At 70.6% G+C, this 55,741-nt stretch carries 50 protein-coding genes; 17 read left to right on the top strand and 33 right to left on the bottom strand.

Annotation, left to right across the window (positions count from 1 at the left end):
• Positions 1 to 948: 948 nt before the first annotated feature.
• Complete coding sequence (locus ACFO60_RS36245; protein ID WP_380850355.1) at positions 949 to 1,656, top strand: ANTAR domain-containing protein; 708 nt, start codon at positions 949 to 951, stop codon at positions 1,654 to 1,656.
• Positions 1,657 to 1,716: 60 nt separating this feature from the next.
• Positions 1,717 to 2,802: a quinone-dependent dihydroorotate dehydrogenase gene (locus ACFO60_RS36250; RefSeq protein ID WP_380850358.1), complete on the top strand. Its 1,086-nt coding sequence runs from the start codon at positions 1,717 to 1,719 to the stop codon at positions 2,800 to 2,802.
• Between the two features lie 6 nt (positions 2,803 to 2,808).
• On the opposite strand, the gene ACFO60_RS36255 is transcribed toward ACFO60_RS36250, so the two are convergent.
• The 4 genes from ACFO60_RS36255 to ACFO60_RS36270 form a co-directional block, all read right to left on the bottom strand.
• Positions 2,809 to 4,458 carry a beta-N-acetylhexosaminidase gene (locus ACFO60_RS36255; protein ID WP_380850361.1) on the bottom strand — a complete coding sequence of 550 codons (1,650 nt, stop codon included), beginning with the start codon at positions 4,456 to 4,458 and terminating at the stop codon, positions 2,809 to 2,811.
• 155 nt (positions 4,459 to 4,613) lie between these two features.
• On the bottom strand, positions 4,614 to 5,483 hold the full coding sequence (locus ACFO60_RS36260) for an N-acetylmuramoyl-L-alanine amidase (RefSeq protein ID WP_380850364.1): 870 nt from the start codon (positions 5,481 to 5,483) through the stop codon (positions 4,614 to 4,616).
• A gap of 88 nt (positions 5,484 to 5,571) precedes the next feature.
• On the bottom strand, positions 5,572 to 5,820 hold the full coding sequence (locus tag ACFO60_RS36265) for a hypothetical protein (protein ID WP_380850367.1): 249 nt from the start codon (positions 5,818 to 5,820) through the stop codon (positions 5,572 to 5,574).
• A gap of 143 nt (positions 5,821 to 5,963) precedes the next feature.
• Positions 5,964 to 7,052 (bottom strand): LacI family DNA-binding transcriptional regulator, encoded by a 1,089-nt coding sequence (locus tag ACFO60_RS36270; protein ID WP_380850370.1) that lies wholly within the window; start codon positions 7,050 to 7,052, stop codon positions 5,964 to 5,966.
• 259 nt (positions 7,053 to 7,311) lie between these two features.
• Here ACFO60_RS36270 and ACFO60_RS36275 point away from each other — a divergent pair, with 259 nt between their 5' ends.
• Positions 7,312 to 7,914 (top strand): TetR/AcrR family transcriptional regulator, encoded by a 603-nt coding sequence (locus tag ACFO60_RS36275; protein ID WP_380850373.1) that lies wholly within the window; start codon positions 7,312 to 7,314, stop codon positions 7,912 to 7,914.
• A 316-nt stretch (positions 7,915 to 8,230) separates the two neighbouring features.
• On the opposite strand, the gene bldC is transcribed toward ACFO60_RS36275, so the two are convergent.
• Positions 8,231 to 8,434 carry a developmental transcriptional regulator BldC gene (gene bldC / locus ACFO60_RS36280; RefSeq protein WP_013133571.1) on the bottom strand — a complete coding sequence of 68 codons (204 nt, stop codon included), beginning with the start codon at positions 8,432 to 8,434 and terminating at the stop codon, positions 8,231 to 8,233.
• A gap of 320 nt (positions 8,435 to 8,754) precedes the next feature.
• Positions 8,755 to 9,633, bottom strand: a complete 879-nt coding sequence (locus ACFO60_RS36285) for a DUF8083 family protein (protein ID WP_380850376.1) — start codon at positions 9,631 to 9,633, stop codon at positions 8,755 to 8,757.
• A 192-nt stretch (positions 9,634 to 9,825) separates the two neighbouring features.
• Here ACFO60_RS36285 and ACFO60_RS36290 point away from each other — a divergent pair, with 192 nt between their 5' ends.
• Together ACFO60_RS36290 and ACFO60_RS36295 are read left to right on the top strand one after the other, a co-directional pair.
• The gene (locus ACFO60_RS36290; RefSeq protein ID WP_380850379.1) at positions 9,826 to 10,929 is read left to right on the top strand and encodes a Glu/Leu/Phe/Val family dehydrogenase; all 1,104 of its coding nucleotides are present in this window, start codon (positions 9,826 to 9,828) and stop codon (positions 10,927 to 10,929) included.
• Between the two features lie 150 nt (positions 10,930 to 11,079).
• Entirely contained in the window at positions 11,080 to 11,304 is a 225-nt protein-coding gene (locus tag ACFO60_RS36295) for a DUF3073 domain-containing protein (RefSeq protein WP_354853039.1), read from the top strand.
• A gap of 280 nt (positions 11,305 to 11,584) precedes the next feature.
• Here ACFO60_RS36295 and purM read toward each other — a convergent pair whose 3' ends face one another.
• Complete coding sequence (purM, locus tag ACFO60_RS36300; RefSeq protein ID WP_380850382.1) at positions 11,585 to 12,613, bottom strand: phosphoribosylformylglycinamidine cyclo-ligase; 1,029 nt, start codon at positions 12,611 to 12,613, stop codon at positions 11,585 to 11,587.
• A gap of 52 nt (positions 12,614 to 12,665) precedes the next feature.
• Positions 12,666 to 14,111 carry an amidophosphoribosyltransferase gene (purF, locus tag ACFO60_RS36305; protein WP_380850385.1) on the bottom strand — a complete coding sequence of 482 codons (1,446 nt, stop codon included), beginning with the start codon at positions 14,109 to 14,111 and terminating at the stop codon, positions 12,666 to 12,668.
• Between the two features lie 232 nt (positions 14,112 to 14,343).
• Here purF and ACFO60_RS36310 point away from each other — a divergent pair, with 232 nt between their 5' ends.
• On the top strand, positions 14,344 to 14,925 hold the full coding sequence (locus ACFO60_RS36310; RefSeq protein ID WP_380850388.1) for a DUF4190 domain-containing protein: 582 nt from the start codon (positions 14,344 to 14,346) through the stop codon (positions 14,923 to 14,925).
• Positions 14,926 to 14,982: 57 nt separating this feature from the next.
• On the opposite strand, the gene ACFO60_RS36315 is transcribed toward ACFO60_RS36310, so the two are convergent.
• The 5 genes from ACFO60_RS36315 to ACFO60_RS36335 form a co-directional block, all read right to left on the bottom strand.
• Positions 14,983 to 15,432, bottom strand: coding sequence for a sterol carrier family protein (locus tag ACFO60_RS36315; protein WP_380850391.1), 450 nt, complete (start codon positions 15,430 to 15,432; stop codon positions 14,983 to 14,985).
• A gap of 143 nt (positions 15,433 to 15,575) precedes the next feature.
• Positions 15,576 to 16,133 (bottom strand): TetR/AcrR family transcriptional regulator, encoded by a 558-nt coding sequence (locus ACFO60_RS36320; protein WP_380850394.1) that lies wholly within the window; start codon positions 16,131 to 16,133, stop codon positions 15,576 to 15,578.
• A 67-nt stretch (positions 16,134 to 16,200) separates the two neighbouring features.
• Positions 16,201 to 17,520 carry an endo-1,4-beta-xylanase gene (locus ACFO60_RS36325; protein ID WP_380850397.1) on the bottom strand — a complete coding sequence of 440 codons (1,320 nt, stop codon included), beginning with the start codon at positions 17,518 to 17,520 and terminating at the stop codon, positions 16,201 to 16,203.
• 157 nt (positions 17,521 to 17,677) lie between these two features.
• The gene (locus ACFO60_RS36330; protein ID WP_380850399.1) at positions 17,678 to 18,754 is read right to left on the bottom strand and encodes a L,D-transpeptidase; all 1,077 of its coding nucleotides are present in this window, start codon (positions 18,752 to 18,754) and stop codon (positions 17,678 to 17,680) included.
• Between the two features lie 207 nt (positions 18,755 to 18,961).
• On the bottom strand, positions 18,962 to 20,383 hold the full coding sequence (locus tag ACFO60_RS36335) for an MFS transporter (protein WP_380850402.1): 1,422 nt from the start codon (positions 20,381 to 20,383) through the stop codon (positions 18,962 to 18,964).
• Positions 20,384 to 20,473: 90 nt separating this feature from the next.
• On the opposite strand from ACFO60_RS36335, the gene ACFO60_RS36340 reads away from it, so the two are divergent.
• A complete protein-coding gene (locus tag ACFO60_RS36340; RefSeq protein WP_380850405.1) occupies positions 20,474 to 21,136 on the top strand; it encodes a TetR/AcrR family transcriptional regulator in 663 nt (220 codons plus the stop codon).
• Here ACFO60_RS36340 and ACFO60_RS36345 read toward each other — a convergent pair.
• The 7 genes from ACFO60_RS36345 to ACFO60_RS36375 form a co-directional block, all read right to left on the bottom strand.
• Positions 21,133 to 22,638: an MFS transporter gene (locus ACFO60_RS36345; protein ID WP_380850408.1), complete on the bottom strand. Its 1,506-nt coding sequence runs from the start codon at positions 22,636 to 22,638 to the stop codon at positions 21,133 to 21,135. The genes ACFO60_RS36340 and ACFO60_RS36345 overlap by 4 nt on opposite strands.
• 149 nt (positions 22,639 to 22,787) lie before the next feature.
• The gene (locus ACFO60_RS36350; protein ID WP_380850411.1) at positions 22,788 to 23,462 is read right to left on the bottom strand and encodes a Crp/Fnr family transcriptional regulator; all 675 of its coding nucleotides are present in this window, start codon (positions 23,460 to 23,462) and stop codon (positions 22,788 to 22,790) included.
• 123 nt (positions 23,463 to 23,585) lie between these two features.
• Complete coding sequence (locus ACFO60_RS36355) at positions 23,586 to 26,072, bottom strand: adenylate/guanylate cyclase domain-containing protein (RefSeq protein ID WP_380850414.1); 2,487 nt, start codon at positions 26,070 to 26,072, stop codon at positions 23,586 to 23,588.
• A gap of 252 nt (positions 26,073 to 26,324) precedes the next feature.
• Positions 26,325 to 28,580, bottom strand: coding sequence for a phosphoribosylformylglycinamidine synthase subunit PurL (gene purL / locus ACFO60_RS36360; protein WP_380850418.1), 2,256 nt, complete (start codon positions 28,578 to 28,580; stop codon positions 26,325 to 26,327).
• A 43-nt stretch (positions 28,581 to 28,623) separates the two neighbouring features.
• Positions 28,624 to 29,307, bottom strand: a complete 684-nt coding sequence (gene purQ / locus ACFO60_RS36365; RefSeq protein ID WP_380850421.1) for a phosphoribosylformylglycinamidine synthase subunit PurQ — start codon at positions 29,305 to 29,307, stop codon at positions 28,624 to 28,626.
• Positions 29,308 to 29,539: 232 nt separating this feature from the next.
• Complete coding sequence (locus tag ACFO60_RS36370; protein ID WP_380850424.1) at positions 29,540 to 29,839, bottom strand: ATP-binding protein; 300 nt, start codon at positions 29,837 to 29,839, stop codon at positions 29,540 to 29,542.
• A 64-nt stretch (positions 29,840 to 29,903) separates the two neighbouring features.
• The gene (locus ACFO60_RS36375) at positions 29,904 to 30,248 is read right to left on the bottom strand and encodes a hypothetical protein (protein ID WP_380850427.1); all 345 of its coding nucleotides are present in this window, start codon (positions 30,246 to 30,248) and stop codon (positions 29,904 to 29,906) included.
• A 220-nt stretch (positions 30,249 to 30,468) separates the two neighbouring features.
• Here ACFO60_RS36375 and ACFO60_RS36380 point away from each other — a divergent pair, with 220 nt between their 5' ends.
• The 3 genes from ACFO60_RS36380 (at position 30,469) to ACFO60_RS36390 (ending at position 33,295) form a co-directional block, all read left to right on the top strand.
• Positions 30,469 to 31,452, top strand: a complete 984-nt coding sequence (locus ACFO60_RS36380; RefSeq protein WP_380850430.1) for a hypothetical protein — start codon at positions 30,469 to 30,471, stop codon at positions 31,450 to 31,452.
• A gap of 149 nt (positions 31,453 to 31,601) precedes the next feature.
• Positions 31,602 to 31,757 (top strand): hypothetical protein, encoded by a 156-nt coding sequence (locus tag ACFO60_RS36385; RefSeq protein ID WP_380850433.1) that lies wholly within the window; start codon positions 31,602 to 31,604, stop codon positions 31,755 to 31,757.
• Positions 31,758 to 31,990: 233 nt separating this feature from the next.
• Positions 31,991 to 33,295 (top strand): helix-turn-helix domain-containing protein, encoded by a 1,305-nt coding sequence (locus tag ACFO60_RS36390; RefSeq protein WP_380850436.1) that lies wholly within the window; start codon positions 31,991 to 31,993, stop codon positions 33,293 to 33,295.
• A 15-nt stretch (positions 33,296 to 33,310) separates the two neighbouring features.
• Here the strand turns inward: ACFO60_RS36390 and ACFO60_RS36395 are convergent, their stop codons facing one another.
• Positions 33,311 to 34,201 carry an NmrA family NAD(P)-binding protein gene (locus ACFO60_RS36395; RefSeq protein ID WP_380850439.1) on the bottom strand — a complete coding sequence of 297 codons (891 nt, stop codon included), beginning with the start codon at positions 34,199 to 34,201 and terminating at the stop codon, positions 33,311 to 33,313.
• Positions 34,202 to 34,283: 82 nt separating this feature from the next.
• On the opposite strand from ACFO60_RS36395, the gene ACFO60_RS36400 reads away from it, so the two are divergent.
• Entirely contained in the window at positions 34,284 to 34,691 is a 408-nt protein-coding gene (locus ACFO60_RS36400) for a winged helix-turn-helix transcriptional regulator (protein ID WP_380850442.1), read from the top strand.
• A 173-nt stretch (positions 34,692 to 34,864) separates the two neighbouring features.
• Here the strand turns inward: ACFO60_RS36400 and ACFO60_RS36405 are convergent, their stop codons facing one another.
• On the bottom strand, positions 34,865 to 35,305 hold the full coding sequence (locus ACFO60_RS36405; RefSeq protein WP_380850445.1) for an ATP-binding protein: 441 nt from the start codon (positions 35,303 to 35,305) through the stop codon (positions 34,865 to 34,867).
• 172 nt (positions 35,306 to 35,477) lie between these two features.
• Positions 35,478 to 35,726 (bottom strand): phosphoribosylformylglycinamidine synthase subunit PurS, encoded by a 249-nt coding sequence (gene purS / locus ACFO60_RS36410; protein ID WP_380850446.1) that lies wholly within the window; start codon positions 35,724 to 35,726, stop codon positions 35,478 to 35,480.
• Between the two features lie 339 nt (positions 35,727 to 36,065).
• Here purS and pdhA point away from each other — a divergent pair, with 339 nt between their 5' ends.
• From pdhA to ACFO60_RS36425, 3 genes are read left to right on the top strand one after another with little or no spacing between them, the layout of a single operon-like run.
• Complete coding sequence (gene pdhA / locus ACFO60_RS36415) at positions 36,066 to 37,166, top strand: pyruvate dehydrogenase (acetyl-transferring) E1 component subunit alpha (protein WP_465269897.1); 1,101 nt, start codon at positions 36,066 to 36,068, stop codon at positions 37,164 to 37,166.
• Positions 37,163 to 38,137, top strand: a complete 975-nt coding sequence (locus ACFO60_RS36420) for an alpha-ketoacid dehydrogenase subunit beta (protein WP_380850452.1) — start codon at positions 37,163 to 37,165, stop codon at positions 38,135 to 38,137. The genes pdhA and ACFO60_RS36420 overlap by 4 nt, the downstream gene beginning before the upstream one ends.
• A gap of 8 nt (positions 38,138 to 38,145) precedes the next feature.
• Positions 38,146 to 39,657 carry a dihydrolipoamide acetyltransferase family protein gene (locus tag ACFO60_RS36425; RefSeq protein WP_380850455.1) on the top strand — a complete coding sequence of 504 codons (1,512 nt, stop codon included), beginning with the start codon at positions 38,146 to 38,148 and terminating at the stop codon, positions 39,655 to 39,657.
• Positions 39,658 to 39,685: 28 nt separating this feature from the next.
• Here the strand turns inward: ACFO60_RS36425 and ACFO60_RS36430 are convergent, their stop codons facing one another.
• Positions 39,686 to 39,889 carry a hypothetical protein gene (locus ACFO60_RS36430; RefSeq protein ID WP_380850458.1) on the bottom strand — a complete coding sequence of 68 codons (204 nt, stop codon included), beginning with the start codon at positions 39,887 to 39,889 and terminating at the stop codon, positions 39,686 to 39,688.
• 16 nt (positions 39,890 to 39,905) lie between these two features.
• Here ACFO60_RS36430 and ACFO60_RS36435 point away from each other — a divergent pair, with 16 nt between their 5' ends.
• A complete protein-coding gene (locus ACFO60_RS36435) occupies positions 39,906 to 40,199 on the top strand; it encodes a Dabb family protein (RefSeq protein ID WP_380850461.1) in 294 nt (97 codons plus the stop codon).
• 160 nt (positions 40,200 to 40,359) lie between these two features.
• Here the strand turns inward: ACFO60_RS36435 and ACFO60_RS36440 are convergent, their stop codons facing one another.
• The 6 genes from ACFO60_RS36440 to ACFO60_RS36465 form a co-directional block, all read right to left on the bottom strand.
• Positions 40,360 to 40,605, bottom strand: a complete 246-nt coding sequence (locus ACFO60_RS36440; RefSeq protein ID WP_380850464.1) for a hypothetical protein — start codon at positions 40,603 to 40,605, stop codon at positions 40,360 to 40,362.
• Between the two features lie 174 nt (positions 40,606 to 40,779).
• Positions 40,780 to 42,603: an acyl-CoA dehydrogenase gene (locus ACFO60_RS36445; protein ID WP_380850492.1), complete on the bottom strand. Its 1,824-nt coding sequence runs from the start codon at positions 42,601 to 42,603 to the stop codon at positions 40,780 to 40,782.
• Between the two features lie 105 nt (positions 42,604 to 42,708).
• The gene (locus ACFO60_RS36450) at positions 42,709 to 44,172 is read right to left on the bottom strand and encodes a hypothetical protein (RefSeq protein WP_380850467.1); all 1,464 of its coding nucleotides are present in this window, start codon (positions 44,170 to 44,172) and stop codon (positions 42,709 to 42,711) included.
• Positions 44,173 to 44,377: 205 nt separating this feature from the next.
• Positions 44,378 to 45,223 carry a hypothetical protein gene (locus ACFO60_RS36455; protein WP_380850469.1) on the bottom strand — a complete coding sequence of 282 codons (846 nt, stop codon included), beginning with the start codon at positions 45,221 to 45,223 and terminating at the stop codon, positions 44,378 to 44,380.
• Positions 45,220 to 45,771 (bottom strand): RNA polymerase sigma factor, encoded by a 552-nt coding sequence (locus ACFO60_RS36460; protein WP_380850472.1) that lies wholly within the window; start codon positions 45,769 to 45,771, stop codon positions 45,220 to 45,222. Before ACFO60_RS36460 ends, ACFO60_RS36455 begins: the two co-directional genes overlap by 4 nt.
• A 221-nt stretch (positions 45,772 to 45,992) precedes the next feature.
• Positions 45,993 to 46,445: a hypothetical protein gene (locus tag ACFO60_RS36465; RefSeq protein WP_380850475.1), complete on the bottom strand. Its 453-nt coding sequence runs from the start codon at positions 46,443 to 46,445 to the stop codon at positions 45,993 to 45,995.
• Positions 46,446 to 46,562: 117 nt separating this feature from the next.
• Between ACFO60_RS36465 and ACFO60_RS36470 the strand changes: the two genes are divergently transcribed.
• The gene (locus ACFO60_RS36470) at positions 46,563 to 47,012 is read left to right on the top strand and encodes a GNAT family N-acetyltransferase (RefSeq protein WP_380850478.1); all 450 of its coding nucleotides are present in this window, start codon (positions 46,563 to 46,565) and stop codon (positions 47,010 to 47,012) included.
• A 6-nt stretch (positions 47,013 to 47,018) separates the two neighbouring features.
• Here ACFO60_RS36470 and ACFO60_RS36475 read toward each other — a convergent pair whose 3' ends face one another.
• Complete coding sequence (locus ACFO60_RS36475) at positions 47,019 to 49,034, bottom strand: molybdopterin-containing oxidoreductase family protein (protein WP_380850481.1); 2,016 nt, start codon at positions 49,032 to 49,034, stop codon at positions 47,019 to 47,021.
• 343 nt (positions 49,035 to 49,377) lie between these two features.
• Here ACFO60_RS36475 and ACFO60_RS36480 point away from each other — a divergent pair, with 343 nt between their 5' ends.
• Entirely contained in the window at positions 49,378 to 51,996 is a 2,619-nt protein-coding gene (locus ACFO60_RS36480) for a flippase-like domain-containing protein (RefSeq protein WP_380850484.1), read from the top strand.
• A gap of 194 nt (positions 51,997 to 52,190) precedes the next feature.
• On the opposite strand, the gene mgrA is transcribed toward ACFO60_RS36480, so the two are convergent.
• Positions 52,191 to 53,198 carry an L-glyceraldehyde 3-phosphate reductase gene (gene mgrA, locus ACFO60_RS36485; RefSeq protein ID WP_380850486.1) on the bottom strand — a complete coding sequence of 336 codons (1,008 nt, stop codon included), beginning with the start codon at positions 53,196 to 53,198 and terminating at the stop codon, positions 52,191 to 52,193.
• Positions 53,195 to 55,279: a S9 family peptidase gene (locus tag ACFO60_RS36490; RefSeq protein ID WP_380850489.1), complete on the bottom strand. Its 2,085-nt coding sequence runs from the start codon at positions 55,277 to 55,279 to the stop codon at positions 53,195 to 53,197. Before ACFO60_RS36490 ends, mgrA begins: the two co-directional genes overlap by 4 nt.
• Positions 55,280 to 55,741 lie beyond the last annotated feature (462 nt).

Here is a 55,741-nt window from a genome sequence, read left to right on the forward strand (position 1 = left end):
AAGCTCAAGCAGTGGCGAGCCATCGCCACCCGCTTCGACAAACTCGCCAGCCGCTACCTAGCCGGCGCCACCATCGGCTGCCTGATGCTCTGGCTCCGCCACCGCGAATTGTCAGACACGCCCTAGCGGAGGTCGAGACCGCCGCCCGCTCCGCCTCGCAGCGCGGAGCGGGCGGCTCCCGTGCGCGTACGCCGGAAAGACCGGTCCCGTGCGTACGCCGCAGTGAGCGGTTCGGAGCGTGCGCCGGCGTGAGCGGGCCCGTGTACGCCGCAGCGAGCGGTCCTGTGCGCGCGCCGGAGTGGGCGGTGCCCGCGGGGGCGTTGGAGCGGGCCATGCCTCCGCGCGCGTACGCCGCAGTGAGCGGTTCGGAGCGTGCGCCGGCGTGAGCGGGCCCGTGTACGCCGCAGCGAGCGGTCCTGTGCGCGCGCCGGAGTGGGCGGTGCCCGCGGGGGCGTTGGAGCGGGCCATGCCTCCGCGCGCGTACGCTGAAAACGAGCCCCGTGGTGCACCGCGGGGGTGCTGCGAGCCGTGCGAGCAGGGACGGGCGCGCCCGTCAGGGTGATTCTTTCCACCAGGTGTGCGAACCACTTGGCCTGAGTCATCGTGCCGCACTACGCTTTGCCGCAGATCATTCCGCCCTGTGTCCGCGGAGCTTCCTCAATTGAGAGGTGGCACCGCCATTGGCACCGGCGTTGACCATGTCAAGCGCGCTGAGGCTCCGCATGCCGTCGGCCGCGCTCGTCGAATCCTTCCGTCCCGTGGACGGTGTGATCGGCGTACCTGTTTCCCGCCCTGGACCGCCACGCCGTCCGGGTGATTCGGGTTGTCGCTCTTCGGTGTCCGCGAAAGTTGGACTGTTGTGCCCGATTTCGGGCAGATGCAATGCGAAAACGCATGCCTCTCCATGACCGCGCCGGCGCAGGGGTGAGGTTAACAAGAGGATGGGAAATGACACGTATAGATCCGGAGGCTCTGGTCGCCAGCCTCAGAGGGGTGCAGAAGGCTTCGGAGGCAACCGGGGTCGTGCACCACTTGGAACGCATCGTGCGCGTGGTGGACCGGCTCTTCGGCTATGCCGGGGCGGGTCTGATGTTCGCCGACGAGGGCAAGGCGTTGCGCTACCTGGTGACCACCGACGAGGCGGGGAAGAGCCTGGAGCACGCGCAGGCCGCCGTCGGCCACGGGCCGTGCGTGTCGGCGTTCTTCACCAATGCCGCGGTGACCACGCGTGACGTGCAGAGCGACGAGCGATGGCCCGACCTGGCCGAGTTGCTGCACCCGAGCGTGCGGGCGGTCGCCGGGGTGCCCGTACGGCTTGGGGACGGGCCGGTGGGCACGCTCAACGTGTACCAGGCGGAACCACACGACTGGGAGGAGTCCGACACCCAGGCGCTGCTCGCCTACGCCCACGTCATAGAGGAGGTACTGGCGGCCGCGGTGAAGGCCGAAGAGAAGAGCGCGCTCGCGGACCAGCTGCAGTACGCGCTGGACTACCGCATCGTGATCGAGCGGGCGATCGGCTACCTCATGGGCAAGCACGACCTGACGGCCGCCCAGGCTTTCACCGGCCTGCGCAAGCGGGCCCGCGACAGCCGCCGCCGCGTCGCCGACCTGGCCGCCGAGATCCTGGGGGAGCAGGCGCCTCCAGGAGGCTGAGCGCCCGGCCGGCCCCGGCCGGGACCCCGGCCCGGCCGAACCCGGCTACGCTGGACGGTGATGTATCGACTGCTCTTCGCGCTGGTGCTCCGCAAGTTCGACTCCGAGACGGTGCACCACCTGACCCTGCGCGCGCTCCGGGTCCTCTCCCTCGTCCCCGTCGTGAAGCGCCGGCTCCACCGGATGCTGGCGCCACGCGACGAGGCGCTTCGCGTCCAGGCGTTCGGGGTCCACTTCCCCAGCCCCTTCGGGCTCGCTGCCGGTTTCGACAAGGACGCCGGGTGCGTCGAGGGGCTGGCGGCCTTCGGGTTCGGCCACGTCGAGGTGGGCACGATCACCGCCCACGCCCAGCCGGGCAACCCCCGTCCACGGCTGTTCCGGCTGGTCTCCGACCGGGCCGTCGTCAACAGGATGGGGTTTAACAACCGCGGCGCCGAGCAGGTCGCACGCCGGCTGAGCCGCCCGCGGAGTCTGCCCGTCGTGGTCGGCGTGAACATCGGCAAGACCAAGGTCATCCCGCCCGAGCTCGCCGTGCGCGACTACGTCGCCAGCGCGCGCAGGCTCGCCCCGCTGGCCGACTACCTGGTAGTGAACGTCAGCTCGCCGAACACTCCCGGCCTGCGCGACCTGCAGGCCGTCGAGCTGCTGCGCCCCCTGCTGGCCGAGGTGCGCGGGGCCGCCGGGCGCACGCCGCTCCTGGTCAAGATCGCCCCTGATCTGGCCGACCAGGACATCGACGCCGTGGCCGACCTCGCGGTCGAGCTGGGCCTCGCGGGCATCATCGCCACCAACACCACCATCGGCCGGGAAGGCCTGTCCAAGGCGGAGGCGGCCGGCGCCGCCGAGGCGGGCGGCCTGTCCGGCCGGCCGCTGAAGGCCCGCTCGCTCGAGGTGCTGCGCCGGCTGTACGCCAGGGTCGGCGACCGCCTCACGCTGGTGTCCGTCGGAGGCGTCGAGGGCGTCGACGACGTGTGGGAGCGGCTGCTGGCCGGCGCCACCCTCGTCCAGGGCTACACGGCGATGGTGTACGAAGGGCCGCTGTGGGCCTGGCGCGTCAACCGCGGGCTGGCCCGCCGGATGCGCCGCCACGGCTACTCCACCGTCCGCGAGCTGATCGGCCGGGTAGGCCGCGAGCAGGCGGCCTGACCGGCGTCAGCCCAAGCTGGGGCGGGTGGAGTCGGCCTCGTGGGTCATCTCCGCGAGATGGCGCATCACCTGCGCGACCGGCACCGCGCCCGGACTGTGCCGCCGGTCGCCCGTGCCGCCGCGCTGCCACGGCAGCGGCCCGGCCAGGGGCCTGTACTCCACGCCGTAGGCGTCGAGCCGCGCGAGGTGCGCGGGCAGCGACGACTGGAAGCCCTCGGCGTCACCCGACCAGGCGATCTGGGCCAGGGCGCATCCTCGCGGCCAGGCCCGGTAGTCCAGCGTCCGCCCGTCGGGGATGCGCTCGGTCCACAGCTGGAACTGCGCGCCGAGCACCCGGCTCGCCTCCTCGGGCGTCCACGACGCCGGCACCGGCTCGAACGCCGCGACGTCGGCCACGGTGATGGTGTCCCCGATGGCCACGGGCTCCTCGGGCGAGGCCGCCTCGGCGTAGTCGAAGTACAGCGGGAACACCGGGGTCGCGACGATGTCGTGGCCGGCGGACGCGGCGCGACGGCCGACCTCCATGCCGCGCCAGGGCATGACGATCGTGTCCGCCCTCAGCGCGCCGCTGACGAACGCCTCGTCCCAGACCACGGCACGGCAGCCATGCCCCGCCAGCACGTCGGCCAGCTCACGCAGGAAACGGGCGTGCAGGTCGGCGGGGGTGGCCAGCCCGAGCGACTCGCGGTACTCGGTGATCTCCGCCGAGGCCGCCCAGTCGTCCAGGACGCACTCGTCGCCGCCGATGTGGAAGTAGGGCACCTGGCCGAGAGCCCCGACGATCTCGGCGAACACCGCGGCCAGGAACTCCACGGTGGCGGGCAGCGGCGACAGGATCGCCGGGGAGATGCCCCAGCGGTCGAGCACCTCGTGCGAGGCGGCCGGGTCGGCGCCGAGGTGCGGGTAGGCCGCGAGGATGGCGGAGGCATGGCCGGGGACGTCGATCTCGGGCACGATGGTCACGCCCCGGGCCCGCGCGTAGGCGCCCATCTCGGCCAGGTCGTCCAGCGTGTAGTGGCCGCCGTGCGGGGTGCCGTCGAACCGCTGCTCGCCGTGGAAGTGCGTCGTGGTGGTGCGCGGCCGGTGCGACCCGGCCTCGTGCAGCAGCGGGTGGACCCTGCTCTCGACGCGCCAGCCCTGGTCGTCCGCCAAGTGCAGGTGCAGGCGGTTCAGCTTGTGCACGGCCAGCAGGTCGATCATGCGCAGCACTTCGCGCTTGGGCAGGAAATGCCGCGACACGTCGAGATGGGCGCCACGCCACGGGAACCGCGGCGCGTCCTCGATGTGCCCGCACGGCACGGTCCACGCCGCGCCGGGCAGGGCCGCCGAACGGAACGCCGCCGCCGGAAGCGACTGGCGGAGCGTCTGCCCCGCGTACAGCGCCCCCGCGGCGTCACCGGCGACGATGCGCACGCCCTCAGGAGTCACCGTGACGGCGTACGCCTCGTTGGTGAGGTGTTCATCCAGTTCGACCGTGATCGCCGCCTCAGACACCGTCTGAGCCCCTCCGGTCGCCGCGCCGAGATCGAGCACGGCCAGCGCCCGCCGTACGGCGCCCACCATCTCCGCCGGTCCGGCCACCAGAGAGCCAGGGGTGAACACGAACGTCCCCGGAGCCGTGCGCACGACACGAGGACGCGGAATCAGATCGACCACGCTCAGATCATGCCAGTGCTTGCTTGGCCTCGCTTCGCTCGGCGGGCTCGGGGCGCCTTGAGGCGGCGCGAGCTGTGCCGGCTTGGCCTCGCTTCGCTCGGCGGGCTCGGGGCGCCCTTGAGGCGGCTCTTGGGTTCGGGGAGGTGGGTGATCTGTTAGCCGAGGTAGTGCTGGAGGCCTTGGACGAGGGAGGTGGCGATGCGCTGGCGGAAGCGCGGGTCCTTGAGCTTGCCGGCGTCGCTCGCGTTGCGCATGTTGCCGGTCTCGATGAAGACCTTCGGCACGGTGGACAGGTTGAGCCCGCCGAGGTCGTTGCGGAAGTCGAGCGCGTCCTTGCCGATGTAGGTGGAGTACGGCATGCCGGTGCCGTCGTGGTAGGCCGACCGCAGCGCCAGCCCGAGCCTCTTGGACCGGGCCACGACCGGGTCGACCGGCCCGTCGATCTTCTTCGGCATGATGATGTGGAAGCCGCGCCCCGACGCCGGAGCGCCGTCGGCGTGGATCGAGACGGCGGCGTTGGCGTGGGCCTTGTTGCCGATGGCCGCCCGTTGGGTGATGCAGGGCCCGACGCCGGAGTTGCCGTCACGGGTGAGCCGGACCGTCGCACCCTTGGCCTTGAGCAGCTTGACCATGCGGCTGGCGACGTCCCAGGTGAAGGCCGCCTCGGAGTAGCCGTCGTTGGTCGCTGTGCCCGTGGTGTCGCAGGCCTTCCACTGGGTGAGGACGTTGACCTTCTTGTTGACGACCTCGGGGTGGCGGTAGTTGCCGCCGTTGTGGCCCGGGTCGATCACGATGATCTTCCCCTCGAGGGGGCGGGCGGCGGACGGCGCGGACGCCGTCGCGGCCCGCGCCGAGGAGGCGGCCGGCTCGGCCGGCGCGCTCTTGAGCCGCGCCGCCGCGGGCGCGTCCGAAGCTGCCGCGGGGGCGTTCGAACCGGTGGCCGCGGAACTCGTCGCGCCGCCGCATGCCGCCGTACCGAGCCCGCACAGGGCCAGGAATGAGAAGGCCAATGCCCGACCGGTCACGATGATCCCCTTCGTCGACGACCGTCCGCCCTCCAACCTACGCGGCGCCGCGTGATGGACCGGCCGCTATGCGGAGATCAGGCCGAGATCACCAGGCGGGCTCGCCGAGATCCTGCTTCTGGAGGAGCGCGGCCAGCTCTCTGGCGTCCTCGGCGTCCAGGCCGAGAACGACGCGGGGCCTGCCCCAGGGGTGGTCGATGGAATGGGCGACGTAGCTGGCGACCGACTCGGTCGCCCCCTCCTCGTCTTTGCCGCGGGCGGCTCGCCAGTGCGCCCACGCACGTTCGAGCTCGGCGGCCGCGCGCTGGGCGCAGGAGACCAGTTCCGGATCACGCATGTCTACCCCCCGCTCGGACGCCGGTCGCCCGCTGCCCCCGTGACAGGCGGGCGTCCGGCCCTTCACGGGCCGGTTCGGCACGCCGGGGCCGGCGCCACGCTATGAGTCAACACGGGGACGGTGCCGATCCCGCGGATGTTGACCTACCCTTGGGGATCACTTGGAGCCGGGCCGGTGCTGTGCCGCACCACCAGGCGCGGAGTCACCTCGCGCAGCCGCGCGGTCTTGGCGGGGTCGGTGATGCGGTCGCTCAGCAGCGCCGCGGCCGACCTGCCCATCGCGCGCCTCGGCTGGTCGAGCGAGGTGAGCGAGATGTGGTGCACGGCGGCCAGGTGGGTGTTGTCGTATCCGACCACCGACAGGTCCTCGGGGACGCGCAGGCCCAGTTCGCTCGCCGCGACCAGCACTCCGAGGGCGACGATGTCGTTGGCCGCGAAGATCGCCGTGGGCCGGGGGGTGCGTTCGAGCAGGGCGCGGGCCGCGCGCCGGCCGCCCTCCTCGGTGAAGTCGCCGTGCTCGACCATGATGTGCGGCGCGAGCCCGTGCCTGCGCATCGCGACGAGGTAGCCCTCGCAGCGGAAGCGGGCCGACGAGGACGGGGTGCCCTCGATGTGGGCGATGCGCCGGTGGCCCAGCTCGACCAGGTGGTCGACCGCGAGGCGCGCGCCGAGCTGGTCGTCGTCCACGACGATGTCCACGCTGTCGAGATCCACGTCGCGCTCGCCGACGACCACCGTCGGGGTGTAGGCGGCGGCCTCGGCCAGGGTCTCGCTGGACGGCGCGACGCCGAGCAGCACCAGGCCGTCCACGCGCAGCTCCAGGAACGCTTCGACGGCCTCCTCCTCGAAGGCCGGATCCCAGCGCCCGCTGCCGATCAGAAGCCGCAGCCCGTCGCCGTGCAGGCTCTCTTGCAAGCCGTCGAGGAACTCGGCGTAGAACGGGTTGTGCAGGTCGGCGACGAGGGCGCCGACCAGGTGGGTGCGCCCTTCGACGAGGCTGCGCGCCACCGCGTTGGGCCGGTAGCCGAGCTCTCTGGCGGCTTGTAGAACGGCTTCGCGCCGGTGCTCGCTGACGTGAGGGGAGCCCCGCAGCACCAGGGAGACCAGCGACTTCGAGACGCCCGCGCGTTCTGCAACGTTCCGGATCGTCGGCCGGGGACGCGGTCCTTGGGCGTCGCCAAGGCCGGGTTCGGCCGCGCCGAGATCGGGACGGTACCGATCGGTCGTCTGCATGGACGGTCCTGACATGGTTCTCCCCACGCTGAGTGGATGTGCACCTGTCAGACCAAACGATCGAGTCGCGTTGAGGGTACGGGTATGTTGCGCGGCTCGGCAGATGGTCATTTGGGCCGCGTTATCCGGCACCGCCTTCGATAGTGTGCGCATTGTGGGTGGGACATCAAGGGCCCCAGGTGAGCGAGAGAGCGGCGATCCTGGTCACGGACGCCCGGTACGACGAAGGCTGAGCGTCGATCGTCGCCGCGAGGAGCTCATGGCCGCGGCGCTCGAACTGTTCAGCAAGCGCGACGCGGAAGATGTCTCGATCGACGACGTGGCCAGCGCCGCCGGGGCGTCCCGGGCCCTGGTCTACCACTACTTCGGGGGCAAGCAAGAGCTGTACGTCGCGGCGTTGCGCAGCGCGGCGCTGGAGCTCGAAGACCGGTTGCGGCCGGTGCAGGGAGGCACCGCGATCGAGGAGCTGGCGGCGGGCCTGAGCCGCTACTTCGACTTCGTGGAGGATCACGCGGCCGGGTTCGCCGCGTTGCTGCGCGGCGGGCCGGCCAACCGCGCGGGCGAGGTGGGCGAGATCGTCGAGGGGGTCCGCCGGCGCCTGTTCAAGATGATCACCAATCAGCTTCAGGTGAGCGAGCCGAGCCCGGCGTTACGCGCGACGCTGCGGGCGTGGATCGCCTCGGTCGAGACGGCGGGGCTCGACTGGCTGGAGAACCACGACATCGAGCGGCCGGAGCTGGAGCGCCTGCTGGTGGAGCAGATGGTGGCGCTGCTGGAGGTCGCCGCCCGTCACGACGGCCGGGCCGGCGTCTCGCTCGCGGACTTCTCACGCGGGAACGGACGCCCGGAGGCGGCCGGATAGGGCCTGCGACCCGCGGACGTGGTGATCTGGGCCGGTGGTCCGCGCGGGGAACGGTGATAGGGCTTCCGTGCGGTGGAGGCCCTAATTCCGTTTCCCATCGGGACGCACCCGCATGGCCGGGTGAGGTGGCGCCGGGCGGGCGGCGCCTCTCACACCGGATCCATGGCCGCGGTCACGGTCGCTCGGGCGCGCAGTCAGGGGCACCTCGCCCCCGGTGGCCCGGGCCCGCCTCACGCGATCATGGGTGTGTGGACGCGCTCACATGCATGACGCGAGCGCGCCGGTTCTCCCCCCTACGACCTTGGCGGCTTTCGCCTCACTCCGACCGCTGCTGCGGGATGCCCGCGAGCAGCGCACGGACCTCGGTCTCCCGGTAGCGCCGGTGACCGCCAAGGGTGCGGATGGACGTCAACTTGCCCGCCTTCGCCCACCGAGTAACGGTCTTGGGGTCGACGCGGAACATGGTGGCGACCTCCGCCGGGGTGAGCAGTGGCTCGGCCTCGGGTGTACGAGCTGACATTTGTGCGGCCTCTCCTCCGTGGACCGGCGACAGCGATCCTGCGACTTGTGTTGGCGCTTGTCACGGATGTCCCTCAATGATCCATTAGTACGGATTTTTCTGGACCATATGCGGTATCACCCGATGTGACCATACAGCCACGTAGAGCGATTGGCGAGCCCTCTAAGTACAACGCCTTGTCCACGGGTTGATGTCACGCTCGGTGATTCTAGCGACACGTTTCGTGGTATCGCAGTGAAAACGGCAAACTACTCAGTTCGCAGAAGCGAGCTGGTGACTCCCGTTACCTACTTTTGCAGGTCACGTGCATGATTTGCGGTTCAGTTCGCCGTTTCCAGGGCTTGTATTGACTTCCAGCGCACGATCACGCGCTGATACATGGCGAAGGCCAGTTCTTCTTGACCGGTGTCCAAACCGGTGAGTGCCGCGGCCAGCTCGGCCGCGGACTGGTCGGCCTGCAACGTCGCGTCGTCCATGAGGTGCACCAGGCCGCCGTAGTCGAGCTCCACCAGCGAGTGGGGGTGGAACTCCTCCAGCCAGCGGCCGACCTCCTCGACCTCGGTGAGCGTGCTGACCTCTCCCACGTGCCGCCGGATGACGACCAGCGCCCGCGCGACCCTGCGCCGCGCCTGGGCCATGGAGGTGACGTAGAGCAGGTTGCGCGCCGGGGCGGTCGTGGTCGGGGCGGCCGGCTCGGCGGGCGTCTCCTCCTGGCGGCCGAGGACCAGCCAGCGCTCGGCCGAGTCGAACGGCACGAACCACGGGGCGGGGATGTGCCAGGTGCTGGTGCGGATGTGCGTCCTCAGCGAGGCGGAGGAGCCCTGCTGCTTGTACCGGTCGAAGTCGTCGGCCGTCTGCTCGGCGATGGCACGGGGGACGAAGCGGTCGGCCAGCTTGACCGGCGTGGTGCCGCGGAAGCGGGCGAAGGCCAGCCAGGAGCGCAGTCTGCTCTGCCACGGGCAGACGTACAGCGTCTCTTCGATGCGGCGCAGGTAGGCGTTCAGGCTCTCGCCGCCGGGCGCGGGCAGCGCCGAGACGCCCAGCAGCCGCCGGACGGCCTCCGCGTGCTCGGCCTCCAGGGCGAACGCGCGGCGCGGACGGTCCTTGGAGTCGGCGTAGGCCGCCCAGAAGGCGCGCTCGCGCTCGGTGAACGCGGACAACGGCTCGTAGACACGGAGATAGGCGGCGTAGGGCAGCACATCTCGAATGGTGCCATGTAGCGGCGAGCCGACGCGAGTGAGACGACCCCGGCGGTTGCGGTGGCGCGCAGGCCGTGGCGCTGACGTGTCGCGATATGGACGATCATGGTCAGCGTCCGGGAGCCTGGATAGGCTGGGTCCGCAGATCCGCCGCGATGAGGCGGCGGACAAGAACGACCGGGAGTCACCATAGTGACCGACGTCTTCGGGCTGTCCCACAAGGATTCGAGCCCTATCAACGGACAGGCGCGACACGAGCAGGTGGTCTTCTGCTCGGACGACCGCAGCGGCCTGCACGCCATCATCGCCATCTACAGCACCGCGCTGGGACCCGGACTCGGGGGCACGCGGTTCTACCCCTACGAGAGCGAGCAGGCGGCCCTCGCCGACGTGCTCAACCTCTCGCGGGCCATGGCGTACAAGAACGCCCTGGCGGGGCTCGACCTCGGCGGGGCCAAGGCCGTGATCATCGGCGATCCGGCCACGGACAAGAGCGAGGCGCTGCTGCGCGCCTACGGCCGCTTCATCCAGTCCCTCGGAGGGCGCTACTACACCGCCTGTGACGTGGGCACCTACAGCGAGGACATGGACATCGTCGCCAGGGAGTCCGGCTTCGTCACCGGGCGCACGGTCGCCCACGGCGGCGCGGGCGACTCCTCGATCCTGACGGCGTACGGCGTCTTCCAGGGCATGAGGGCGGCCGCCCAGCACGTCTACGGCGCCTCCACCCTGCGCGGCAGGCGCGTGGGCGTCGAGGGGGTCGGCAAGGTCGGCCACCGGCTGGTCGAGCACCTGCTGGAGGACGGCGCCGAGGTCGTGGTCTGCGACGTGAGCGAGCACGCCGTCGAGAAGGTCCGCGCGGCCCACCCGCAGGTCGAGGTGGTGGCCGACGCCGCGGCGATGAAGCTCGCCGACATCGACGTCTACTCTCCCTGCGCCCTCGGCGCGGCCCTGGACGACGACACGGTCGCCGGGCTGAGCGCCAAGATCGTGTGCGGCGGCGCCAACAACCAGCTCGCGCATCCCGGCGTGGAGAAGCAGCTCGCCGAGCGGGGAATCCTTTACGCTCCGGACTACGTCGTGAACTCCGGCGGCGTGATCCAGGTGGCCGACGAGATCGAGGGGTTCAACATGGACCGCGCCCGGGTAAAGGCGACGCAGATCTTCGACACGACACTGAAGATCTTTTCGATCGCTGAGGAGGAAGGGGTACCCCCGGCGGCCGCGGCCGATAGGCTGGCCGAGCGCAGAATGTCGGAAGTCGGCCGGCTTAGGGGCATTTGGCTGGGCCGCTGACTACGTACGTCCATACGGCGTACCGAGCGGCGCGTAAAACAGGTACGGTTGTAGTCGAACGAGAGCTGAGGCCGGAAGTCAGGCGGCACCAGCGCGTGGAGCGTTAGCGACGAGGGGTCGGGCACGACCCCGCATGAGGGGGTCGAGCCGATGGGGCGCGGCCGAGCCAAGGCCAAGCAGGTGAAGGTTGCACGTCAGCTGAAGTACAACAGCGGCGGCACCGATCTTGACCGTCTTCGCGAGGAGCTCGGAGTCAATCACGACTCCAACCGACACGATGATGACGTTGTAGACGATGAGCTGGCCGATCGGTACGCCGATTACGCCGGTGACGTCGACGACGATGACGAGGATGACAGGTCCCGTCGCCGTTAGGCGATTTTCGGGTTGACGCTGGCAGGGCACCCGGCGGGCAGTGGCTCGCCGAGTGCCTCCTTCGCGCACCGGAAAGAGCTCCTTGCCTCTCTGGACGGCAAGGAGCTCTTCGTCGTGTTCCGGCCTTTCTCGCTTCGCCCGCCTTCTCTCAGGAGGCGGGCGAAACTCCGGGCGGCCCTCATCGGGCTTCTGCCGGACGGTCCGGACCTCCCCTGGTTCGGGGAGTCCGGACGCGTCCGAGGCTGGGACAGATGTGTTTCAGGGCCGGGACGGGCGCGGCTCAGGCGGTGAAGCGGGCCTCGCCGGCGCCCTCGACGATCTCGCCGAGCACCCAGGCGTGCTGGCCGCCGTCACTCAGCGTGCTCAGCGCCGTGCCGACCGCGTCGGCGGGCACGATCGCGCACATGCCGACGCCGAGGTTGAAGGTGCGGTCCATTTCTTCCTGGGGCACCTCGCCGTACCCCGCGATCACCTCGAAGATCGGCTGCGGCGTCCATGACGACCGGTCGAGCAGGGCGTCGACGCCGGCGGGCAGCGAGCGGGCCAGGTTGGCCGCCAGCCCGCCGCCGGTGATGTGGGCGAAGGCGTGGACCTCCACGGCCCTGGTGAGCGCGAGGCAGTTCAGCGAGTAGATGCGGGTGGGCTCCAGCAGTTCCTCGCCGAGCGTGCGGTCGAGCTCGGGCAGCGGGGACTCGAGCGCGAGGCCCGCCGTGCGCACGACATGCCGCACCAGGGAGTAGCCGTTGGAGTGGACGCCAGAGGACGAAAGGCCCAGCACCACGTCGCCGGGCCGCACCCGCTCGGGGCCGAGCAGCCTGTCGGCGTCCACGACACCGGTGCCCGCGCCGGCGAGGTCGTACTCGTCGGGGCCCATCGCGCCCGGATGCTCGGCGGTCTCGCCGCCCACCAGGGCGCACCCCGCCAGGCGGCAGCCCTCGGCCACCCCGCCCACGATGTCGGCGATGCGCTCGGGGACCACCTTGCCGCAGGCGATGTAGTCGGTCATGAACAGAGGCTCGGCCCCGCACACCACGAGGTCGTCAACGACCATGCCGACCAGGTCGATGCCGATCGTGTCGTGCCTGCCGAGCGCCTGGGCGATCATCACCTTGGTGCCGACGCCGTCGGTCGACGTCGCGAGCAGGGGACGCTTGAAGCGCAGCAGCGCCGAGGCGTCGAACAGCCCGGCGAAGCCGCTGGCGTCGTCCATGACCTCCGGCCGCCGCGACCGGGCGACGCGGGACTTCATCAGCTCGACGGCGCGGTCGCCCGCCTCGATGTCGACGCCCGCCGCGGCGTAGCTGGTCACCGGGCCTCCTTGCCGGTCCGAAGGGCCATGGTCGGGTGCGCGCGCCGCGCGCTCACGCCTTGGCCTCAAGGACGAACTTGCCGACGTTGTCGCGGTCGATCGGGATCGGATAGTGGCCGTCGAAGCAGGCGCGGCACAGCCGTTCGGCCGGCAGCGTCGTCGCCTCGGTCAGGCCGTCGAGCGAGATGTAGCCCAGCGAGTCGGCGCCCAGGGACTCGCAGATCTCGGCCACGGACTTGGTCCCGGCGATCAGCTCGGCCTGGGTGGCGAAGTCGATGCCGTAGAAGCACGGCCACGACACCGGCGGCGAGGAGATGCGCACGTGGACCTCGGTGGCGCCGGCCTCGCGCAGCATCTTGACGATCGCCCGCTGGGTGTTGCCGCGCACGATGGAGTCGTCCACCACCACCAGCCGCTTGCCCTGGATGACCTCGCGCAACGGGTTCAGCTTGAGCCTGATGCCGAGCTGGCGGATGGTCTGTGACGGCTGGATGAAGGTGCGGCCGACGTAGGAGTTCTTGACCAGGCCCTGGCCGTAGGGGATGCCGCTCTGCTCGGCGTACCCGATGGCGGCCGGCGTGCCCGACTCGGGGGTCGGGATGACCAGGTCGGCCTCGACCGGGTGCTCCATGGCGAGCCGGCGGCCCACCTCGACCCTGGTGGCCTGGACGCCGCGCCCGGCGATGGTGGTGTCGGGGCGGGCCAGGTAGACGTACTCGAACAGGCAGCCCTTGGGCTCGGCCAGCGCGAACCGCCGCGAGCGCACCCCCTGCTCGTCGATGGTGAGCAACTCGCCCGGCTCGACCTCGCGGACGAAGCTCGCGCCCACGATGTCGAGGGCGGCGGTCTCGGAGGCCACCACCCAGCCGCGTTCGAGGCGGCCGAGCACCATCGGGCGGATGCCCTGCGGGTCACGGGCGGCGTAGAGGGTCTTCTCGTCCATGAAGACCAGGGAGTAGGCGCCCTTGACCTGCGGGAGCAGCTCCGCGGCGGCGTCCTCGATGGACTTGGTGCGGTCCTGCGCGAGCAGGAAGGTCAGCACCTCGGTGTCGGTGGTGGCCCTGATCACGCCGGTCGGCAGCCGCAACGCCAGCTCAGGGGTGTTGATGAGGTTGCCGTTGTGGGCGAGGGCCAGCCCGCCCCCTTCGGTGGAGCTGAGGGTCGGCTGGGCGTTCTCCCACACGCTTGAACCGGTCGTGGAGTAGCGGCAGTGCCCGATCGCGAGGTGGCCTCGCAGGGTGCCCAGGACCGACTCGTCGAAGACCTGGGCCACCAAGCCCATGTCCTTGTAGACGAGGATCCTGCTGCCTTCGCTCACCGCGATGCCCGCGGACTCCTGCCCGCGGTGTTGCAACGCGTACAAGCCGTAGTAGGTGAGTTTGGAGACGTCCTCCCCAGGCGCCCACACGCCGAAGACACCACAGGCGTCTTGCGGCGCGCGGTCACGGGGGTCAAGGTCATGGCCGAGCCGGCCGTCGCCCTTTAGCACGTGCTTCATTCTAAGTTGGGCCTCTTCGCTGCGGGTAATCCGGGTCCGGGCTACCGGCGTGGCGTCCCGCGATGCCCCTGCGCGTCGGCGTTCGCGACACGCCCGGACGCGGCGGACGGGCGGCCGTGGCGGTGCATGGGGGAAAGATCCCGGCATTTTGGCGTGTCGGTTGGGCGGGTCGGCCGTTCCCGGGAGAGAGTGGTGCTATCCGGCATGCCCATACAGGCCGAAAGAGCACACCGTGACGACACCTGGCGATCCGAACAACTCCCAGCCGTGGGGCGGCACGCCACCCGGTGGTGAACGTCCTCCCTACGGCGAGCAGCCCCCCGGCGGCCATTCCTACGGCGAACAGCCGCCTCCCGGCGGGCAGCCCTACGGCGAGCAGTCTCACGGGGGGCAGCACTACGGCGAGCAGCCGCCAGGCGGGCAGCCTCCGGGCGGATACCCCCCGGGCGGGCAGCCGCCGTATGGAGCGCCGCCCTATCAGGCGCCCTACGGAAAGCGCCCGGCCGGCGGCGGGCTGGGCACCGCGGCGCTGGTGCTCGGCATCGTCAGCCTGTTCCTGCTGCTCATCTGCGGCCTCGGGGTGCTCACGGCGATCGTCGGCCTGATCATCGGGATCGTCGCGGTGGCCAAGCACAGCAATCGGGGCCGCGCGATCGCCGGCATCGTGCTGAGCGCGCTCACGCTCGTCCTCGCGGTGATCGGCTTCATGTGGTTCCTCGGCACCTTCAGCGAGTGCTTCAACCTGCCGACGCAGGCCGACGTGCAGCAGTGCGTCGAGCAGAAGCTGGGCGTCAACGTCGCTCCGTCCCAGTGACCTCCTGCCGCGCCGTTCCAGTGATCGCCCGCCGCGGCGGAGCCGGAGGCGGCGGGCTCAGCGCAGGGGCAGGTGTTCGGAAAGGTCGGCGCGGGCGCCGCTCGCGCTGATCTTTCCCGCCTCCATGGCCTCGTCCCAGCCGGCCCGGCCGGTGGCCAGTTCGAGCCAGGTGAGCGGGTCGGTCTCGACGACGTTGGGCGGGGTGCCGCGAGTGTGCCGGGGACCCGCCACGCACTGCACGGCCGCGTACGGCGGCACGCGCACCTCGACCGTCCGCCCGGGGGCCCGCTCGGCCAGGCGTTCGAGCAGGTGCCGGACGGCGAGACGCGCCAGGTCGCGCTGGGGACGCAGGCCCTTGTCGTAGACCCGCAGCACCACCTCGACGGCGGCGTCGGGCGCGCCCTGCGCCGGGCCGTCGTAGGGATGCTCTCCGAGGTCGGCGAGCTGCGCGTCGAGCGCGGTCCGTACCTTCTCCACGTCTACCTTGCGAGCGGCCACGCCCTCCATAATGCCTCGCGCACGGCGGAGGTCCGCCGGACGGACGCCCCGGACCCTCGCCGGAGGGAAAGCCGGCGGCAGCGGCGGCAGCCGGGGTGGCCGAGGCACACCACGGGTGGCCGCCGCCCGAGGCGGCTCAGGGGCTCAGGGATTCAGGGGGCCGGGGCGTGCAGGAGGGCGAGCAGGCAGGGACGCATCAGCCGTTCGATCTCGTCGCGGGGCGCCTCGCGCAGCGGCTCAAGGTCGAGCAGGTGGTGGCTGATCGTGACGCCGAGCATGACCGAGGTGGCCAGCGCCGCCCGCAGGCGGGCGTCGTCGCCGGGCAGCGCCTCGGCGATCTGGTCGATCTGCGTCCCGAGGCGGGCCCGGGCGGAGGCGGCGGCCTCGGGGTGGGTGAGCATCGAGCGCATCATGGCCAGCGAGGCCGGTGGCAGCCCGCCCAGTTTGAGGCCGAGCGCCTCGAGCAGGCGGTCGATCAGCGGGCCGGCGCCCTGGCCGTCCTCGGAGGCCGGGGAGGCTTGGACGGCGTGTGAGAAGAGCTCCTGTTTGGAGCCGAAGTGCTGCATGACCAGGGCGGGATCGACGCCCGCCGCCTCGGCGACGGCCCTGATGGTCGTGCGCTCGAAGCCGCGCTCGGCGAACAGGGCGCGCGCCGCCGACAGGATGCGCTGCTCGGAGCGGCGACGCCGTTCGGCGCGTGAGAGGGTCACCCGCCGAATCTACAGCCGTTGACCCAGACGGCCGCGGGACATGCGCCGCACCTGTCCGCGACGTGGCTCAGAGGGCCACGTCGGCCGCCGCCTCGCCGGGCTCGCCGAGGGAGAAGGTCGCCGTCCTGCCGGCCGCGGTCACCTCGTACTCGCCGAGGAAGCCGTTGAAGCGGACCCTGCCCTGGTCGTCGGTGGCCATCTTCGTGGGCGCGAGCCACCACTCGCCCTTGACCAGCGAGCGCAGCGCGTCGTAGGAGGGCTTGGGCGTGCCGTCGCGCCGGACGAAGCCGCCCGGCGCGCCCAGCCAGCCGCCGTCCGACATCCCCCAGTACGTCATCGCCTGGACCTGCGGGTGGGACAGAAGGGTCTTGTAGTGGCGCACGACCTCGTCGGCCTGGCGGGCCTCGCCTTCGGGCGTCGAGGGCCAGTCGGGGATCTGGTAGTCGTTCAGGTCCACGATGTCCGCGGGCATGATGTGGCCGGACAGGAGGGTCGTCTCGGTGAAGTGGATGGGCAGGCCGTAGCGCGCGAAGCGCTCGATGGTGGCGAGGGTCTTCTCCTCGCCCCAGTAGCCCTGGTGCATGTGGCTCTGCAACCCGAGGACGTCGATCTTGATGCCCGCCTCCAGCACGCCCTCGATCAGGCACTCGTAGGCGGCGGACATGTCGAAGTCGTTGAGCAGCAGCGTGGCGTTCGGGTTGGCCTCCCGCGCCGCGTCGAACACCATCCTGACCATCGGGATGCGCCCGATCTCGCGGGCGACGCGCGTGATGCCGTTGTCGTACTTGTCGAAGATGGGCATGATCACGACTTCGTTGATGACGTCCCACATGTCGATCAGGCCGGCGAACCCGCCCACCTCGCGCTGGATGCGGGCGACCTGTTCGCGGGCGATCTCGGCGTTCGGCAGGTCCATCAGCCAGTCGGCGGTCACGGTGTGCCAGGCCAGCGGGTGGCCCTTGACCGGGACGCCGCGGTCGGCGAACCAGCGCGCCGTCTTGAGCAGCCGCTCGGTGTCCGGCCGGCCGCGGACGGTCTCGAAGCGCCCCCAGTAGAACGGGAGGGTGGCGAAGTTGAACAGGTCGAACCACAGTTCGGCCAGATGCTCGTCGGCCGGATGATCGGCCTGGTCGGCGGAGGCCTCGCCCAGCGAGCCGGTCGCGCCGCCGGGGCCGGCCTGCCCCTCGGCGTGCAGCTCGCCGTTGGCGAGCGGGATGAAGTCGAACCCGATGCAGCCGAACAGGAACTTGTGGTCGCGCTGGGCGACGAGCACTTCCTGGCCTGCCAGGGGAGCGCCGTCCACGGTCACCGTGAGGGTGGCGTCGGCGGTGCGGTGCTTCTTGATCAGGGGGTCGGCGGCGTGGGCGTGTGCGGCGTGCGACTGCATGGGGACGTCCTCCGAGGGGGGTCGGGAGGTCGGCAGGGATGGCGATCGGGCGGGCCGGAGGAGTCCGCGGCCGTTCACCGCGAGCGCCGTCCGGGTCCGCCCGGGTCCACTCTAGAAGCACGCGGAACGGCGGCCAGGGCCGCCGAGTCCCGGCCGGTCAGCCCACCTCGTCCTCGGTGGGGGTGGGCGTGGGCGTCGGGACGGCGGTGGGCAGGGCGCTGCCCTTCTTCCACTGGTTCCACGTGAGCTGCCAGTAGCTCCAGCCGTTGCGCCAGTCGAGCTTGCGCTTGGTGCCGGTGACCTGGACGACGTCGCCGCGCTGGGCGATGCCGTAGAACCACTTGGCGCCGGCGGGGGTGGCCCGCACGCAGCCGTGGCTCTGGTTGGACCTGCCGAGGAACTGGTAGGCCCCCGCGCTCTGGTGGACGTACTCGCCGCTGTCGGAGATGCGCACCGCCCAGGGGATCTCCAGCTTGTAGTACAGCGGGTCCTTGGGGTCGGTGACGCCCATCCAGCCGGACGTCATGGTCTCCACCGGCTTCTTGCCCATGGCCAGGTGGACGCCGGTGGTGGTCAGGTAGACATCCACGCCGTTCCTGACCAGGCCGCCGCGGCCGGCGCTGATCGGGATGGTCTTGACCAGCTTGCCGTCGCGGCGCACCTTCATGACGTGCTTCTTGGTGTCGACCACCGAGATGTTGGCGGCGCCGACGGCGAAGCGGCGGCTGACGTCCTTGGCGGACTCGTTCCCGGGGATCTGCGACAGGAGGGCCCTGAAGAGCACCTTCTGGTGCGGCTTCCAGTAGGTCCGGGTGCGGTACACGACCTTGCGGTCGGAGATCCACCGCCAGGCGCCCTCGACCGGCTTCTCGGCCTGGACCTGCAGCACCGACTCCACGGCCGCCTTGTTCTTCACCGCCTGGCCGAAGGTGACGATGATCGGGAAGCCGACGCCGATCTTCTCCACCTTCTCGCCCATCGGCGTGATGTCGGCGATGCGCAGCGGCGCCTTGAGCGGACTCATGGCGGCGCCCGCGGCCCTGGCCGGGGTGCTGGAGCTCGGTGTCGCGGCCGGTGAGGGGGCGCCGGCCGTCGCCTGCTGCCGGACGCTCGTGTCGGTGGCGCCCCTGCCCGGCGCGGGTTGTGCGCTTGGCGGGTCCGCCGAGCAGGCCGCCGCGCTGACCAGGGCGGCGATCGCCAGTAACGCGGGGGCCGTCCGCTTCAGGGGGTTCACGCTCTACTCCTTCATATACGTGCTTCGCTCCGGGTGTCATCCGATGCGTTCCTTATGTGAGACACCCGGAAAGCGCGTTATGTGCGCGAACAGCCGATAACGAGTGGGCAACGATGCCTACCGGCGAGTTTGAGCGGCCGGGCCGGCCGGCTGCCCGGCCGATCTGCGGATCCGGCTCAGGTCCAGCTCAGGGGCCGGTCGGAGCCGTCAGGCGACCGGTTCGGGTACGGGTTCCGGAGCGATCTCGGCGGCCGCCCGGCGGGTTCGCAGGGACACGAGGCTGACCGGCACCCCGACCGCCACGATCAGCGCCGCGACGATCAGCGCGAGCCGGTACCCGTCCAGGAACGCCGTGATCGGGACGGCCCCCTCGGCGGCGCTCGCGCTGGACCGCGCGCTGAGGACGGCGCCGAGCACCGTCACCCCCAGCAGGCCGAACACCTCGCGCGAGACGTTGAGCACGCTGGAGGCAAGGCCGGCGCGCGCCTCGGGAAGCGTGCCGAGGATGGCGTTGGTGAGCGGGACGAGCATCGCCGCTCCGAGGCCGTACAGCATCAGCCACGGGAACAGGCCGGCGTAGGTGCCGTGCCGCCCGATGGTCGACATCGCGGCGATCGCGACGGCCATCAGGCCGAGCCCGGACGCGACGGTCGCGGCGGTCCCGACGCGGGCGGCGATGCGCGGGGCGACGGTCGCGAGCGCGACCATGAGCAGGGCCATGGGGACGAACGCCGCGCCGGCCTCCGTCGGGGAGAAGCCGAGCACGTTCTGCAGCCACAGCGCCGTGAAGAAGTAGATGCCGAAGACGCCGAACGCCCACAGCCCCATGGCGAGCGTGCCGCCGCTGAAGATCCGGTCGCGGAACAGCGACAGGTCCAGCATCGGCTCCCGGGCGCCCGACTCCAGCAGGACGAAGGTCACGGCCGCCGCCGCCGCGAGCGCGAAGGCGGCGAGGATGGGGGCCGAGGTCCAGCCCTCGCCGTTCCCCTCGATCAGCGCGTACGTGAGCGCGAAGAGCGCGACCGACGACGCCGCCAGGCCGGGGAGGTCCAGCCGGCGGCGGGCCGGCCTGTCCGAGCGCCCGATGGCCCAGGCTCCGAGGGCCATGGTGACGGCGCCGATCGGCACGTTGATCAGGAAGATCCAGCCCCAGTGCCAGTTCTCGCTGATGAATCCGCCGGTCAGCGGGCCGAGGGCGAGGGCCAGGCCGCCGATCGCGCTCCACACGCCGACCGCGATCCCGCGCTCGCGGGCGTCGGGGAAGGTGACCGAGATCAGCGCCAGCGCCGACGGGGCCAGCAACGCCGCCCCGACTCCCTGGACGCCCCGGCTGAGGATGAGCGTCGTGCCGTCCCCGGCGAGGCCGGCCGCCGCCGAGGCCAGCGTGAACAGCGCGAGGCCGGCCAGGAACACCCGCCGCCGCCCGAACACGTCCGCGAGCCGGCCGCCGACCATGAGAAGGCCGGCGAAGACCAGGATGAACCCGCTGACGATCCACTCAAGACCGGAGATCGTCAAGCCCAGCTCCCGCTGGATGGTCGGGAGCGCCACGTTGACCACGTTGTTGTCCAGATAAGTCATGAAAGTGGCCAGCGAGACGGCCACGAGTGCCCACCAACGACGTTGCACGGTTCCTCCTCCGCAAATCACTTGTACGACGTACATGTACCGCGTACATGTACGTCGTACAGCAGACCTTGTACGTCGTATAGTTGTCAAGTGGCCAACGAGAAGCTGACCCGGGAGACGGTCGTCGAGCAGGCCCTCGCGCTCGCCGACGAAGAGGGCGTGGAGGCGGTGACGATCCGCCGGCTCGCGGGCCGGCTCAAGGTCACCCCGATGGCCCTCTACTGGCACTTCAAGAACAAGGAAGAGCTGATGGCGGCGCTCGCCGAGCACGTCCTGCGCGGCGTGACCGCCGATCTCTCGCCGGACGACCCCTGGCAGGTGCGGCTACGGGCGCTCGTGGAGGCCGTGGTGCGGGCGATGCGCGAGAACCCGTGCGTGCCCGACCTGCTGGGCGCCGTCAAGGACAAACTCGACCTCGAGAGCTTCAACCGGGCCACGGAGGCCGCACTCGACGTGCTCGCGGAGGCCGGGTTCACACCGCGCGAGGCCTACGCCATCTCCTCCTACCTGCTCAACGGCGTGACCGCCCTGGTGAAGGGCTGTCCCGGGTGGTCGGGCGAGCCCGCGGAGGCCGAGGAGCGCCGCCTGCGCAGGGTGAGGCTCGAGTCGATGCCCGGCGACCGCTACCCGCGCATGATCTGCTACGGCGCGACGCTGGCCGAGCCGGTCGATCTCGAGCAGTACTTCAGGTTCGGCGTCGACCTGCTCCTGGGCGGCATCCACACCCTGGCCGCGCGCCCGGAACGGGTCTAGAGCGAGGGCTCGGCGGCGGCGCGGCCCGCCGGGCGGCGGGGGCGGGCACAGGCGGCGGTGACGACGCCGGCGAGCGCGACGGTCGCGAGCACGAGATAGGTCCGCTGGAATCCCGACATGAGCTGCTCCACCGCCACCGGGGACAGGCGCGACAGCGTGCCGGCGTAGACCAGGCCGCGCAGCTCGGGCGACAGCGCGCTGCTCAGCACGGTCAGCGTCGTCGCCACGCTGAGCACGATGCCGACGTTCATGATCATGAGCCGGAAGCCGTTCACCACGCCGAGGCTCTCCGGCGGCAACGCGCTCATGACCTGGGTCGTGTTGCCGGTGAGGAACGTCCCGTTCCCGCACCCGGCGAGGAACAGGCCGACCGCGATGATCCAGTACGGGGTCGCCGAGCCGGTCGAGAGCATCAGGCACAGCAGCCCCGCGAGGTTGAACGCGCAGCCGCCGACCGACAGCAGGTAGGGGGAGACGCGGCGGCCGAGGGCGCCGGCGAGGGGCGAGGCGACCGCCATGCCGATGGGCACGGGGAGCACGGCGAGCGCCGCGGTGAAGGCGTCGAAGCCGCGCGCGGCCTGGAAGTACAGCGCGACCAGCAGCACCAGCGCCGACCGTGACAGGGCGGTGCAGAAGGAGGCGAGGTTGGCGAAGGTCAGCATGCGCTCGCCGAACAGCCGCAGGTCGAGCACCGGGTGGGACGCGCGCCGCTCGACGACGACCAGCAGCGGAACCAGCGCCAGGAAGACCAGCGCGCCCACGAGCACGACCGGACTGGACAGGCCGCGCGAGCCGGCCTCCGACAGGGCGATCAGCGCGGCCGACAGGGCGGCGAAGACGATGAGGTTGCCGGCCGCGTCCACCGGCGTGCGCTCGGCGGCGGGCACCCGGCGCAGCGTCGCCCATCCCCAGACCAGCGCGACCACCCCGGCCGGGACGTTCCCCCAGAACACCCACTGCCAGCCGGCGGTGTCGGCGATGAGCCCGCCCAGAGTCGGCCCGGCGAGCTGGGCCACCGACAGGGTGCCGATGTACACGCCCATGCCCTGGCTGAGACGGTCGGGAGGGAAGGCGTTGGTGATGATGACGGTGCCGTTGGCGAGGATCATCGCCGCGCCGAGCGCCTGGAGTGCCCGCATGGCGATCAGGAACTCGACGCCGGGCGAGAGGCCCGCCAGCAGTGAGCACAGGGTGAACAGCGCGAACCCGGCCAGATAGACCTCGCGCCGTCCGAGCAGGTCGGCCACCCGGCCGAAGAAGACCAGCGTCGCGGTGTTGACCAGCAGGTAGGACAGCAGGATCCAGGAGGCGGCGAACGCGCCGGCCTCGAAATGGCGCACCACCGCCGGCAGGGCGACGTTGAGCGTGCTCGCGTTGACGCCGATGAGCGCGAGCCCGAGGCTGGTGACCGAGCAGACCCGCCAGGCATAGCGGAGCCTCTCGGCGTATTCGGGGGTTCCGGGGATGAGGGTCGTGGCCTTGTCGACGGGGTGGGCGACCATTCCCCCAGTCTGGCGTACGCCGTACGTCCTGATTTATCCCACCATGCCCGCCCTAACCCCCACCGAGCGGAGCGAGGCCAAGCCGGCGCCGCCTCAAGGGCGCCCCGAGCCGCCGAGCGAAGCGAGGCCAAGCAAGCAGCGAACTCCCCTCAGCGGGCGCGCTTGCGGAGGCCTTCCAGGTCGTAGACGATCACCCGGCGCCGGCCCGTCTCGATCAGCCCGCGGTCGCGCAGCGAGCGCAGCGCCTTGCTGACCGCTTCGCGCGACGCGCCCGTCCAGCCCGCCAGCTCGTCCTGCGACAGCGGCAGGGCGACCCGCACACCGCCGTTGGTGGGCTCGCCGAACCGCTCCGCCAGTTCCACCAGCCGGGTCGCCACCCGTCCGGTCGTGTCGAACGCTCCGTATTCGACCCGCTTGCGGTCGGAGTCGCGCAGCCTGCTCACGACCATCTCCAGCAGCAGCACCGCCACCCGGCCGTGATCGTGCAGGAAGCCGGAGAAGTCGCGGACGACGACGCCCTCGATGGCCTCCAGCGCGGTCACCGTGCCCGAGCGCGGCTCGCCGCTGATGGACGACATGTCTCCCAGAAGCGCCCCAGGACCGCGGATGGCCAGCACGACCTCGGTGCCGCCGGCGGTGTAGGACGACACCTTGACCCGGCCGGAGGTCAGCACGAGGACCCAGTCGGAGGTGTCGCCCTCGCTCATGACCGTCGCGCCGCGATCCCACCGCCTCTTGCGGCCGGCGGCGCACAGGTCGTCGGCCTCGTCCTTGGTGAGCAGGGACAGGAACTCTCCCGGCTCGGCGGCTGACGTGGACGTCATCGTTCCTCCAGAGTGAGGGGCAACGCTCGTATCATGCCGCGCGCCCCCGGCACGGTCACGGTCGTTTTCCCGCTACGCGCACCGCGGGTTCGCGTAGTTGTACCGCTTCGCGGCGCACGGCGGTCAGCCGAGCGCCGAGAGCACGAACGCCTCGACGCGTCGCGTCTTGCCCTTGAGGCTGAGCTCGCCCAACGAACGTACCTCGGCGCCGGCGCCGATCTGCTCACGGGTGGTGGCCCCGATGACGACCGTGCCCGGCTCGGCCATCGCCTCAAGGCGCGCCGCCACGTTGACGGCGTCGCCCATCGCGTTGAACCCGCGCAGCTCCGGGCTGCCGATGTTACCCACCAGCGCGAGGCCGGTGTTGATGCCGATGCGGAACCTCGGGTAGCCGGGGTTGCCCGCGGCGATCTCCTCGGCGGCGGCCTGCATCTCCAGCGCCGCGCGCGCGGCGTGCGCGGCGTGGTCGGCCTGCGACGCCGGGGCGTTGAACAGCGCCAGCAGCGCGTCGCCGACGAACTGCACGATCGTGCCGCCATGCCGCAGGATGCAGGGCACCGCGGCGGTGTGGTACCGGTTCAGCATCTCCACTATCTCGCCGGGCGACACCCGCTCGGAGAAGGAGGTGAAGCCCTTCAGATCGGCGAACAGCGCGGTCAGTTCCACCATCGAGCCGCCCAGCGCCGCCTGGTCGGGATCGGCGAGCAGGGACGCCGCCACGTCGGGCGACATGTACTGGCGGAACAGTGTCTCCAGTTCGCGGTACAGGCGGGCGTTCTCCAGCGCGATCGACAGCTGGCTGGCCAGGGTCGCCGCGAGCGCCTCGTCCTGGTTGGTCGTGCCCACGGGGACCTCCAGCGCCCCGGCCACCACGCCCTTGACGGTGAGCGGGTGGATCACCCTGCCGTCGCCGCCGAGCGTCTCGGTGGCCTTGAACTCGTCCACGCCGTAGGCGCGGCCGCCCAGCGTGATCGCGCCGTGGGAGACCAGGCCGATGTGCACGTCCCCGTAGGCTTCGCGGACGCGTTCGAGCGCCCCGGTGAGCAGGGCGTCCTCTCCGAGACCGACGCGCGCCTGACGCCCGACGTCGACCAGCGCGCCGAGCCGCACGGACAGCTCGCGTTCGGCCGCCAGCGCCTGCCCGGCGCGGTCGAGCACCGCCGCCTGGCCCTCGTTCAGCCGGAACTTGCCGGCCAGGCGCAGCGCGACGGGCGCGCGCGAGCCCGTGCCGCTCTCACCCATGCGCCGCAGGTGGCCGACGAGCTCCTCCAGTGCCTGGTCGTACTGCCCCTGGATGCGGCGGATGGTCGCCGCCAGCGTCACCGAGTCGAACAGGCCCTGGCTGGAGCCCTCGCGGCGGAACTGGATGTAGGCGCTGTAGGCGACGAACGCGAAGGCCGCGGTCAGCAGCAGGTGCCACTCCCACCACGACAGCAGCCAGTTGGGCCGGAAGAAACCGGCGACCATGGCCTCGCTGAGCAGGGCGTACGCGGTCATCAGGCTCACCAGCATCGCCGAGGGCCTGCGGCGGTGGATGCGGAACATCAGCATGGCCGACAGGGCGAACAGGGCGGCGCCGATCCAGGAGAAGACGCCGATGGTGGCGCCTCCGGGCGGCGGCGGCGCGCTCAGCGGGGTCAGGCCCTCGACGAGCGAGGCAGCGCCCCACACCACCAGGACGACGACCAGGCCGGCCCGCAGCAGGTCGCCGCTTCGAAGGACGGCCGCGGCCGCGCGCTCGCTCAGCGGCAGCGACGAGGCGAACGCCAGCACCGAGGCGACCATCAGCCCGACCGGCTGGCCGATGTCGAAGCCGTAGCTGCCGGTCGCGAGGATGATCCGCGGCGTCGACAGGCCGTGGAGCAGGAAGAAGCCGGCGCTGCTCAGGAAGACCAGCGACACCAGCAGCAGGCGCGCGTCCTTGTGCCGGGTGGCGGCCTGGCTGATCATCACGCCGAGGACGACGTTCACGCCGGCCACCAGCACGATCAGCCAGAAGTGGCTCGGCGGGTGCTCCCAGCGGATGTTGAGCTGCGCGGGAAAGGCGAGCAGCAGCCACAGACCGAGCAGCGGCACGGCCAGGTGGAGGGCCCACACGATGCCCCGCACCGGGTGTGTCGCGGGCGGCAGGTAGGGCGAGAACGCGAGGCCGTCGTCCACGCCGGCCCCGGCGTCGTCCTCCCCTGCGGAGCGTCCCTCCTCCGTGGTGGTCGCCTGGGACCCCGAAGTCCGTGCGGGAGCCCCGCCGGAGGGTCCAGGCGCCGTTCGAGGCTCATGTGCCGCCGTCGTCCTCGCGGTCGCCCTGGGGATCGGCGTCGCCGCCGGACCGACCCTCTCGAACAGCACCGTCTCGGAAGCGGCGTCGCCTGGACCCGCCTCCTCCTGACCTGCCTCGTCCTGACCCGGCTCGTCCCGACGCGCCTTTTCCTGACCCGGCTCGTCCTGCCCCGCCTTGTCCTTACCCGGCTTGTCGTGACCCGGCTCCGTCTCGGGCCCCGCCGGGGCCTCGGAGGCGCCGGCCGGCGTCCGCGGTGGCGTCACGTGATCGGGCACGGTGTCCGCCTCCGCCTCGGACTCGGTGGACGCGCGCGTGTGATCGTTCGACGGCATCGTTGCCTCCGCATCAGCCAGTCGAGTTCCCCCCGAACGTGCCGATTATCCCGTCAGTCAGCGCCGTCGGCGAATGGAGGTGTCGGCGGGGGAGATATCGAGATCGAACTGAGCTGCGGGTATGCAGAGGTATGCCCGAAACTTCGGTTAGTTTGGCGGGGCCTGGTCCCATTTATCCCTTTAATGGATGACCGGTTCAGGTCACGGAGGCGGTGGATCTTCTGTGGGGGATCCACCGCCTGGCCGCGACCGTCAGGACGCGAAGACCGCCGGCAGCGTCGCCTCGTGGACGCCGCGCAACTCGTCCACCGGAACCTCCAGCACGCCTTCGACCTTGAGCGCGGACCCACCGGTCAGGCCGATGCAGTAGGAGGGCACCTCGCGCCGGGCGCACAGGTCGGCGAGCTCCTCGTAGGACTCGGGCCGCACGGCGAGCAGCACCCGGGCCGTGGACTCGCTGAACAGGTCGACGAACGCGTCGTCGCCGGGGAGTTGCACCGTGCCGCCCACGCCGCGGGCCAGGCACGCCTCGGCCAGGGCGACGGCCAGGCCGCCGTCCGACACGTCGTGGGAGCCCTCGATCAGGCCGCGGCCCGCGGCCTCGACCAGGACGCCGGCCAGCGCGCGCTCGGCCTCCAGCGCGACCGCCGGGGGCAGCCCGCCCAGGTGGCCGTGGGCCACGTACGCCCACTCGGAGCCGCCGAACTCGGCGTGGGTGTCGCCGAGCAGGACGATCTTCAGACCGGGGGCGGTGAACCCGTGACGGACGCGCTTGCGGACGTCGTCCAGCACGCCGAGCACGCCCACGACCGGGGTCGGGTGGATCGCCGTGGAGCCGGTCTGGTTGTAGAAGGAGACGTTGCCGCCGGTCACCGGCACACCGAGCGTCTTGCAGGCGTCGGCGAGGCCGCGCACGGCCTCGGCGAACTGCCACATCACCTCGGGGTCCTCAGGGGAGCCGAAGTTCAGGCAGTTGGTCACCGCCAGCGGACGCGCCCCGGTGACCGCCACGTTGCGGTACGCCTCGGCCAGCGCGAGCTGGGCGCCGGCGTAAGGGTCGAGCTTGGCGTAGCGGCCGTTGCCGTCGGTGGCGAGGGCGATGCCGCGGTCGGTCTCCTCGGCTCCGGGCATCACCTCGCCGATGCGCAGCACGCCCGCGTCGGCCGGCATGGCCAGCACGGTGTTGCCCCGCACATAGCGGTCGTACTGCGAGGTCACCCACTCTTTGGAGGCCAGGTTCGGCGAGCCGAGCAGCGTGAGCAGCGTCGCCCGCAGGTCGTCGGGCCGCTCGAGCCGCGCGGGGTCGTCGGCGTTGAGCGCGGACTGGCCCTGCGGCTCGTGGAACGGGCGCTCGTACACCGGGCCGTCGTCGGCCGCGGTGCCCGGCGGGATGTCCACGATGACCTCGCCCTTCCAGGTCATCACCAGCCGGCCCGTGTCGGTGACCTCGCCGATCACCGTGGCCGGGACGTCCCACCTGGCGCAGATCGCCATGAAGGCGTCGATGTCCTCGGGGGTCACGACGGCCATCATGCGCTCTTGCGACTCGCTCATCAGGATCTCCTCGGGGAGGAGTGAGGGGTCGCGGAGCGGGACGAGGCCGAGGTCGACGCTCATGCCGCCGGTGCCCTTGGCGGCGAGCTCGGTCGTGGCGCAGGACACCCCGGCGGCGCCGAGATCCTGGATGCCGACCACCACGTCGGCCTCGAAGAGCTCCAGGCAGCACTCGATGAGGAGCTTCTCCATGAACGGGTCGCCGACCTGCACGGCGGGGCGCTTGGCGTGCGACTCGTCCTCGAACGTGGCCGAGGCGAGCACCGACGCGCCGCCGATGCCGTCGGGGCCGGTGCGCGCGCCGAACAGCACGACCTTGTTCCCCGGGCCGGGTGCGGTGGCCAGCTTGATCTGGTCCTTGCGAAGCAGGCCGACGCACAGCGCGTTGACCAGCGGATTGCCGATGTAGCAGGGGTCGAAGGCGAGCTCGCCGCCGATGTTGGGCAGGCCGAGGCAGTTGCCGTAGGAGCCCACGCCCTCGACGACGCCCGGCAGCACCCGCCGGGTGTCGGGGGCGTCCAGGGCCCCGAAGCGCAGGGCGTCCATGACCGCCACCGGCCGCGCGCCCATCGACATGATGTCGCGGACGATGCCGCCGACGCCGGTGGCCGCGCCCTGGTGGGGCTCGACGTAGGACGGGTGGTTGTGCGACTCGATCTTGAAGGTGGCCGCCCAGCCGTCGCCGATGTCGACCACGCCGGCGTTCTCGCCCATGCCGACCAGCAGCGCCTCGGAGGCGGGGGCCTTGGTGCCGAACTGGCGCAGGTGCACCTTGGAGGACTTGTAGGAGCAGTGCTCGCTCCACATGACCGAGTAGATGGCCAGCTCGGAGGAGGTGGGCCGGCGTCCGAGGATCGTCCGCACACGCTCGTACTCGTCGGCCTTCATACCGAGCTCGACGTACGGCTGCGGCTCGTCCGGGGACTCGGTGGCCCGCTTGACAGAGTCGATCATGTGTTCTCCTCGCGCGTCGCTCGCGCCGGCTCCGGTCGTGGCTTCACAGGTTCACGAACTTCTTCAGGATCGAGGTGAAGAAGCCGCGCCCGTCCACGCTGGGGGCGCCGGTCAGCTCCTCGACGGCGTGCTCGGGGTGGGGCATGAGGCCGACGACGTTGCCGGCCTCGTTGCAGATGCCCGCGATGTCGTTCATCGAGCCGTTGGGGTTGCCGCCCAGGTAGCGGAAGACGACCTGGCCGCCGGCCTCCAGGGCGCCGAGCGTCGCGGCGTCGGCGACATAACGGCCCTCGCCGTGCTTGACCGGCAGCAGGATCTCCTGGCCGGAGGCGTAGTCGCCCGTCCAGGCAGTGGCGGCGTTCTCCACCAGGACGCGCTGGTCGCGGCAGACGTAGTGCAGGCCCTCGTTGCGGGTGAGCGCGCCGGGCAGAAGGTGCGCCTCGCAGAGGATCTGGAAGCCGTTGCAGGTGCCGAGGACCGGCAGTCCGGCACGCGCCGCGGGGATCAACTCGTCCATCAGCGGCGCGAAGCGGGAGATGGCCCCACAGCGAAGGTAGTCACCGTAGGAGAACCCGCCGGGCAGGAATACGGCGTCGACGCCCTTCAGGTCGCGGTCGGCGTGCCACAGCGGGACCGCCTCTGCGCCCGCGTGCCTGATGGCCCGCGCCGCGTCCTGATCGTCAAGAGTTCCGGGAAAAGTGACCACGCCCACACGGGCAGCACCCATGGTCTCGTACCCCTCCACATGCGAGCGCCGCGCCGACGTCTCGGATCATCGACGGCGGTCTGCGGCGGTACACCTCAGGTTACCCGCTGCCCCCGAGCGGCCGATCCGGCGACCTCCGTCGCGCAGGTAGACGAAGGAGAGGTCGCCAGGACCGGGAACGCGGAGAGGGTGAACCACAGGATGTGGCGGGGATGGTCCTCGGTGTAGCCCCAGCGGGTGGACAGGGCCCGGATCAGGCGGATCCCCGGCCGGACGCCGTCGGGTCGTCGCCGTGCTGGGCGGGGACGCTCGGGACGGTCGCGCCACCGTCGTCGGCGACCTCGACGCGCACGTCGTCGTTCTCCTCGATCGTCACGGCGACGCGGATGACCGCGGAGTCGATGTGCGCGAGGGAGTTCGTGGCGGCCTCCGAGATCAGCAGCACCGCGTCGTCGCGGCGGGGATGACCGTCCAGGATCTTGCCCAGCCAGCGGCGGGCCTCGGCCACGGACGTGCCGGTGGCCGGGAAGGCGGCGGTCTCGGTTCTCGGCACAGGGGGCTCATGGCGTCGGGTGTCCTTGGTGGGAGATGCGGAGGCGGGGGCGGGGCGGGGCCGTTCAGGCGGCGGCCAGGACCGGGGGGTGTGACGGGGAGTGGAGCACCCACTCCTGCTCGGCCTGGCGTATCCGGCTCAGGAGATCCTGAGCGGTGCGGGCCTCGACGACCAGCGGCTCCGGGGTCGGGTACAGCGCCAGGGCGTGAAAACGGCGGCTCCACGGCCCGTACATGATCGTCCAGGCCGGCTCCATCCGATCCAGCAGGACGGCGGCGGCGCGCTCGGCCAGGTCGGGGGTACCGTGATCGACGCGTTCGACCTCGACATACGGCCGTCCGAGAGCGTGCCGGCCGATCCGCTTGCCGCGACGCCGCCCGAACAGGCGCCACAGGCTTTTAGGCTCCATCACAGGTCAGGACCTACTTCCTGAGCGGGGACCCGCGTGGCGTTGCCATCGTCTGCGGGTCCCGCCGTTTCACGACTACGAGCTGTAGCAGCGTCATCGTGAACGGTGACCGGAGGTCATGGAAGGACAACGGCGTGGTCCGGTGTGGTCACGCGGCAAGACCACAGGGACCGGGGCCTGCGCGTGCATGCTCTGAGTAATCAGATGGTAACTTTCCGCCATGCCTGCTTCTCCGCACGAGGCACTGCACCGGATCTTCCAGCGACGCACCGAGTTGCTCTCTCGCGTCCTGCGCAACGAACTGGGCATGCCCGTCCCCGACCCGGTCAAGGTCGAGATCATGAACGTCGACCTCACCGACCTGGAACCCGTCTCCCGCTGGGTCGACTCCCTGCTGATGCTGCACTATCCCGACAGACAGGTGATCGTCGCCATCGAATCTCAGACCAACAAGTCCGATGAGAAGCGTCGCCGATGGGCGCGCTATGTTGCCCACCTGCACGACATCCACAAGTGTGACGTGCTGCTCATCGTCACCTGCCGTAGCGCTGCCACCGCACGCTGGGCCGAAAAGACGTATGCGGTCGGCCTGCCCGAGTGGGACACCCTGACCGTCACCCCTCTGGTGCTCGGCCCTACCAACGTCCGGGCCATTCTCGACCGGGACCTGGCGGCCGCGGACATCCACTTCGCCATCCTGTCAGCGGTCGTACACGCACGGTCACAGCAGGCGAATGCGATACTCGAAGTACTGTCCGACGCACTCCGCGACATCGACGAGCAAGAGGCCGTCGGCCTGGCCGAGTTCACCGAATCCGGGCTCGGCAGGGGACGCGCACGAGACATTTGGAGGACGTTGATGGCCACCAGAACCTACCCCTACATCTCGGAACTCCGCGCCAAGGGCCGCGAAGAGGGCCGCGAAGAGGGTCGCGCGGAGGGGCGCGCGGAGGGGCGCGCGGAGGGTCGCGCGGAGGGGCGCGCGGAGGGGCGCGAAGAGGGTCGCGCGGAGGGCCTGGCCGAAGGCGAGACCAAAGGGGAGATCAGGGGGGAGATCAAGTCCATTCTGCTGGTGCTGAAGGGGCGTGGCCTGGCCGTCTCCGAGGAGCAGCGGGAGCGCATCTCGTCGGCGGACGCCGCCCAGCTCGAGAAGTGGCTCCTGCATGCGAGCGCCGTCACGACCACCGACGAGCTGCTGGCCTGATGGGCGCCAAGGAAGACCCCGACCCCTACGTCTCCGCCATCCGCGCCAAGGGGCGCGCGGAGGGTCGCGCGGAGGGTCGCGCGGAGGGTCGCGCGGAGGGTCGCGCGGAGGGTCGCGCGGAGGCGCGAGCGGAGGCGCGAGCAAGGGGCATGGCCAAGTCTCTTCCGCTGGTACTGAAGGGGCGTGGCCTGGTTATCTCCGAGGAGCAGCGGGAGCGCATCACGTCCTGCCGGGACGAGGAACAGCTCGAGAAGTGGCTCCTGCGCGCATGCGCCGTCGCGACCACCGACGAGCTGCTGGCCTGATGGTCGATGAGATGTTCTGACCAGTGGAAGTCGCCGGCTGCGTAGCGGCGTCGAGGAGTCATGTTGACCGCCCTGCTTGATAGGTGGTCTGACGGCACGGAAATCAGTGGCGGTTTCGCGATCTCACATGGCTACTCTTCGAAGTGATGCGATTATCAATAGTGACTGAATGGTGGAGGGGTGACGGAATGGTCATGCGTGGCCATTCCGGAGCCCATGGTCGCGGGGGTGTCATGAGCGCGATCGACCCGCACGCCTCACCTTGGTGCCTGTTCGGTGCGGTGATGCGGCACTGTCGTGGGAGCAGGCCGAATCTCGGGCTGCGGCGGGCGGCCGAGCAGATGTACACCGACTTCTCCAACCTGGCCAAGTGGGAACGCGGCGAACGGGTGCCCCCGCCGGACATGATCATGCGCCTTGACCAGGTGTACGGGGCGCAGGGCATCCTGACCGCGTTGTACGCGACGCTGGAGCGACTTGATGCCGCCGAGTCGGAGCAGCGGAATGCGGGTAGATATCGCGGAAACTCCGCATATTGCAACGGAGATGACGACATGGAACGCCGTGCCGCCCTCCAGTTCCTCGCCGGCCTTGGCACGCTCGGCAGCCTGGGAATCTCCGGCGAACCCCTGCGCCAGTTGCTCGACATCTCCCTCGGGCAGGAGCACCGCAGTCTCGAAGACTGGGACCTGGCCTGCGCCGACCACCTGCACGCGCTACGCACCCGGCCCCCGGCGCAGGTCGCCACCGATCTGATCATCGATCTGTACGCGCTGCGCCGCCAACTGGACACCGCCACCCCGGCCGACCAGATCGAGCTGCAACGCAGCATGGCGGTGCTCGCGTCCTTGCACGCCATTGTCCTGACCTATATGGACGATCACGGCGGGGCGATGCGCTGGTGGCGCACCGCACGGCAGGCCGCGGACCTCTCTGGTGACCTGGCTCTTCGCCTGTTGGTCAGATGCGAGGAGGCCGGGCACGGTTTGTACGGCCAGCGGTCCCCCCAGGCCGTACTCGAGTTGGTACGTCGCGCCCAGCAGCTCACCCAAGATCCGGATGCCGATCTGATGACCACCGAGGCCAAGGCCTTGTCCATGCTCGGCAGGCACGACCAGGCGCTCGACACGTTGCACAGCCTGCATGAAACCGCTGACAAGGGTTTCGCCCCGGACTACTACGGCTTCTGGACGCCGAACCGCATCTATTTCACCGAGAGCTGGGTGTACGCCGCTGCGGGCCAGGAGTTGGCGGCGGAAACCGCCCGTAGCAATGTGCTCAAGCACAATCGGAGCTACATCCACCCGGTCAACGCTGACCTCCATCGGGCGCTGTGCACAGTCGTCCAAGGTGGAATCGATGACGGGATGCACCAGGCGGCGACGACAATCGACGCGCTCAAGCCCAGCCAACGAGTCCGTCATATCACCGAAACGGGGCACATCGTGCTCCGTGCCGTACCGCGCGACCAGCGGGATCGCCCCTCCGTTGCCGAGTTTCGAAAGGTGCTGGCAGTCGAACCCGTCCGAGGTGGCTGAAGAGAGTCGGATCTACTAGGGCATCCCCGCCCGGGCCCGCAAGGTCGTGACGAGCAGGTCGTGGGCGGGGCGGGGGGTGGTCGGGAGGAGCTCGATGAGGTCGGTGTGGTGAGCTTCCAGGACGCCGGCCTTGGCGTTGGAGAAGAGCGAGAGCGTATGGGTGACCTGGTACGGCTCCAGGCCACCGCCGGCGGCCAGGGCCGCCCGCGTCTCCGAGAGGGAGAGGCTCCGGTAGCCGACCTTCCGGCCGAGCGCCTGTGTCAGCGCCTCCGCGATCTCCGTCCCGCCGATCGCGACCAGGCCCTCGAGTTCGTAGGCCCTGCCCGCGTGGCGGCTGCGGTGGCCTGAGATCAGGTCCCGCTCGGTCTCGGCCGCGACGCGGACCGCCACGTCGGCGAGATCCCGCCTGTCGACGACGGAGACGCGGCCGGAACCCAGCGCGGCCGCGAAGACGCCGGTCGTGGCCGCGGACGCGGCGGCCTCCGTGGCGAGCCCGAGGACGATCTCGGTGTACAGGCCGTTGCGCAGAACGGTGACGTCGAAGGGGGCGGCGGCCAGGCGGGCCTCGGTCCAGCGGTGCGGGAGCGCGATGGTCATCAGGTCACCCGAGCCGGCCAGGCTGGTGTAGATGACGTGCCGTACGCCCGCCGCGGTGGCCGCCTCCGCCACCGCGTCATGACGGGCGATCACGATGTCGTCCTCCGCGTAGCCGGCGGAGATGAACACCAGTGTGTCCACGTCCCGGAGACCTTCCGCCAGAGTCTCCGGATCGTCGAAGTCGATCCGGCGGGCGGCCGAACCGTCGCCGGTGCGCGTGCCCGCGACCACCTCCAGTCCTTCCAGTTCTGCAAGTCCTTCGAATATCAGGCCACCCAGTGCGCCTGAAACGCCTGTGACGAGAATCATCGGTGCGCTCCCCGTGTTGGTGTCGAAAGGAAACGACACCAAGCATCCGCGTGACCCTGCGGAGCAGGAAGAAGGCACTTTGATGTCAGCCACGAACATCACGGTCACCTCCCAGCTCACAGACGCCGTGCCCTTAGGCCCATGTGGAGATGACGACTGCGGGATCCGCGACGTCCTGGACAGGCTCGGCGACCGCTGGACCGTACTGGTGCTCGTCGAGCTGTCGAAGGGCGTCCGGCGCTTCAATCAGCTCCATCGGGCCATCCCGGGGCTCTCGCAGCGGATGCTGACCGTCACCACCAAGCGTCTGTGCCGCGACGGCTTCGTCGAACGGACCGCCTACCCGACCATCCCGCCGCAGGTCGAATACCGCCTCACCGACATGGGACGCGGCCTCGCCGACACGGCGTTCGTTCTGGCGGACTGGTCCCGTGCGAACAAGGAGGCCATCGCCGCCGCTCGCGACCGGTGGGATGCCGAGCACGAGTGACGGTCATGCCGCGCCGCCGCGTCCGCGACGCGGCGGTCGGGGCGGCGCACCGTCCGGGCGGGTGGGGAGGATGGGGGCACCGCGGATGGCGCGGCGCACCGTCCTGCTGGGTGGGGACGATCGGGGGCGCCGCGGGTGGCGTGGTGCGTTGTTCCGCTGGGCCGGAGGTGAGGTCAGACCGCGGTGAGTTCGCGGTCGTGGGTGGCGAGCCAGTCTTCGTCCCAGTCGAGTTCCTTGCGCAGGCAGACGGTGGTGCCGTTGCCGGGGGTGATGTCGAAGGAGATCTCGTCGACGACCGACTGCATGATGAGGATGCCGCGTCCGTGCTCGGCGTCGCCCGAGGGGTACTGCCGGGGGATGGCCCCGAGCCCGAGGCCGTTGTCGGCGACGCGGAGCTCGCAGCGACCCTGGCCGATGGCGGCGGTCACCGCGTAGCGCTTGGAGGGCCCGCCGTGCCGGACGGCGTTCGCACAGGCCTCGGAGGTGGCCAGGAGCACGTCGGACACGCAGGCTTCGGTGACGCCGATGCAGCGGAGGGTGTCCCCCAGAACCCGCCGGACCATCGGGATGCCCATGGCATCCCGCGGCAAGGCCAACGAGAACTCAATATCCACCGGACTCCTCCGCGACGCCGAAAGTCACGTGGGGGAGGTTCCCCGGAGAATCAGGGCTAACCGCAGAATCACGCTGTTGTTATTTACTGTTGGTCAGACGCTTGCTTTCTGACCCAACCCAATCTCCCTTATGCGTGATTTGTCCGCCTTTGGGGCTGAAGGTGGGGGAGCCTTACTCCGCCTCGACCCGCACAGAATAGTCCTCGATGACGGTGTTGGCGAGGAGGGTCTCGGCCATCTTGCGGACGTCCGCCAGCGCCGCCTCGTCGGCCGGGCCGTCGATCTCGACCTCGAACCTCTTGCCCTGCCGCACCTCGGCGACGCCCGAGAAGCCGAGCCGCGGGAGCGCCCGGGCGATCGCCTGCCCCTGCGGATCGAGGATCTCCGGCTTGAGCATGACGTCGACGATGACGCGTGCCACGTGTACCCCCTGTTCGTGCCGCCGGCTCCCCACTCGGGTCCGGCCTGGTCCGGCGGGACAAGCCTAACGGGTGCGGGCTCCGTCGCCTGTCCCCGGCCCGGGCTGGGGTGCTGGGCCCCCTAGCTGCACACTGGGGCGTGGAATGGTGTGCGACAGGGCGCATCGGGAACGGGAGAAGTGTGGAAGACGAGGTGGCCGGTCTTGCGCAATGGCCTGTGATGTCTGCCACCATGTCCCCAAACGCGGGCGTACCGCCACCAGTAGGTATGGACCCGTGTCAACTGGCCGAACCTCGATGGTGATCCCATCAGCATGGCCCTGAACGCACAGGAGCGGCACGTGACATTCGACGCCTCTGGTGGTGCCGAGGCACCCCCCGAGCTCGTCCAGCTTCTCACCCCGGAAGGTGAGCGCGTCGAGCATCCCCTCTACGACATCGACCTGACGCCGGAGGAGGTGCGCGGCCTCTACCGCGACCTGGTCCTGGTGCGGCGTGTCGACAAGGAGGCCGTGGCCCTCCAGCGACAGGGCGAACTCGGCATCTGGGCCTCACTGCTCGGGCAGGAGGCCGCCCAGATCGGTTCGGGGCGCGCCCTGACCGACGTGGACATGGCCTTCCCGACCTACCGCGAGCACGGCGTGGCCTGGTGCCGCGGGGTCGACCCGGTGAACCTGCTCGGGCTCTTCCGCGGCGTCAACCACGGAGGCTGGGACCCCGCCGAGCACAACTTCCACCTCTACACGATCGTCATCGGCAGCCAGACCCTGCACGCCGTCGGCTACGCCATGGGCATCCAGCGCGACGGCGCCGACGCCGCGACGATCGTCTACTTCGGCGACGGGGCCACCTCCCAGGGCGACGTCAACGAGTCGTTCATCTGGGCGTCGGTGTTCAACGCTCCCGTCGTGTTCTTCTGCCAGAACAACCAGTGGGCCATCTCCGAGCCCCTGGAGAAGCAGTCGCGCATCCCCCTGTACCGCCGGGCCAGCGGGTTCGGCTTCCCCGGCGTCCGTGTGGACGGGAACGACGTCTTCGCCTGCCTGGCCGTCACCCGGCAGGCGCTGAAGAACGCCCGCGAGGGCCAGGGGCCGATGCTGATCGAGGCGTTCACCTACCGCATGGGCGCCCACACCACCTCCGACGACCCGACGCGTTACCGCGTGGCGGGGGAGCTCGAGGCGTGGAAGCTCAAGGACCCGATCGAGCGCGTCAAGGCGTACCTGTTCAAGAACCAGTTCGCCGACCAGGACTTCTTCGACTCCATCGAGGCCGAGGCCGCCGACCTCGGCCGGGACGTCCGCAAGCGCTGCCTGGAGATGCCCGACCCCCACCCGCTGGAGATCTTCGAGAACGTGTACACCGAGCCCCACGCGCTGCTGGCCGAGGAACGCGAACAGTACGCCGCCTACCTGGCGAGCTTCGAGGGAGGCGAGCGATGACCACGCTGACGCTCGCCAAGGCGATCAACGAGGGCCTGCGCACCGCCATGGAGGACGACGACAAGGTCCTCATCATGGGCGAGGACGTCGGCAAGCTCGGCGGGGTGTTCCGGGTCACCGACGGGCTGCAGAAGGACTTCGGAGAGAGCCGCGTCATCGACACCCCGCTCGCCGAGTCCGGCATCATCGGCACCGCCATCGGCCTCGCGCTGCGCGGCTACCGTCCGGTGTGCGAGATCCAGTTCGACGGGTTCGTCTTCCCCGCCGCCGACCAGATCATCACGCAGCTGGCCAAGATGCCGCTGCGCTCGCTCGGCAAGCTCCGGCTGCCGATCGTCGTCCGCATCCCCTGCGGCGGCGGCATCGGCGCGGTCGAGCACCACAGCGAGTCGCCGGAGGCGTACTTCACCCACACCGGCGGCCTGCGCGTGGTGGCGTGCTCCAACCCCGTGGACGGCTACCACATGATCCAGCAGGCGATCCGGTGCGACGACCCGGTCATCTTCTTCGAGCCCAAACGGCGTTACTGGGACAAGGCCGAGGTCGACCGGGACGCGGAGCCGATGCCGTTCGACCGCGCCCAGACCGTGCGCCCGGGCACCGACGTGACCGTGCTGGCGTACGGCCCGATGCTGAAGACCTGCCTTGAGGCCGCCGCCGCGGTCGAGGAGGAGGGCCGCTCGCTGGAGGTCATCGACCTGCGCTCGCTCAACCCCCTGGACACCGGCCTGATCTACGAGTCCGTACGGCGCACCGGCCGCTGCGTGGTGGCCCATGAGGCGCCGGTCTTCTCCGGGCTCGGCGCGGAACTGGCCGCGCGCGTCACCGAGGCGTGCTTCTACAACCTGGAGGCGCCCGTGCTGCGGGTCGGAGGCTTCTCGACGCCCTACCCGCCGTCCCGGCTGGAGGACGACTACCTGCCCGACCTGGACCGGGTGCTGGACACCGTCGACCGTACGTTCGCCTTCTAGGAGGGGCTGTGCTTCGCGAGTTCAAGCTCCCCGACGTCGGTGAAGGCCTGACCGAGGCCGAGATCGTCAAATGGCACGTCGCCGTCGGCGACCAGGTCGAGATCAACCAGACGATCGTGGAGATCGAGACGGCCAAGGCCGTCGTCGAGCTGCCCTGCCCCTTCGAGGGCGTGGTCAGTTCCCTCATGGCCGCCGAGGGCGAGACCGTCGACGTCGGCCGCCCGATCATCGCGGTGGACGACGGCGAGGGCGGCCCCGCGGCCTCCGCGGGCGCCTCCGCGGGCACCGGCGCCCCGGCCGTCTCCGGCCCCGGCGCTCCCGCGGCCCCCGCCGAGGGCGGTCCGGTGTCGCGCGCGGCGGCACTGGCCGACGACATGATCCCCAGCCTGCCCGCGAGCGCCCCGGCGCGCCAGCCGGTGCTGGTCGGATACGGCGTCAAGCCGGGCGCCACCACCCGCCGTCCCCGCAAGTCCTCCGCCCAGACGTCCCCGGGCGCCGCCTCCACGGCCCAGGGGGCGCAGGCCCCGGGCGCTCCGGCGCAGCCCGTTCGACCCGTTCAGCCCGCTCCGGCCTCGCTCGTCCCGGACCAGCCCGCCTCCGCGCCGGCCACGCACGCGCCCGGAAGGGTCGCGGTGCTGGCCAAGCCCCCGGTGCGCAAACTGGCCCGAGACCTCGGCGTGGACCTCACCGCCCTCACCGGCACCGGCCCGAGCGGTTCGATCACCCGGGACGACGTGCACGCGGCCGCCGAGGGCGCGGCGCCCGCGGCCGTCCCGGCCGTCCCGGGCGTCGCACCCTCCCAGTACGCCGGCCTGGCCGCAGGCGAGCGGGAGGAGCGCATCCCGGTCAAGGGCGTGCGCAGGGCCACGGCGGCCGCCATGGTCGCCTCGGCCTTCACCGCCCCGCACGTGACCGAGTGGCTGCAGGTCGACGTGACCGCCACCATGGACGCCGTACGGCGGCTGCGCGAGCTGCCCGATTTCGCCGAGGTCAAGGTCTCGCCGCTGCTGCTGGTCGCCAAGGCGCTGCTCACGGCCGTCCGGCGGCACCCGCTGATCAACTCCACCTGGACGGGGGAGGAGATCGTGGTCAAGCGGTATGTGAACCTCGGCATCGCCGCGGCCACGCAGCGCGGGCTCATCGTGCCGAACGTCAAGGAGGCGCAGGCGATGTCCCTGCCCGAGCTGGCCGGGGCGCTGGGCGAGCTGACCGAGAAGGCCAGGTCGGGGCGGTGCACCCCCGCCGACCTGACCGGCGGAACGATCACGATCACCAACGTGGGCGTGTTCGGCGTGGACGCGGGCACTCCCATCCTCAACCCGGGCGAGGCGGCGATCCTGGCGTTCGGCCAGGTGCGCGACCTGCCATGGGTGGTGGACGGCCAGATCGTGCCGCGCAAGGTCACCACGCTGGCGCTGTCGTTCGACCACCGCGTCGTGGACGGCGAAGTCGGCTCGTACGTGCTGCGCGACGTGGGCGCGATGCTCCAGGATCCTCTGCGCATGCTCGCCTGGAGCTGATCGGCCTTCTTCGCCGGGAACCGGCGGCTCACCCCCGGACGGCGCCCGCCGCCTTGCGGGGGTGAGCGGGCTCCGCGGGGCGCCCGCCAGGCGGTGGCGGCCGGGCGGCGGGCCCCTGCGCGGCGTCGACCGCGGGCCCCTGCGCGGCGTCGACCGCGGGCCCCTGCGCGGCGTCGACCGCGGGCCGCTCGCGTGCCTTGTCCGGCCTGGCCTTACGCTGGCGGTCTGCCATCGCTGAAGGAGAGATCATGTTCCGGCACGTCGTGATGTTCACCTGGGTCGCGGGCACCACCGAGGAGCAGAAGGCCGAGGTCGAGGCCGGGCTGAAGGAGCTGCCGGTGGCGATCCCGGAGATCCGCCGCTACGAGGTCGGCAGGGACGCGGGCATCAACCCGGGCAACCACGAGTTCGTCGTCGTGGCCGACTTCGACTCGGTCGAGGACTACCTGGTCTACCGCGACCACCCCGTGCACCGGGCGGTCATCGCCGACGTCATCCGGCCGATCCTCGCCTCCCGGTCCGCGGTGCAGTACACCCTGTGAGGCGGTTGCCGTACGGCCTGTGAGGCGGTGCCGCACAGCCTGTGAGGCGGTGCCGTACGGCGTCATGAGGCGGCGCCCGCACGAACCTGTGCGGGCGGTGCGGCACGGCCGTGAGGCGGTGCGGCGCCGTCGGCCAAGAGCGGCTCGCGGGGCGGCGAGGTCAGACGGTGGGCGGGTGGTTCTCGCGGTGATCGGGGTAGTCGTGGTGATCCGGGTACTCGCCTTCGGAGATGGCGCCGCGGCGGGACATGAGGAAGAAGCTCAGCAGCAGCCCCACAACGCCGACGATCATGAAGATGACGCCGATGATGTCGATGTGCACCGAGCTGCCCAGCACGTCGGGATCGATCGCGAACTTCAAAATCGCCCCGACGGTCAGAAAGAAGATACTGACCCCGATGCCCATCCAGACCTCCGGGACTCGTGTTCGGTATAGAACGCTACGCGGCAGGGTAATACCCAGCCGCGCGCGGAACACTACCGATCTCGGCGCCCTTCCAGCACGATTTCCCCGTGCCCGCCGGGCGATCTGCGCCCGGCGGGCACGGCGGGCCGTGCGCGGCGTGTCCGAGACCCCGGGTCAGAAGGCCTCTTCGGGCAGCTCCATCAGGCTCTGGTCGGTCGCGGCGAGCGTCCGGCGCTCGGCGGACAGGCGGGGAAGGACGGTCTGGGCGAAGAAGGACGCGGCGGCCACCTTGCCGGTGTAGAACGCCTTGTCGCGGTCGGAGGCGCCCAGGGACTTGAGGGCCACGTCGGCCTGGCGGAGCAGCAGCCAGGCGATCACCAGGTCGCCGAGGGCGAGCAGGAACCTCGTGGTGTTGAGGCCGACCTTGTAGACCTCCTTCGGGTTCTCCAGCGACCCGATCGCCCACCCGGCCATGGTGTCGGCCATCGCCTTGACCTCGCCGGCGGCCTCGTCGAGCAGCTTCCGCTCCTCCTTGAGCCTGCCGTTGCCGGCGTCGGAGGCGGCGAAGCCGGTGATGTCGGCCAGCAGCGCGCCGAGCGCGGCGCCCTGGTTGCGCAGGACCTTGCGGAAGAACAGGTCCTGGCCCTGGATGGCCGTGGTGCCCTCGTACAGCGAGTCGATCTTGGCGTCCCGGATGTACTGCTCGATCGGGTAGTCCTGGAGGTAGCCCGAGCCGCCCAGCGTCTGCAGCGAGCGGGCCAGCATCTCGTACGAGCGCTCGGAGCCGACGCCCTTCACCAGGGGGAGCAGCAGGTCGTTCATCGCCTCGGCCGCGGCGTCCCTCGTGCCCTCGAACTCGGCGATCTGCACCGCGTCCTGGAAGGTCGCCGTGTACAGCACCAGCGCCCGCAGGCCCTCGGCGTAGGACTTCTGGAGCATGAGCTCGCGGCGGACGTCCGGGTGGTGGGCGATGGTGACGCGGGGAGCGGTCTTGTCGGCCATCCTGGTCAGGTCGGCGCCCTGCACGCGCTGCTTGGCGTACTCCAGCGCGTTGAGGTAACCGGTGGACAGGGTGGCGATCGCCTTGGTGCCGACCATCATGCGCGCGTGCTCGATGATCATGAACATCTGCTTGATGCCCTCGTGCACCCCGCCGATCAGGACGCCGACGGCCGGGTGCTTCTCGCCGAAGGTGAGCTCGCAGGTCGTGGAGACCTTGAGGCCCATCTTGTGCTCGACGTTGGTCACGTACACGCCGTTGCGCTCGCCGAGCTCGCCGGTCTCGACGTCCACGTGGTACTTGGGCACCAGGAACATCGACAGGCCCTTGGTGCCGGGGCCCGCGCCCTCGGGCCGGGCCAGCACGAGGTGGAAGATGTTCTCGGTCATGTCGTGCTCGGCGCTGGTGATGAAGCGCTTGACGCCCTCGATGTGCCAGGTGCCGTCGGGCTGCTGGACGGCCTTGGTGCGTCCCGCGCCGACGTCGGAGCCGGCGTCCGGCTCGGTCAGCACCATCGTGGCGCCCCACTGCCGCTCGATGGCCAGCATGGCGAACCGCTTCTGCTCCTCGGTGCCGATGGTGTGCAGCACGTGGGCGAAGGCGGGGCCGCTCGAGTACATCCAGATGGCCGGGTTGGAGCCGAGGATCATGTCGGCGACGGCCCAGCTCACGCTGCGGGGCAGGCCGGGGCCGCCGAGCGCCTCCGGCAGGTCGAGATTGGTCCACCCCGCGTCCCGGAAGGTCTCATAGGACTTCTTGAAGCGCGGAGGCATCGTCACCGTGCCGGTGGCGGGGTCGAAGACCGGCGGAGTGCGGTCGCCCTCCTCGAACGAGTCGGCGAGCACGCCGGTGGCGAGCCGCTGGACCTCGGCGATCACGCTGCGCACGGTGTCCTCGTCCACCTCGGCGAACCGCCCGGCGCCCAGGATCTCACGACGGCCGAGCACCTCGAAGAGGTTGAACTCAAGGTCTCGAACGTTGCTCTTGTAGTGGCCCATGGCTGCGCGTCCCCTCGTCCAAGGCATGCGGGCAGTGTCCTACTGGTGAGTAACCTTACCTCAGATGCTACCCGCGAGTAACCCCTACAAACTGGGGTGAAAGTGCTATCCGTCGCCTCCCGTGCGAGCCATTTGACCTGCGGGATCCCGCCTCCCGTCCCCGGCGACCCGCGCGGTCCTCCCCAATCGGCGGCGCACGGCGCTGGCGACGTCGGCCGCTCCCAGAGCGCCCGCCACGCAGGCCACCGGGATCACGGGCAGCACGTAGCGGTGGTCGAAGTCGAGCACCGCCACCGGGCCGGCCAGCAGGAAGACCGCCGCCGCCCACGGCAGCGCCGCGCGCCGCCGCCCGGTGACCGCGCCCAGCCCGCCCACCAGCAGGATCAGCGCGATGAACGGGCCGCGCAGGTACGCCGGGTACTGGTAGGCCACCAGGAACCCGGCCCACGGCTCCGCCGAACTCAACCCCCGGATGGCGGGGTCGTACTCCCGGCGGACCTTCCCCACCAGCGGATAGTCAGGCAGCGCCCACTCGCCTCGCGCGAAGCCGAAGGCCGGTGTGACCCGCATCGGGTGCCGCACCGGCGTCCAGGCGAAGGTCAGCGCGGTGTCCCTGGCCACGTCGGCGAGGTAGTCCAGCGGCTGGGCCATGATGGCGCGCAGCGCGAAGGATCGCGCCAGGTCGTTGTTGCCGTCCCGCCCGCCCGGCAGCCGGTTGAGCGAGGCGGCGGGGTCCCACACGTACTCCGACGCCGCGTCCTGCCATGCCCCGTTGGGACACAGGGCGCGCTCGGCGGCCGGCGGTTCGATCACGTCGCAGTCGGCGAAGGTCATGGTGCGCGCCCACAGCACCACCCCGTCCCCGCCCGTCAGGGCGAACCGCCCGTTGACCTGCGCGTTCCAGCCCGCGTACGCGACCAGCGGAAGTGCGCCCGCAAGAGCCGCGGCCGCCAGGCGCCTCAGGCCTGCCCGCCGCACACCCAGATGGAGCAGGACCATGACCAGCAGCGGAAGGGCGATCGTCCGGGTCAGAGCGGCCAGGGCGAGCAGTGCCCCGGCCGCGGCGCAGGCTCGCACGCCCGGCTTGGGCGACCAGCCGAGGACCACCAGCGCCGCGACGACGAGGAAGATGAACAAGGTGTCCGACAGCACGGCCTGCTCCAGCCGCAGGAACGACGCGTCGAACAGGACGGGCACGGCGGCCAGGCACGCCCCCCAGGCCGGAAGCCCACGCCGGCGCAGCACCGCGTAGATCATCACTCCGATGCCGAGCCCCATCGCATGCTGGACGCCGGCCACCAGGGTCACGCTGTGGAACGGCCGCAGCATCCACAGCAGCAGCGGATACCCGCTCGGATGGAAGCCGAGCGACGGGCGTAAATGCGAAGCCACGTCCAGATAGGTGAACGAGTCGTACCAGTACAACTGCGCCGGCCGATACCCCAGCATCGTCACCCCCCGCAACGCCGCCGCCGAGGCCAGGACCACCGTGAAGAGGCGGTGGAGGCCGAAGGTGCGCCGAGCCCGGTCGAGGGCGTCGGAGGATGCCGTGCGAGGGAGGGTCTGCATCGATGTCCACTCCGATTTCGGGCATGCCGATGACAGCACGTGTCATCTCATATGCGGTGAGTAGACGGCTCAGGGCGTGACGGGGCCCGGACGACGGCAGGCGGTCAGATCAGATCTGGACGGCCCGGTCAGGCGATGCGCCCGCGGTCCGGGACGGTCGCGAGGTGGCGGAACGGCCCCCGCCCCCTCCGTGGATGATCGCCGGTCAGGAACGTCCGGGGCAGTGGTTCCGCAGGTTGAGCAGCGGGTCCGGATGGGGGGCCACGTCGACCAGGAGCAGCGCCGTGCCGGGCCGGCTCATCACGCCGTCGTGGACGTACCACGAGTCCGCCGCCGACGGGACGAGGCCGTGATAGGTCACGAACTCCACGCGCGGCACTCCCCGCTCCTTGAGCATCCGCACGACGACCGGGACATGCTTGTTGACGAAGGGCGTGCAGTGGAGCGGCTCGCCGTCGGCGGCCAGCGTCGCTCTCACCTTGTACTCCTCGCCCGCACGCGCCTCGCGTCCGAGCACGACGTTGGCCCGGTCCTGGTAGCCGACCGGCACCTTGAGGCCGATCTGGCACCCTTGCCAGCGACGTGGGAAGCCGCAGCCAGGCGCTTCCAGGGCGGTGATCTCGTTGCTCAAGGTCATGATCACCCCCTCCAGGCTCGGGGTGACGGGTTCCAGGCTCAGCCGGACGTTCAGGTGGACGGCCCTGAACTCCCTCTCGTAGCGCTCAGGGTCGGCGAAGAGGTCCTTCACCGTGACGATGTAGTCGCCGCCCTCGCGCGTGATGTCCAGCGCGGCCGAGGCCGGGCGGGGGCCGAGGCCCGCGGCGTCCGGCAGGAACCAGCTCGCCAGCACGATCGCGACGGCCAGGGGAGCCAGCACGCGCAGGCGCCGATGCCATCTCAGGCGTCCCCGCTGCTGGACCGCCGTCACGGCGTCCGAGTCGCAGGCCGTGCCGGTCGTGATCTCGTCGAGCAGCTCCAGCGCGCCGGGGGTCAGGCCGGGGCCGGGCGAGGGGGCGATGGAGGCGACCAGGCGGTCGAGGTCGGTGTTCATGACTGCCCCTTCAGCAGCGCGACCGCGCGCGGGCCGTAGACGACCAGATCCAGGTCCGCGGCGTCCAGTTCTCGCGCGAGCCGTTTGCGGGCGCGGTGCAGGCGCAGGCGCACGGCGCCGCGCGAGCAGCCCAGCACCGTGGCGATCTGCATGGTGTCCAGCCCTTCCCAGCTCACCAGCGACAGCAGTTCCCTGTCGTCCGGGCCGAGCCGCTGGAACGCCTCGCGGATCGCGCCGACGTCCCGGTGGGGTTCGTCCTGCTCCCATGTGGCCAGCTCGTCGCGCAGGCGCGTGGCCAGGGCGGTGCGCCGCAGCTCGCCGCGGCGCTGGTTGGCGAGGACGTGCCGCGCCACCCCGTACAGCCAGAGGCGGGCCTGCTCTCCCTCGGGGATGTCGCCCACCCGGCGCCAGGCGGTGGTGAAGGTCTCCGAGAGCGCGTCGGCGGCGTCGTCGGGGGACTGGGTGCGCCGCCGGACGTACCCGAGAAGATCCGCATAGTGGGCCACGTAGATCTCCTCGAAACGCCGCCTGGGGTCGGGTGGTCCCACGCCGCCGTCCTTCCGATGGGGGACTGCTCCACCCAGCCTGGCCGGAGGAGCCACTCGTCACCACACATGTCCGGCTATCGAGAAACGTTTCACCCCATGAAGGCTGGATCAGGGAATGCGAACGGGCCGCCACTGGGGTGACGGCCCGGGGAAACGAGGCGGGCCGTGGGGGCCCGGGATGGGGTCCGGGGCGCGCCGGCCAGGCGGCCCCGGAAGGTGGATCAGCGGGCCGACTGGGCCTTTCCCCTGAGCGACAGCGTGCCGATGGCCGCGATCAGGTAGACCAGGGCGCCGCCCCACAGCGCGGCGAAGGCGGCGCCGAACACGCCTTCCTGGTCGAAGACGAGCTGCACCGGGTACATCAGCACGGCCGCCGCGATGCCGGGGTAGAGCGCGAACCGCCACGGGTGCTGCAGCGACCAGAGCCGGGCCTGCCGGGTCACGCGATCGCCGACGTTCGGCTTGCTGACCGCGCCGATGGCCGCGACCAGGCTGAACAGGGTGATGCCGACGCACAGGGCCCAGGTGAGGTCGGCGGGGCCAGGGAGGACGACACCCATGAGATAGCTGATCGCCGCGCTCGCACCACCGGTGATCGCCGCGGCCTTCCACGGCGCGCCCCGCAGGGCCGCGCCGGCGAGCGACATCTCGTCGCGTCGAGTCAGTTCGTTCATGTCTCACAGATTGCCCCGCACGACGGCTTAGGCACATCGGGGACGAACCCTGATCCGCCCCTGACACCTCCTGCGGCCGTTCTTGGGTGGTCGTGGCGGGGTGGATAACCTTTGGGGATGTCTGTGTTCTTTCGCGCTGCTCGCCGGGAAGACGTCCCTTCGATCGTGGCCATGCTCGCCGACGACCCGATCGCGGCGGCGCGGGAGGGCGATCCGTCGGACGAGGTCTACCTGGACGCCTTCCAGGCCATCGACGCCGATCCGCGGCAGGAACTGGTCATCGCGGAGATCGACGGCCAGGTGGCGGGCACGATGCAGATCACCTACATCCCGGGCCTGTCCCGTAAGGGCGCGGAACGGGCGCTGATCGAGGCCGTCAGGGTGAGCGCCGCCCATCGCGGGCAGGGCGCCGGCGGCGCGATGATCCGCTGGGCCGTCGACCGCGCCCGCGCCCGCGGCTGCCGGATGGTGCAGCTCACCAGCGACAAGGCCCGCGCCGACGCGCACCGCTTCTACACCTCGCTCGGCTTCGTCGACTCCCACGTGGGCTTCAAACTCGCCCTGTGACCGGCGTCAGGGCAGCGGAGCGATCTCCACGAGGTTGTCGTGGTAGACGGCGCCCCTGCCCATGTCGGCGTCCTGCTCGTCGACCAGGACGTTGACGTTGACCCCGCCGGGACTGAGCTTGGGCCAGTTGCCCTTGGTGGTCGCGACGACCCCCTGGGCCACCCGGTCGCTGATCCGCAGGTGGAGGGTCATCTCGCCGTTGCCGTTGAACACCCGGACGCGCTGCCCGTCGCTCAGCCCGCGCTCGGCGGCGTCCTTGCCGCTGACCAGGATCTCCGGGGTTCCGGCGCGGCGCCCCAGCTCCGGATTGTTGCCGAACATCGTGTTGAGGAAGGTGTGCGCCGCCGGGGTGATCATCGCCAGCTTGTACGGCCCGCCGGTGACGGCCGAGAAGGGCGGGACGTACCCCTCGTTCTCGGCCGGGAACTCCAGCCTCCCCGAGGCGGTGGGAAAACCGTCGGCGAAGGGGAGGAACGGATCGGGGTAGTTCATGCGGGCCCATCCTTCCCGTCGGAGCCGTTCGACGGTGATCCCCTCCAGCGCCGGATGGCCGCCGGACAGCAGTTGCCCGGCGATCTCGAGGTCGGAGTCGTACAAGGAGGGCTCGGTGAGCCCGAGACGGCGGGCCACCCTGCGGAAGGTCTCGGTCGTGGACAGGCACTCGCCGGGCGGGGCCACGGCGGGCTCGTTCCACATCAGGTACATGTGGCCGTACCCGGCGTGCAGGTCGAAGTGCTCGATCTGCATGGTCGCCGGCAGGACGATGTCGGCGTAGTCGACGGTGTCGGTCGGGAACTGCTCCATCACCACCGTGAACAGGTCCTCGCGCGACAGCCCTTCGCGTATCCGGTTCTGGTCGGAGGTGCTGCCCATCGGGTTGGCGGCGTAGACCCACAGGCACTTCACCGGACGGGCGGCGTCCGCCAGGCCCTCGGCGAGCCGGGTCATCGTCAGCGTCCTGACCGGCCCGGGGAGCAGGTCGGGGCGTACATCGGCCTGGATGGGGACGTGGGCGCTGGTGGAGTAGGAGACGCCGCCGCCCACGTGCCGCCAGTCGCCGGTCACGCCGGGGATGCAGGCGATCGTCCGCATGGCGGTGCCGCCGCCCCGGTGGCGCTGGATGCCCATCGTGGCCCGGATGCCGGTCGGCCGGGTGTGCGCGAGCCGTACGCCGAGGGCGCGGATGTCCTTCTCCGGGATACCGGTGATCTCGGCCGCCACACTCGGCGGATATCTCCGGATCTCTCGCTCGAAGTCCGCCCAGCCGTGCGTGTGGTTCTCCAGGAAATCGCGGTCCTCCGCCCCCTCGTCGAGCACGACGTGCATCAACGCCAGCGCGAGCGCGGCGTCGGTGCCGGGCCGGATCGCCAGGTGCTCGTCGGCCTGGTCCGCGGTGCGCGTCCTGATCGGGTCGATCGTCACCACGTGCGCGCCCGCCGCCCGCGCCTGCTGGATGAACTTCCACAGGTGGTGGCCGCTGGTCAGCGTGTTCGTCCCCCACAGCAGGATCAGCCGGGACTCGGCGAACGACTCCGGGTCCATGCCGCCGGGCGTCCCGTTCGTCCGCCTGAGGCCGAGGTTGCCGGCCCTCGAGCAGATGTTCAGGTCGTGGTAGGAGGCTCCCAGGGCGTTCCAGAGCCGCCGGCCGGCCTGGCCCGTCTCGCCCTGGATGTAGCCGAGCGTCCCGGTGCCCTGGTACGGCCAGATGGCCTCGCCGCCGTACTCGTCGATGATCCCGGTGAGCCGGCGCGCGATCTCGTCGAGCGCCTCGTCCCAGGTGATGCGCTCGAACCGGCCAGAGCCCTTCGGGCCGACCCGGCGCATCGGGTGAAGGATCCGGTCGGCCGCCTTGGTGTGCTCCAGATAGCGGTTGACCTTCACGCACAGAGCACCGCGCGTGTAGGGCTGGTCGTGGTTGCCGCGCAGGCGCACCGCCTCACCGTCCTTGACGGTGACGACCCAGGAGCAGGTGTCCGGGCAGTCAAGTGGGCAGGCGCCAAGAACGTTCAGCTCACGACTCATGAATAGAACGGTACATAAAGGATGCGCAACGGACACAGGCGCCTGCTGTGTGCGGAGTAGAGCGAACCGGGCATCCGTCCCAGGTAGTGCGAGCAGCCCATACTTACGGGCGATGTGCCAAGGGCCGTCATACCGCCACCATTGATGACGCCCCATCTGACTGATCCCTCATGGGCGAGCGCGCCGTAGAGTGTCAGCGAATGGCCGGGGTGCACCAGTTCGCCGACGACCGCTGAGGCATGAGCCGACGGGGTCGCCCGAACGCCGGTGAGCTCCTGCTCTTCACCGGTGAACAGACCACAGGGAAAGATCATATGCCCCGAGACGTGCGCAGACGCCAGCGGTGACCGACATCAGAGAGCGCGGCGAGGCGGAGGAGGCGGCGGCGGAGGACATCTCCGTGGCCGGTTCTTCCATGACCCCGAACGGCCCGCGCGCTCCTGGCCTTCCCACAGACGTCTCCGCCGCCGAGACCGCGATCCCCGCCGAGAGCGGGGCCGGTTCCGCGGCCGGTCCCGCCGCCGAGGACGGTCCCACCGCACAGGCGGAGGAAGAGCGTTCCGCCGCGGGCCGGGCGAAGGACTCCCACTCCGCCCCCGGCGAACCGATCGTGCCCGTCGTCGAGCCGCTGCTGCCCCAGCGCATCCGCCGGCCGTCCGACGCCTTGCGCTTCTTCGTCACCCTCCTCGCGCTGACCGCGGCCGTCCTGCTCGCGCTCGTCGCCAAGCAGACGCTCAACGGCCTGGAGGCCGACGTCACCGACGGCACCAGCCGGGCCCCCGAACTGCTCATCGGCATCGCCAGCTTCCTCGCCGGCACCGCCGTCCTCGCCGTGCCGGCCGCCTTCGCCGTCGAGCGGGTCTTCCACCGTGACGGGCTGCGCGTGGCCGAGGGCCTCATCGCGGCGATCATCGGCATGCTCGTCTCGTTCGTCCTCGGCGAGTGGCTGGCCGTGGCCGGCCCCGACGACCTGCGCCTGCTGCTCACCGGAGGACGCGAGGTAGAGCCGCTCAACACCCTGCTCACCTCGGTCGTCGCCTACGTCACCGCCGTGCGCATCTCCCGCCGCCCCACCTGGCGCGCGATGATGTGGATGGCGATCGCCCTGGACGTGTTCGCGCTGTTCACCAGCGCGGACGCCACAGCGCTCGGTGTCTTCGTCACCTACCTCGTCGGCCTGGCCGTCGGGTACGCCACCCTCTACGTCGTCGGCAGCCCCAACACCCGGCCGCCGGGCAGCGCCGTCATGGCCTCCCTGCGCCGCCTCGGGTTCACCCCGGCCAAGGCCAGGCGCATGGCCGACGACGCTCAGGGCAGCCGCCGCTACGCCGTGACGATGGCCGACGGACGCAAACTGGACGTCACCGTCCTCGACCGCGACCGGCAGGTCGCCGGGGTGCTGTACCGCCTGTGGCGCGGCATCCGGCTCAGCTCCGAGACCCGCCGCAGGGCCATCCGCTCGCTGCGCGCCGAACTGGAGCGCGAGGCCCTGATGGCGTACGCCGCCCAGGCGGCCGGCGTGAACACCGCGCGCCTGGTGGGCACCAGCGAGATCGGCACCGACGCCGCGCTCCTCGCCTACGAGCACCTCGAGACCCGCGCGCTGGACGACGTGCCCGACGACGAGCTCGCCGACGAGCTGCTGGTCAAGATATGGAAGCAGGTCGAACTGCTCCAGGCCCAGCGCCTGGCCCACCGGCACCTCACCGGTGAGAGCATCCACGTCGACGGCGACGGCGAGGTGGTGCTCACCGACGCCCGCAGCGGCGAGATCGCGGCCGGCGACCTGCTCCTGCGCCTGGACGTCACCCAGTTGCTCACCTACCTCGCGCTGCGGGTCGGGCCCGAGCGCTCGGTCATGTGCGCCGCCGAGGTCATCCCCAAGCGGGCGCTCGCCGGGGCCCTCCCCCTGCTCCAGCGCATCGCCCTGACCCGCGGCACGCGCGCCCAGGTCAGCAAGGACAAGGGGCTGCTGCCGGCGCTGCGCGAGCACATCCTGGCCCTCACCCCCCAGGTGCAGGTCGAGGAGGTGCGCCTGGAGCGGTTCCAGCCCCGCACGCTCGTGACGATCATCGCGAGCGCGCTGGCCGCGTACTTCCTGCTCTCGCAGCTCAGCCGGGTCAACCTGACCGAAGTGATCACCACCGCCGAGTGGGGCTGGGGCGGGGTGGCGCTCGCCGCCGCCGGCCTGAGCTACGTCGCGGCCGCGCTCATGGTGCGCGGCTTCGTCCCGGAGAAACTGCCCCTCGGGCAGACGGTCCTGGCCCAGTTCGCCGCCTCGTTCGTCAAGCTCGTCGCCCCCGCCGCCGTCGGCGCGGTGGCCATCAACTCGCGGTTCCTGCAGAAACGCGGCATCGCGCCCGGCCTCGCCGTGGCGAGCGTGGGCGCCTCGCAACTCGTGGGGCTCGGCTGCCACATCCTGCTGCTCCTGCTGTTCGGCTACCTCACCGGCATCAAGGCGGCTCCGTCGGTCAGCCCATCGCGCGGCCTGGTCATCGCGCTGCTGTCCGGCGCCGTGCTGGTGCTCATCGTCCTCGCCGTGCCGCCGCTCCGGCGCCTGATCACCGGGCGCATCCGCGCGCTGTTCTCCGGCGTGATGCCCCGCCTGCTGGACGTGCTGCAGTCACCGCGCAAGATCGTGGAAGGACTGAGCGGCACGTTGCTGCTCACGCTGACCTTCATCATCTGCCTGGCCGCCTGCGTGAAGGCCTTCGGCGGCTCGCTGAGCTTCGCGGCCGTGGCCATCGTCGTCCTGGCAGGCACGGCCATCGGCTCCGCGGCCCCGACCCCCGGTGGGCTGGGGGCGGTCGAGGGGGCGCTCTATGTCGGCCTGACCCTGTCCGGGCTGCCGCCCACCGTGGCGACGTCCGCCGTGCTGCTCTACCGGCTGCTCACCTTCTGGCTGCCGGTGCTGCCCGGATGGGCGTCCTTCGCCTGGCTCCAGCGGCACGACGGCCTGTGACCGCCCGGCCCCGGTGACCGGCGGGGCCTCTGACCGCCCGGCCCTTGTGACCGACGGGACCTCTGACCGCCCGGCCGTGGTCACGGTCTCCGGCGCGGGATCGGTGCCGTGATCACGAATTCTGGACAGAAGACAGGCGGGAAAGAAGCAGGCCCGGACCCGTGTGCCGGGGCCGGGCCTTGTGGATCCGCCGGTCAGACGATGCGCTCGCCCGGCTGCGGGATCTCCTTCTCGATCGCCGCGAGCTCCTCGGCGGAGAAGTCCAGGCGATCGACGGTCGCGATGTTGTCCTCCAGCTGCCGCACGCTGCTCGCGCCGATCAGCACCGAGGTCACCCGCTGGTCGCGCAGCGCCCACGCCAGCGCCATCTGGGCGAGCGACTGGCCGCGGCCGGCAGCGATGTCGTTCAGGGCGCGGACCCGCTGGAGCAGCTCGTCGGTGAGCTGGCTCGGCCGCAGGAACCGCTCTTGGGAGGCGCGCGACCCTTCGGGGACGCCCTTCAGGTACCTGTTGGTCAAGATGCCCTGCGCCAGCGGCGAGAACGGGATGCATCCCACGCCCTCGGCCTCCAGGGTGTCGAGCAGGCCGTCCTCGATCGCGCGGTCGAGCATCGAGTAGCGCGGCTGGTGGATGAGCAGCGGGGTGCCCATCTCGCGCAGGATGCGGGCCGCCTCCCTGGTCTGCTCGGGCGTGTAGTTGGAGATGCCCGCGTACAGAGCACGCCCCGAACGCACGGCCGTGTCCAGCGCCCCCATCGTCTCTTCGAGCGGGGTGTCGGGGTCGGGCCGGTGGCTGTAGAAGATGTCGACGTAGTCGAGCCCCATACGCGCCAGCGACTGGTCGAGGCTGGCCAGCATGTACTTGCGCGAGCCCCACTCACCGTAGGGGCCTGGCCACATGTCGTAGCCCGCCTTGGTGGAAATGATCAGCTCGTCGCGGTACGGCCGGAAATCCTGAGCGTAGAGCAGCCCGAAGTTCGCCTCGGCCGAGCCGTACGGCGGGCCGTAGTTGTTGGCGAGGTCGAAGTGGGTCACTCCCAGGTCGAACGCCCTGCGCAGCGTCGCCCTCTGTGTGTCGAACGGCTTGTCGTCGCCGAAGTTGTGCCACAGGCCGAGCGAGACCGCGGGAAGCTTCAGGCCGCTCCTGCCCGACCGGTTGTACGGTTGGCGCTCGTAGCGCTCGCTTGCCGCCGAATAGGTCACTGCGTCTCCCCTGTCTCTTCGTTCTTCCGCGAGACGGCCCGGTCGATGATCCACGAAAGGGTGAAGGCCTCCTCGCGCCATGCGTCGTACCGGCCGCTCCGCCCGCCGTGACCGGCGCCCATCTCCGTCTTGAGCAGGAAAGGCCCGCCCCGGGCGGTCGAGCGCAGCCGGGCGATCCACTTCGCCGGCTCGTGGTACAGCACACGGGTGTCGTTGAGGCTGGTCAGCGCAAGTATGGGAGGGTACACCCGGTCGTCGACGTTCTCGTAAGGGGTGTACGACTTCATGTAGTCGTAGACGTCCGCGTTGTGCAGCGGATCGCCCCACTCGTCCCACTCGATGACGGTGAGCGGCAGCGACGGGTCGAGGATCGTGTTCAGGGCGTCGACGAACGGCACCTCCGCCACGACACCCGTGAACGCCTCGGGAGCGAGGTTGGTCGCCGCCCCCATCAGCAGGCCGCCGGCCGAGCCGCCCCTGGCGATGATGTCGCGGGACCAGCCGGACTTCTTCATGTGCCGCGCCGTGGCGACGAAGTCGCTGAAGGTGTTCTTCTTGTGACCGAGTTTGCCCTGCTCGTACCACTGGCGGCCCATCTCGCCGCCGCCCCTGACATGCGCGATCGCGAAGACGAAGCCGCGGTCGAGCAGGCTGAGCCGCGCCACCGAGAAGGAGGGGTCGATCGAGGTCTCGTAGCTGCCGTACCCGTAGAGCACGGTGGGAGCGGGCCGCTCGGTGCCCTTCTTCGTGACGATCGAGATCGGGATGCGCGTGCCGTCGTCGGCGGTCGCCCACCCTCGGAACTGCTCGTAGTCCTCGGGGTCGTACCCGCCCAGCACCGGACGGCGCTTCAGCAGGATCAGCTCATGATCGGTGAGGTCATAGTCGTACACCGACGGAGGCGTGACCATCGAGGTGTAGGCCAGGCGCAGCCGGTTGGTGTGGAACTCGGGGTTCCCGGCCGGTTCGGCGGAGTGGATCGGCTCGGGGAAGGAGATCTCGTACGGTTCGCCGTCCGTCGGCAGCACGCGGATGCCGGTGAGGCCGTCGCGGCGGAAGTGCACGACGGTGTGGTCGCTGAACGCGTCGACGTCGAGCAGCCGGGTGTCGTCGCGGTGCGGGATGAGCGGCGTCCACGCGGCCGGGTCGTCGACCGGGGCGCCGGCGATCTCGAAGTTCTGCGCTCCCTCGTTGTGCAGGATGAGGAAGCGGTCGCCCGCGTGGTCGATGGAGTACTCGACACCGGTCTTGCGAGGACGGACGACCCGGAACTCGCCCGTGGGGTACTCGGCGTCCAGGACGCGCACCTCGCTGGTGATCTTGCTTCCGGCGCTCAGGACGAGATAGCGCTCGCTGCGGGTGAGGCCGACGCCGACCCAGAACCGCTCGTCGGTCTCCTCGTAGACGAGCACGTCGTCCTCGGCGGGAGTGCCGATGATGTGCCGGTACACGCGGTAAGGCCGCCACGCCTCGTCGATGGTCGTATAGAAGAACGCCGAGCCGTCGGCCGCCCAGGCGCCCCCGTAGAAGATGCCGGGAATCTCGTCGGTCAGCATCTCGCCGGTCTCGAGCCGCTTGAATCGCAGGGTGAAGCGCTCGTTGCCGCTGAAGTCGGTGGAGTAGGCGAGCACGGTGCCGTCCGGGCAGACCGCCGAGGTGCCCACGGCGAAGAACGGGCTGTCGCCCGCCAGCTCGTTGCCGTCGAGGATCACCCGCTCACCCGGAAGAGCCTCGCCCGGCTTGAGCTCCGGAGGAGTGTCGCCGGTGGCCTCCAGCCGGCACTGGATGCCGTACTGCTTGCCCTCCGCGGTGCGCGAGTAATACCACCAGCCGCCCTTGCGCGTGGGGACCGAAAGGTCGGTCTCCAGGGTGCGGCCCTTGATCTCCTGGAAGATCTCTTCCTGCAGACCGCGCAGGTGCTCGGTGCGGGCCTGGGTGTAGGCGTTCTCCGCCTCCAGGTAGGCGACCGTGTCGGGATCTTCCTTGCTGGTCATCCACGCGTACTCGTCGATCACGGTGTCACCGTGATGAGTGCGTTCGGCCGGGACCTTCTTCGCCACGGGAGGCATGTCGCTGCTCACGTCGCCGAGTCTATGGCGCGGTCTTGCCCGGCCAGCGGGCATGACGCGGGTCCATGACAGCGAAGTGTGCGCCGACACTCCCGAAGGCTGCTAATCTTCTGGAGTCGGCATCGCCCGGCACAACCCCAAACCACCGCACCAGCGGCTCGGCGTGGGCACGTGCGGGAGGTGACCGGAACCCCACGAACTTCACCGGTCTGACCGGGCGGTTTGCGCCGCTCGACCCGATCGGGTAAGTTAGAGGGGTTGCCCTGGAAACGGGGCGGCCTGAATGCTAGATGGTTCGGGTCGTTGGAAGTCAAGTGCGGGTAACACCGCGATTTGGCTCTGATCGGCCGGGTCGGCTAGAATTAAGGCAGACGAAATGAACGCCCCGGACCGGGGTCGGGCTCCTGGTGGGTCTGGTTTCCGGCTGGTGTACGCGTCCGTTTCTTGAGAACTCAACAGTGTGTTAAAAGCCAG

This window comes from Sphaerisporangium dianthi, from assembly GCF_042654065.1.
GTDB classification, from domain to species: domain Bacteria; phylum Actinomycetota; class Actinomycetes; order Streptosporangiales; family Streptosporangiaceae; genus Sphaerisporangium; species Sphaerisporangium dianthi.

Coding starts and splice junctions, on each gene's coding strand:
- ACFO60_RS36380 (WP_380850430.1), top strand. CDS start 30,469: ATGCCTGCTTCTCCGCACGAGGCACTGCACCGGATCTTCCAGCGACGC.
- ACFO60_RS36465 (WP_380850475.1), bottom strand. CDS start 46,445: ATGAACGAACTGACTCGACGCGACGAGATGTCGCTCGCCGGCGCGGCC.
- ACFO60_RS36245 (WP_380850355.1), top strand. CDS start 949: ATGACACGTATAGATCCGGAGGCTCTGGTCGCCAGCCTCAGAGGGGTG.
- ACFO60_RS36450 (WP_380850467.1), bottom strand. CDS start 44,172: ATGCAGACCCTCCCTCGCACGGCATCCTCCGACGCCCTCGACCGGGCT.
- ACFO60_RS36295 (WP_354853039.1), top strand. CDS start 11,080: ATGGGGCGCGGCCGAGCCAAGGCCAAGCAGGTGAAGGTTGCACGTCAG.
- ACFO60_RS36345 (WP_380850408.1), bottom strand. CDS start 22,638: ATGGTCGCCCACCCCGTCGACAAGGCCACGACCCTCATCCCCGGAACC.
- ACFO60_RS36395 (WP_380850439.1), bottom strand. CDS start 34,201: ATGATTCTCGTCACAGGCGTTTCAGGCGCACTGGGTGGCCTGATATTC.
- ACFO60_RS36400 (WP_380850442.1), top strand. CDS start 34,284: ATGTCAGCCACGAACATCACGGTCACCTCCCAGCTCACAGACGCCGTG.
- ACFO60_RS36455 (WP_380850469.1), bottom strand. CDS start 45,223: ATGAACACCGACCTCGACCGCCTGGTCGCCTCCATCGCCCCCTCGCCC.
- ACFO60_RS36355 (WP_380850414.1), bottom strand. CDS start 26,072: ATGCCGTCGAACGATCACACGCGCGCGTCCACCGAGTCCGAGGCGGAG.
- ACFO60_RS36385 (WP_380850433.1), top strand. CDS start 31,602: ATGGCCAAGTCTCTTCCGCTGGTACTGAAGGGGCGTGGCCTGGTTATC.
- ACFO60_RS36420 (WP_380850452.1), top strand. CDS start 37,163: ATGACCACGCTGACGCTCGCCAAGGCGATCAACGAGGGCCTGCGCACC.
- ACFO60_RS36315 (WP_380850391.1), bottom strand. CDS start 15,432: ATGGAGGGCGTGGCCGCTCGCAAGGTAGACGTGGAGAAGGTACGGACC.
- ACFO60_RS36270 (WP_380850370.1), bottom strand. CDS start 7,052: ATGCAGACGACCGATCGGTACCGTCCCGATCTCGGCGCGGCCGAACCC.
- ACFO60_RS36470 (WP_380850478.1), top strand. CDS start 46,563: ATGTCTGTGTTCTTTCGCGCTGCTCGCCGGGAAGACGTCCCTTCGATC.
- ACFO60_RS36265 (WP_380850367.1), bottom strand. CDS start 5,820: ATGCGTGATCCGGAACTGGTCTCCTGCGCCCAGCGCGCGGCCGCCGAG.
- ACFO60_RS36275 (WP_380850373.1), top strand. CDS start 7,312: ATGGCCGCGGCGCTCGAACTGTTCAGCAAGCGCGACGCGGAAGATGTC.
- ACFO60_RS36435 (WP_380850461.1), top strand. CDS start 39,906: ATGTTCCGGCACGTCGTGATGTTCACCTGGGTCGCGGGCACCACCGAG.
- ACFO60_RS36350 (WP_380850411.1), bottom strand. CDS start 23,462: ATGACGTCCACGTCAGCCGCCGAGCCGGGAGAGTTCCTGTCCCTGCTC.
- ACFO60_RS36475 (WP_380850481.1), bottom strand. CDS start 49,034: ATGAGTCGTGAGCTGAACGTTCTTGGCGCCTGCCCACTTGACTGCCCG.
- ACFO60_RS36440 (WP_380850464.1), bottom strand. CDS start 40,605: ATGGGCATCGGGGTCAGTATCTTCTTTCTGACCGTCGGGGCGATTTTG.
- ACFO60_RS36390 (WP_380850436.1), top strand. CDS start 31,991: ATGAGCGCGATCGACCCGCACGCCTCACCTTGGTGCCTGTTCGGTGCG.
- ACFO60_RS36445 (WP_380850492.1), bottom strand. CDS start 42,603: ATGGGCCACTACAAGAGCAACGTTCGAGACCTTGAGTTCAACCTCTTC.
- purF (WP_380850385.1), bottom strand. CDS start 14,111: ATGAAGCACGTGCTAAAGGGCGACGGCCGGCTCGGCCATGACCTTGAC.
- purL (WP_380850418.1), bottom strand. CDS start 28,580: ATGATCGACTCTGTCAAGCGGGCCACCGAGTCCCCGGACGAGCCGCAG.
- bldC (WP_013133571.1), bottom strand. CDS start 8,434: ATGTCAGCTCGTACACCCGAGGCCGAGCCACTGCTCACCCCGGCGGAG.
- ACFO60_RS36430 (WP_380850458.1), bottom strand. CDS start 39,889: ATGGCAGACCGCCAGCGTAAGGCCAGGCCGGACAAGGCACGCGAGCGG.
- ACFO60_RS36325 (WP_380850397.1), bottom strand. CDS start 17,520: ATGCAGTCGCACGCCGCACACGCCCACGCCGCCGACCCCCTGATCAAG.
- ACFO60_RS36250 (WP_380850358.1), top strand. CDS start 1,717: ATGTATCGACTGCTCTTCGCGCTGGTGCTCCGCAAGTTCGACTCCGAG.
- ACFO60_RS36375 (WP_380850427.1), bottom strand. CDS start 30,248: ATGGAGCCTAAAAGCCTGTGGCGCCTGTTCGGGCGGCGTCGCGGCAAG.
- purQ (WP_380850421.1), bottom strand. CDS start 29,307: ATGGGTGCTGCCCGTGTGGGCGTGGTCACTTTTCCCGGAACTCTTGAC.